The 56,830-nt window shown below is 70.3% G+C and carries 54 protein-coding genes (1 of these 54 cut by a window edge); 38 read left to right on the forward strand and 16 right to left on the reverse strand.

Annotated features, from left to right (window positions below):
* Positions 1–114 precede the first annotated feature (114 nt).
* The 4 genes from B2K11_RS15145 to B2K11_RS15160 are packed head-to-tail and all read right to left on the reverse strand — an operon-like array spanning position 115 to position 4,547.
* Entirely contained in the window at positions 115–1,920 is a 1,806-nt protein-coding gene (locus B2K11_RS15145) for a cytochrome bc complex cytochrome b subunit (RefSeq protein ID WP_163619529.1), read from the reverse strand.
* Positions 1,921–1,964: 44 nt separating this feature from the next.
* Positions 1,965–3,044, reverse strand: a complete 1,080-nt coding sequence (locus tag B2K11_RS15150) for a Rieske 2Fe-2S domain-containing protein (protein ID WP_163619371.1) — start codon at positions 3,042–3,044, stop codon at positions 1,965–1,967.
* Between the two features lie 37 nt (positions 3,045–3,081).
* Positions 3,082–3,885, reverse strand: a complete 804-nt coding sequence (locus B2K11_RS15155; protein ID WP_163619373.1) for a cytochrome c — start codon at positions 3,883–3,885, stop codon at positions 3,082–3,084.
* A 20-nt stretch (positions 3,886–3,905) separates the two neighbouring features.
* Complete coding sequence (locus B2K11_RS15160; protein WP_163619375.1) at positions 3,906–4,547, reverse strand: heme-copper oxidase subunit III; 642 nt, start codon at positions 4,545–4,547, stop codon at positions 3,906–3,908.
* A 187-nt stretch (positions 4,548–4,734) separates the two neighbouring features.
* Here B2K11_RS15160 and trpD point away from each other — a divergent pair, with 187 nt between their 5' ends.
* The 3 genes from trpD (at position 4,735) to B2K11_RS15175 (ending at position 7,420) form a co-directional block, all read left to right on the forward strand.
* A complete protein-coding gene (trpD, locus tag B2K11_RS15165; protein ID WP_163619377.1) occupies positions 4,735–5,796 on the forward strand; it encodes an anthranilate phosphoribosyltransferase in 1,062 nt (353 codons plus the stop codon).
* Between the two features lie 114 nt (positions 5,797–5,910).
* A complete protein-coding gene (locus B2K11_RS15170; protein WP_163619379.1) occupies positions 5,911–6,399 on the forward strand; it encodes an aromatic ring-opening dioxygenase LigA in 489 nt (162 codons plus the stop codon).
* Positions 6,400–6,418: 19 nt separating this feature from the next.
* Complete coding sequence (locus B2K11_RS15175; RefSeq protein ID WP_163619381.1) at positions 6,419–7,420, forward strand: PHP domain-containing protein; 1,002 nt, start codon at positions 6,419–6,421, stop codon at positions 7,418–7,420.
* A 48-nt stretch (positions 7,421–7,468) separates the two neighbouring features.
* Here the strand turns inward: B2K11_RS15175 and B2K11_RS15180 are convergent, their stop codons facing one another.
* Positions 7,469–8,392, reverse strand: coding sequence for a 5'-3' exonuclease (locus tag B2K11_RS15180; RefSeq protein WP_163619383.1), 924 nt, complete (start codon positions 8,390–8,392; stop codon positions 7,469–7,471).
* A 237-nt stretch (positions 8,393–8,629) separates the two neighbouring features.
* Between B2K11_RS15180 and B2K11_RS15185 the strand changes: the two genes are divergently transcribed.
* Genes B2K11_RS15185 through B2K11_RS15200 form a run of 4 tightly spaced genes read left to right on the forward strand, consistent with a single transcriptional unit; the run spans position 8,630 to position 13,027 of the window.
* Complete coding sequence (locus B2K11_RS15185) at positions 8,630–9,556, forward strand: hypothetical protein (protein WP_163619385.1); 927 nt, start codon at positions 8,630–8,632, stop codon at positions 9,554–9,556.
* Positions 9,553–10,806 carry an acylneuraminate cytidylyltransferase gene (locus B2K11_RS15190; RefSeq protein WP_163619386.1) on the forward strand — a complete coding sequence of 418 codons (1,254 nt, stop codon included), beginning with the start codon at positions 9,553–9,555 and terminating at the stop codon, positions 10,804–10,806. The genes B2K11_RS15185 and B2K11_RS15190 overlap by 4 nt, the downstream gene beginning before the upstream one ends.
* Positions 10,803–11,675 carry an N-acetylneuraminate synthase family protein gene (locus B2K11_RS15195; protein WP_163619388.1) on the forward strand — a complete coding sequence of 291 codons (873 nt, stop codon included), beginning with the start codon at positions 10,803–10,805 and terminating at the stop codon, positions 11,673–11,675. The genes B2K11_RS15190 and B2K11_RS15195 overlap by 4 nt, the downstream gene beginning before the upstream one ends.
* Positions 11,672–13,027, forward strand: coding sequence for a DUF6716 putative glycosyltransferase (locus B2K11_RS15200; RefSeq protein ID WP_163619390.1), 1,356 nt, complete (start codon positions 11,672–11,674; stop codon positions 13,025–13,027). Before B2K11_RS15195 ends, B2K11_RS15200 begins: the two co-directional genes overlap by 4 nt.
* Here B2K11_RS15200 and B2K11_RS15205 read toward each other — a convergent pair.
* Both B2K11_RS15205 and B2K11_RS15210 read right to left on the reverse strand, forming a co-directional pair.
* Complete coding sequence (locus B2K11_RS15205; protein ID WP_163619392.1) at positions 12,946–13,473, reverse strand: hypothetical protein; 528 nt, start codon at positions 13,471–13,473, stop codon at positions 12,946–12,948. The two genes, B2K11_RS15200 and B2K11_RS15205, sit on opposite strands and share 82 nt — an antisense overlap.
* Before the next feature lie 227 nt (positions 13,474–13,700).
* Complete coding sequence (locus tag B2K11_RS15210; RefSeq protein ID WP_163619369.1) at positions 13,701–14,246, reverse strand: hypothetical protein; 546 nt, start codon at positions 14,244–14,246, stop codon at positions 13,701–13,703.
* A gap of 429 nt (positions 14,247–14,675) precedes the next feature.
* Between B2K11_RS15210 and B2K11_RS15215 the strand changes: the two genes are divergently transcribed.
* The 6 genes from B2K11_RS15215 (at position 14,676) to B2K11_RS15240 (ending at position 19,773) form a co-directional block, all read left to right on the forward strand.
* Positions 14,676–15,041 (forward strand): TraR/DksA C4-type zinc finger protein, encoded by a 366-nt coding sequence (locus B2K11_RS15215; RefSeq protein ID WP_163619394.1) that lies wholly within the window; start codon positions 14,676–14,678, stop codon positions 15,039–15,041.
* A 52-nt stretch (positions 15,042–15,093) separates the two neighbouring features.
* Complete coding sequence (locus B2K11_RS15220) at positions 15,094–15,483, forward strand: YchJ family metal-binding protein (RefSeq protein WP_204260152.1); 390 nt, start codon at positions 15,094–15,096, stop codon at positions 15,481–15,483.
* A 39-nt stretch (positions 15,484–15,522) separates the two neighbouring features.
* Positions 15,523–16,299, forward strand: coding sequence for an isocitrate lyase/phosphoenolpyruvate mutase family protein (locus B2K11_RS15225; protein ID WP_163619398.1), 777 nt, complete (start codon positions 15,523–15,525; stop codon positions 16,297–16,299).
* Between the two features lie 69 nt (positions 16,300–16,368).
* Positions 16,369–17,463 carry an NAD(P)-binding domain-containing protein gene (locus tag B2K11_RS15230; protein WP_163619399.1) on the forward strand — a complete coding sequence of 365 codons (1,095 nt, stop codon included), beginning with the start codon at positions 16,369–16,371 and terminating at the stop codon, positions 17,461–17,463.
* A 177-nt stretch (positions 17,464–17,640) separates the two neighbouring features.
* Complete coding sequence (locus B2K11_RS15235; RefSeq protein ID WP_345770786.1) at positions 17,641–19,080, forward strand: amino acid permease; 1,440 nt, start codon at positions 17,641–17,643, stop codon at positions 19,078–19,080.
* A gap of 48 nt (positions 19,081–19,128) precedes the next feature.
* The gene (locus B2K11_RS15240) at positions 19,129–19,773 is read left to right on the forward strand and encodes an SDR family oxidoreductase (protein ID WP_163619403.1); all 645 of its coding nucleotides are present in this window, start codon (positions 19,129–19,131) and stop codon (positions 19,771–19,773) included.
* Between the two features lie 2 nt (positions 19,774–19,775).
* Here B2K11_RS15240 and B2K11_RS15245 read toward each other — a convergent pair whose 3' ends face one another.
* A complete protein-coding gene (locus B2K11_RS15245; RefSeq protein ID WP_163619405.1) occupies positions 19,776–20,069 on the reverse strand; it encodes a DUF503 domain-containing protein in 294 nt (97 codons plus the stop codon).
* Between the two features lie 51 nt (positions 20,070–20,120).
* Between B2K11_RS15245 and B2K11_RS15250 the strand changes: the two genes are divergently transcribed.
* The 8 genes from B2K11_RS15250 (at position 20,121) to B2K11_RS15280 (ending at position 28,439) form a co-directional block, all read left to right on the forward strand.
* Positions 20,121–21,170 (forward strand): zinc-dependent alcohol dehydrogenase family protein, encoded by a 1,050-nt coding sequence (locus B2K11_RS15250; RefSeq protein WP_163619407.1) that lies wholly within the window; start codon positions 20,121–20,123, stop codon positions 21,168–21,170.
* A gap of 114 nt (positions 21,171–21,284) precedes the next feature.
* A complete protein-coding gene (locus B2K11_RS20500) occupies positions 21,285–21,452 on the forward strand; it encodes a hypothetical protein (protein WP_204260153.1) in 168 nt (55 codons plus the stop codon).
* 2 nt (positions 21,453–21,454) lie between these two features.
* Positions 21,455–22,228 (forward strand): PH domain-containing protein, encoded by a 774-nt coding sequence (locus B2K11_RS15255; RefSeq protein WP_204260154.1) that lies wholly within the window; start codon positions 21,455–21,457, stop codon positions 22,226–22,228.
* Between the two features lie 347 nt (positions 22,229–22,575).
* Complete coding sequence (gene rpsA, locus B2K11_RS15260) at positions 22,576–24,024, forward strand: 30S ribosomal protein S1 (RefSeq protein ID WP_163619409.1); 1,449 nt, start codon at positions 22,576–22,578, stop codon at positions 24,022–24,024.
* Positions 24,025–24,156: 132 nt separating this feature from the next.
* Positions 24,157–24,726: a GIY-YIG nuclease family protein gene (locus tag B2K11_RS15265; protein WP_163619411.1), complete on the forward strand. Its 570-nt coding sequence runs from the start codon at positions 24,157–24,159 to the stop codon at positions 24,724–24,726.
* Positions 24,727–24,828: 102 nt separating this feature from the next.
* A complete protein-coding gene (locus tag B2K11_RS15270; protein ID WP_163619413.1) occupies positions 24,829–25,506 on the forward strand; it encodes a hypothetical protein in 678 nt (225 codons plus the stop codon).
* Positions 25,507–25,602: 96 nt separating this feature from the next.
* Positions 25,603–27,276, forward strand: a complete 1,674-nt coding sequence (locus tag B2K11_RS15275) for a PAS domain-containing sensor histidine kinase (RefSeq protein WP_163619415.1) — start codon at positions 25,603–25,605, stop codon at positions 27,274–27,276.
* Positions 27,273–28,439, forward strand: coding sequence for a hypothetical protein (locus tag B2K11_RS15280; RefSeq protein WP_163619417.1), 1,167 nt, complete (start codon positions 27,273–27,275; stop codon positions 28,437–28,439). Before B2K11_RS15275 ends, B2K11_RS15280 begins: the two co-directional genes overlap by 4 nt.
* A 103-nt stretch (positions 28,440–28,542) precedes the next feature.
* On the opposite strand, the gene B2K11_RS15285 is transcribed toward B2K11_RS15280, so the two are convergent.
* Positions 28,543–29,337, reverse strand: coding sequence for a response regulator transcription factor (locus tag B2K11_RS15285; protein WP_163619419.1), 795 nt, complete (start codon positions 29,335–29,337; stop codon positions 28,543–28,545).
* 472 nt (positions 29,338–29,809) lie between these two features.
* Between B2K11_RS15285 and coaE the strand changes: the two genes are divergently transcribed.
* The 3 genes from coaE to uvrB all read left to right on the forward strand — a co-directional run bounded on the left by coaE (position 29,810) and on the right by uvrB (position 33,339).
* Positions 29,810–30,433, forward strand: coding sequence for a dephospho-CoA kinase (gene coaE, locus B2K11_RS15290; protein WP_163619421.1), 624 nt, complete (start codon positions 29,810–29,812; stop codon positions 30,431–30,433).
* A 71-nt stretch (positions 30,434–30,504) separates the two neighbouring features.
* Positions 30,505–31,176, forward strand: a complete 672-nt coding sequence (locus B2K11_RS15295; protein ID WP_163619422.1) for a hypothetical protein — start codon at positions 30,505–30,507, stop codon at positions 31,174–31,176.
* Positions 31,177–31,257: 81 nt separating this feature from the next.
* Positions 31,258–33,339: an excinuclease ABC subunit UvrB gene (gene uvrB, locus B2K11_RS15300; protein ID WP_163619424.1), complete on the forward strand. Its 2,082-nt coding sequence runs from the start codon at positions 31,258–31,260 to the stop codon at positions 33,337–33,339.
* 71 nt (positions 33,340–33,410) lie between these two features.
* Here uvrB and B2K11_RS15305 read toward each other — a convergent pair whose 3' ends face one another.
* Positions 33,411–33,665, reverse strand: coding sequence for a hypothetical protein (locus B2K11_RS15305; protein WP_163619426.1), 255 nt, complete (start codon positions 33,663–33,665; stop codon positions 33,411–33,413).
* 133 nt (positions 33,666–33,798) lie between these two features.
* On the opposite strand from B2K11_RS15305, the gene B2K11_RS15310 reads away from it, so the two are divergent.
* The 11 genes from B2K11_RS15310 (at position 33,799) to B2K11_RS15360 (ending at position 45,811) form a co-directional block, all read left to right on the forward strand.
* A complete protein-coding gene (locus B2K11_RS15310; RefSeq protein ID WP_163619532.1) occupies positions 33,799–34,212 on the forward strand; it encodes a MarR family transcriptional regulator in 414 nt (137 codons plus the stop codon).
* Between the two features lie 178 nt (positions 34,213–34,390).
* On the forward strand, positions 34,391–37,297 hold the full coding sequence (gene uvrA / locus B2K11_RS15315; RefSeq protein ID WP_163619534.1) for an excinuclease ABC subunit UvrA: 2,907 nt from the start codon (positions 34,391–34,393) through the stop codon (positions 37,295–37,297).
* Between the two features lie 5 nt (positions 37,298–37,302).
* Positions 37,303–39,231 carry an excinuclease ABC subunit UvrC gene (gene uvrC / locus B2K11_RS15320; protein ID WP_163619428.1) on the forward strand — a complete coding sequence of 643 codons (1,929 nt, stop codon included), beginning with the start codon at positions 37,303–37,305 and terminating at the stop codon, positions 39,229–39,231.
* A 21-nt stretch (positions 39,232–39,252) separates the two neighbouring features.
* Complete coding sequence (rapZ, locus tag B2K11_RS15325) at positions 39,253–40,134, forward strand: RNase adapter RapZ (protein WP_163619430.1); 882 nt, start codon at positions 39,253–39,255, stop codon at positions 40,132–40,134.
* 67 nt (positions 40,135–40,201) lie between these two features.
* Positions 40,202–41,179: a DNA-binding protein WhiA gene (gene whiA, locus B2K11_RS15330; protein ID WP_163619432.1), complete on the forward strand. Its 978-nt coding sequence runs from the start codon at positions 40,202–40,204 to the stop codon at positions 41,177–41,179.
* Between the two features lie 142 nt (positions 41,180–41,321).
* Entirely contained in the window at positions 41,322–41,948 is a 627-nt protein-coding gene (locus tag B2K11_RS15335; protein WP_163619433.1) for a Fe-Mn family superoxide dismutase, read from the forward strand.
* 103 nt (positions 41,949–42,051) lie between these two features.
* Complete coding sequence (gap, locus tag B2K11_RS15340) at positions 42,052–43,062, forward strand: type I glyceraldehyde-3-phosphate dehydrogenase (protein ID WP_163619434.1); 1,011 nt, start codon at positions 42,052–42,054, stop codon at positions 43,060–43,062.
* Between the two features lie 10 nt (positions 43,063–43,072).
* A complete protein-coding gene (locus tag B2K11_RS15345) occupies positions 43,073–44,287 on the forward strand; it encodes a phosphoglycerate kinase (protein WP_163619436.1) in 1,215 nt (404 codons plus the stop codon).
* Positions 44,278–45,099: a triose-phosphate isomerase gene (gene tpiA / locus B2K11_RS15350; protein WP_163619438.1), complete on the forward strand. Its 822-nt coding sequence runs from the start codon at positions 44,278–44,280 to the stop codon at positions 45,097–45,099. Before B2K11_RS15345 ends, tpiA begins: the two co-directional genes overlap by 10 nt.
* 107 nt (positions 45,100–45,206) lie before the next feature.
* Entirely contained in the window at positions 45,207–45,455 is a 249-nt protein-coding gene (gene secG / locus B2K11_RS15355) for a preprotein translocase subunit SecG (protein WP_163619440.1), read from the forward strand.
* Positions 45,455–45,811: an RNA polymerase-binding protein RbpA gene (locus B2K11_RS15360; protein ID WP_163619442.1), complete on the forward strand. Its 357-nt coding sequence runs from the start codon at positions 45,455–45,457 to the stop codon at positions 45,809–45,811. Before secG ends, B2K11_RS15360 begins: the two co-directional genes overlap by 1 nt.
* 78 nt (positions 45,812–45,889) lie before the next feature.
* On the opposite strand, the gene pgl is transcribed toward B2K11_RS15360, so the two are convergent.
* The 6 genes from pgl to tkt are packed head-to-tail and all read right to left on the reverse strand — an operon-like array spanning position 45,890 to position 54,089.
* Positions 45,890–46,669, reverse strand: a complete 780-nt coding sequence (pgl, locus tag B2K11_RS15365) for a 6-phosphogluconolactonase (RefSeq protein ID WP_163619444.1) — start codon at positions 46,667–46,669, stop codon at positions 45,890–45,892.
* A gap of 36 nt (positions 46,670–46,705) precedes the next feature.
* Positions 46,706–47,662: a glucose-6-phosphate dehydrogenase assembly protein OpcA gene (locus B2K11_RS15370; protein ID WP_163619446.1), complete on the reverse strand. Its 957-nt coding sequence runs from the start codon at positions 47,660–47,662 to the stop codon at positions 46,706–46,708.
* Positions 47,659–49,209, reverse strand: coding sequence for a glucose-6-phosphate dehydrogenase (zwf, locus tag B2K11_RS15375; RefSeq protein ID WP_163619448.1), 1,551 nt, complete (start codon positions 49,207–49,209; stop codon positions 47,659–47,661). Before zwf ends, B2K11_RS15370 begins: the two co-directional genes overlap by 4 nt.
* A 15-nt stretch (positions 49,210–49,224) precedes the next feature.
* A complete protein-coding gene (locus B2K11_RS15380) occupies positions 49,225–50,847 on the reverse strand; it encodes a glucose-6-phosphate isomerase (protein WP_163619450.1) in 1,623 nt (540 codons plus the stop codon).
* Positions 50,844–51,965: a transaldolase gene (tal, locus tag B2K11_RS15385; protein WP_163619452.1), complete on the reverse strand. Its 1,122-nt coding sequence runs from the start codon at positions 51,963–51,965 to the stop codon at positions 50,844–50,846. Before tal ends, B2K11_RS15380 begins: the two co-directional genes overlap by 4 nt.
* Before the next feature lie 18 nt (positions 51,966–51,983).
* Positions 51,984–54,089, reverse strand: coding sequence for a transketolase (tkt, locus tag B2K11_RS15390; RefSeq protein WP_163619454.1), 2,106 nt, complete (start codon positions 54,087–54,089; stop codon positions 51,984–51,986).
* Positions 54,090–54,424: 335 nt separating this feature from the next.
* Between tkt and B2K11_RS15395 the strand changes: the two genes are divergently transcribed.
* From B2K11_RS15395 to B2K11_RS15405, 3 genes are all read left to right on the forward strand, one after another.
* Positions 54,425–55,384, forward strand: a complete 960-nt coding sequence (locus B2K11_RS15395) for a heme o synthase (protein ID WP_163619456.1) — start codon at positions 54,425–54,427, stop codon at positions 55,382–55,384.
* A gap of 86 nt (positions 55,385–55,470) precedes the next feature.
* On the forward strand, positions 55,471–55,824 hold the full coding sequence (locus B2K11_RS15400) for a YciI family protein (RefSeq protein ID WP_163619458.1): 354 nt from the start codon (positions 55,471–55,473) through the stop codon (positions 55,822–55,824).
* A gap of 93 nt (positions 55,825–55,917) precedes the next feature.
* A protein-coding gene (locus B2K11_RS15405; protein WP_239526109.1) for a DUF6596 domain-containing protein crosses the window boundary here: on the forward strand, positions 55,918–56,830 show its 5' portion. 293 nt of this gene lie beyond the right edge of the window; only the first 913 of its 1,206 coding nucleotides appear in the window; its start codon is at positions 55,918–55,920; its stop codon lies beyond the right edge, outside the window.

The following is a 56,830-nucleotide window of genomic DNA, read 5'->3' on the forward strand; positions in this document are numbered from 1 at the left end:
GGGCGTCGTCGGCAGCGCATCTGCTTCGTTCCCGCTTGTCGCCACGAGAATGACGGATGCCTCTGCTCGCTCGTGACGCTCGTGCCGTGTCTTCCGTCTGGTAGTGGTCTCGACCTACTGGTCGGACTCCTTCTCACGGTTCCTGGGCGACTTCGTTCCCTGCTCGGGCTCGGGCACGATCACGTTCGAGGGGCGGACCGCCGTCTCGGAGTTGTGGCCGTCGTCGATCGGCTTGTGCGGGGCATCGGGCACACCAGCACGCTCATGTGCGCCCTGCAGCTCGAGGTCCTCCTCGGCCGCGATGTGGTCGAGGCCGTGATGCTGGTGAGCGAGGGCCGCGTCGAGTTCCGCCTGCGAGACCGGGGTGAGCCGATCCTCGAAGAACCAGCGCGAGATGGACGCGCGGACGTTCTCGTGCCACGGGATACGACCCTGGGCGTTCGGGCGGACCACGAGCGGCTCGTAGGTGTCGAAGTCGGCCAGCTTGAAGCGCTCGTACTCGTCGACGGGCTGGTGCACCTCGATGTACTCGCCACCGGGGAGACGCACGATTCGGCCCGACTCGTAGCCGTGCAGGGCGATCTCGCGGTCCTTCCGCTGCAGCGCGATGCACATGCGCTTCGTCACGAAGTACGCGACGATCGGGCCGAGGATCAGCAGCGCCTGCAGTGTGTGGATCACGCCCTCCATCGTCAGCCAGAAGTGGGTGGCGATGATGTCGGAGGCTGCCGCGGCCCAGAGCACTGCGTAGAACGTGACACCGGCGGCACCGATCGCGGTGCGCGTCGCGGCGTTGCGCGGACGCTGTGCGATGTGGTGCTCGCGCTTGTCACCCGTCACCCACGCCTCGATGAACGGGTAGATCAGCACGAGGACGATGAACAGACCGAGCACGACGAGCGGCACGAGGATGTTGAACGACCAGGTGCGGTCCAGGAAGACGAACTCCCAGCCCGGGGGCACCAGTCGCAGCGCGCCGTCGGCGAAGCCGATGTACCAGTCGGGCTGCGTGCCGGCCGACACGGGGGACGGGTCGTACGGGCCGTAGTTCCAGATCGGGTTGATCGTGAACAGCGACGCGATGAGCACGATCACGCCGAACGTGATGAACAGGAAGCCGCCCATCTTCGACATGTAGACGGGCATCATCGGGTAGCCCACGACGACGCTGTTGGTGCGACCTGCGCCCGCGAACTGCGTGTGCTTGTTGATCACCATCAGCATGAGGTGGAGCACCAGCAGGCCGACGAGGATCGCCGGGAGCAACAGGATGTGCAGAGAATACAGGCGGCCGACGATCGCAGTGCCGGGGAACTCGCCTCCGAACAGCAGGAACGAGGTCCAGGTGCCGATCAGCGGGATTCCCTTGACCATGCCGTCGATGATGCGCAGGCCGTTGCCCGAGAGCACGTCGTCGGGGAGCGAGTAGCCGGTGAAGCCCTCGCCGAGGGCGAGGATGAACAGGATGAAGCCGATGACCCAGTTGAGCTCGCGCGGCTTGCGGAACGCACCGGTGAAGAACACGCGGAGCATGTGCACGCCGATGCCGGCGACGAAGACGAGCGCCGCCCAGTGGTGCATCTGGCGCACCAGCAGACCGCCGCGGAGGTCGAACGAGATCTCGAGGGTCGACGCCATCGCCGCCGACATCTCGATGCCGCGCATCGGAAGGTAGGCCCCGTTGTAGTGCGTCTCGACCATCGACGCCTGGAAGAAGAACGTCAGGAACGTGCCCGACAGCAGCACGACGACGAAGGCCCACAGCGCGATCTCGCCGAGCATGAACGACCAGTGGTCGGGGAAGATCTTGCGGCCGAGCTCCTTGACGAAGCCGGAGAGGCTCGTCCGCTCGTCGATGTAGTTCGCGGTGGCGCCGATGAAGCGGCCGCCGAGGGGCTTGTCACGCCCGTTCGGTGACACGGGCGCCCCGGGAGCCTCAGGCTGCTCGGTGACGGTTGAGGTGCTCAATGACGCTCCCAGAAGCTCGGGCCGACGGGCTCGTTGAAGTCGCTCCTCGCGATGAGGTAGCCCTCGTCGTCGACGGTGATGGGCAGCTGCGGCAGCGGGCGAGCGGCCGGGCCGAAGATGACCTTGGCATGGTCGGTGACGTCGAACTGCGACTGGTGGCACGGGCAGAGCAGGTGATGCGTCTGCTGTTCATACAGCGCCACCGGGCAGCCGACGTGGGTGCAGACCTTGGAGTAGGCGACGATGCCGTTGTACGACCACTCCTTGCGCTCCTCGGACTCGACCAGGTCCTCGGGCAGCAGGCGGACGAGGAGCACGAGAGCCTTGGCCTTCTCCTCGAGGTAGCCGTCGCTGTGGGACACCTCGGCCAGGGCCTCGGGGATGACGTGGACGGCGGAGCCGAGGGTGAGGTCCGCGGCACGGATGGGCTCGCCCGACGGGTCGTGCGCCAGGCGCATGCCTTCCTTCCACATGGTGTGCTCGAGGAGATACACGGGGTCTCCCGCGTGCGGCTTCTCGGGGGAGCTGAACGGCGCGAGTCCCCGGAAGAGCACGACGCCCGGAACGACGGACGCGACGAGCGCGGCGATCAGCGAGTTGCGGACCATCGCACGACGACCGAAGCCGGATTCCGCGTCGGCGTCGGCGAAGGCCTTGATGGCCGCTTCACGCGTCGTGTCGCGTCCGCGCGTGGCGTGACGGGGCTCGACGAACTCGCGGTCGGACATGACCGCCTTGGACCAGTGGATCGCAGCGACGCCGATGGCCAGCAGCGCAAAGGCGATGCCGAGTCCGATGAAGAGGTTGTTGTTGCGGATGTCGACCATCCGCCCGCTCTCGATCGGGAACAGCATGTAGGCCGCGATGGCCCAGATGCTGCCGGCGATCGAGAGGTAGAAGAGCGTGTAGATGCCGCGCACGGCGCGCTTCATCGAAGCCGGGTCCTGGTCGGTCATCCGCTCGCGGTGCGGAGGGAGGCCAGGGTTGTGCACCGGGTCGGGGACCGCGACGGCGAGCCCGGGGGAGGGCTTCCAGGAAGCCCTCTCGTGCTCGAGCGGGTCGTCCTCGTGGGCCATGCTGCTCCTCGTCAGTGTTGCGTGTGTCGTACGTAGATCAGTTGGACTTCGCCGTGATCCACACGGTGATGGCGATCAGCGAGCCGATGCCGAAGATCCAGATGAAGAGGCCCTCCGAGACGGGGCCGAGCGAGCCGAGCGTGAATCCGCCGGGCGACTCGTTCTCCTGCAGGTAGAGCAGGTAGGTGATGACGTCGCGCTTCTCTTCGGTGGTCAGCGTCAAGTCGTTGAAGACCGGCATGTTCTGCGGCCCGGTCACCATCGCCGCGTACATGTTGAGCGGGGTCGTGGTGTGCAGGTTCGGGGCGTACTTGCCCTCGGTGAGGGCACCGCCGGCACCCGCGACGTTGTGGCACATCGCGCAGTTGATGCGGAAGAGCTCGCCGCCCTCCGACGCATCGCCCTCGCCGTCGAGCACCTCGTCGTCCGGGAAGCTGGGGCCCGGGGCGATGGACTGGATGTACTCGCCGATCGCGGCGATCTGCTCGTCGGTGAACTGCACCGGCTTCTGCGGGGCCTGGGGCCCCTGCATCTGCAGCGGCATGCGACCGGTGCTCATCTGGAAGTGCACGGCGAGCTCGCCGACGCCGTACAGCGACGGTCCGTCGTCGGTCCCCTCCACATCCAGGCCGTGGCAGGTGGCGCAGTTGGCCTGGAACAGCTTCTCGCCGTCTTCGACGGTGAGCGCGGAGTTCGTCACCGTCTCGGGCGTCGTCGCCGCCATCGCGGCGGATGCCCCGGCGTAGACGCCACCGGTGATGAGCAGGCCGATGCCGATCAGTGCGGCTGCGGCCCAGGGGCTGCGGCGGCCTTTCGAGCGGCGCGTGGTCTCTCGTGCCATGTCGGGTTACAGCTCCGCTCTCACTTGAGGAAGTAGATGACGAGGAAGAGGGCGATCCAGACCACGTCGACGAAGTGCCAGTAGTAGGACACGACGATCGAGGAAGTCATCTCTTTGCGCCCGAAGTTCTTGACGGCGTACGCGCGACCGATCACGAGGAGGAAGGCGATGAGGCCGCCGGTGACGTGGAGGGCGTGGAAGCCCGTGGTGAGGTAGAACGCCGACGCGTACGAGTTCGCGCTGATCGGCAGGCCCTCGGCGACGAGCTGGGCGTACTCCCACACCTGGCCCGAGACGAAGATCGCACCGAGTGCGAAGGTGAGCCAGAACCACTCGACCATGCCCCAGCCGAGCCAGCCGCGCTTCTTCAGCGAGTACGGCTGGAATCGCTCGGCCGCGAAGACGCCCATCTGGCACGTGACCGACGACAGCACGAGGATGATCGTGTTCACGGTCGCGTAGGGAACGTTCAGCAGCTGCGTGCTCTCGGCCCATAGTTCGGGGGAGGTGCTGCGCAGGGTGAAGTAGATCGCGAACAGGCCGGCGAAGAACATCACCTCGCTGCCGAGCCACACGATGGTTCCGACAGCGACCGGATCCGGCCGCTTGACGGACCGCATGGCCTGGGAGTAGGTCGCTGTGGAGGTCGTCACGCTCCCCATTATGGCCGATTCGGGCCCCCGATTTTCGCATCGGAGGGCATCTCTTTGCCCGTCCGGGAACTTAGGGCAACCTAAGAGGTCCCTGCGACTCTGCCGTGAACACGTGGTGAAGACGCAGAATCGCGCGGGGCGGCACCCCGTGTCACGAAAGGGTTCCGATTCGCGCGCCCGGCTAGGCTTCTCGGTTATGGCGGAGCTGTACACCTGGCCGGGAATCCTCACGACACTGCTCGAGCGGCGCGACCTCAGCGTCTCGGAGTCGACGTGGGCGATGCGGCAGATCATGTCGGGCAGCGCCACGCCGTCCCAGCTGGCGGGCTTCCTGGTGGCGCTGCGTGCGAAGGGCGAGACCGTCGACGAGATCGTCGGCTTCCGCGACGCCATCCTCGAGGCGGCGCTGCCGCTTCCGGTCGACGCGGCGGTGCTCGACATCGTGGGCACCGGAGGGGACCGCTTCGGCACCGTCAACGTCTCCACGATGGCGGCGCTCGTGGCTGCGGCATCCGGGATTCCCGTCGTGAAGCACGGCAACAAGGCCGCCAGCTCGTCATCGGGTTCCTCCGACGTGCTGGGCGCGCTGGGCGTCGATCTCGCGCTCTCACCGGACGCCGTCGCCGAGACGCTCTCGCGGGCGGGGATCACGTTCGCGTTCGCCGCGGCGTTCCACCCCGGCTTCAAGCACGCCGGCGCGACGCGCAGCGAGCTGGGAGTGCCGACCGTGTTCAACTTCCTCGGCCCGCTCTGCAACCCCGCGCGCGCCGAGGCGAACGCGGTCGGTGTGGCGCACCTCGACCGCGTGCCGCTCATCACCGGCGTGTTCCGCACACGCGGCGCGACGGCGCTGGTGTTCCGCGGCGACGACGGGCTCGACGAGCTCACCACCACCGGACACAGCAGGCTCTGGGAGGTCAGCCGAGGCGACATCCACGAGCACGACCTCGACCCGCGCGACCTCGGCATCCCGGTAGCCGACATCGACGATCTCCTCGGGGGCGACCCCGCGCACAACGCCGCGGTCGTGCACCGGGTGCTCGGCGGCGAGGAGGGTCCGGTGCGCGACATCGTCCTGCTCAACGCGGCCGCCGGCATCGTCGCCTACCGGCTGTTCCGCGATGCCGCAGAGGTGCAGCGGCCGATCCTCGAGCGCCTCGCCGAGGCGCGCGACGCCGCGGCGGCCGCGATCGACTCGGGTGCGGCCACGGCGACACTCGAGCGCTGGGTCCAGACCACGAAGGCGCTCTCGCGCTGACGGGTGACGCGCCGATTTTCCACCGTGTGTGGTTTAGTACGGCGCGCGGTCTTCCGCCGCACGGCAGGGCGCCGATAGCGTGTGCCACAACGCACCCGTGATCGAGGAGGACGCATGAGCCAGGAAGAGCCCCGCACCGCCGACGTGGTCGAGCCGCCTGAGAAGAAGGTCGGCCTCGTGAAGGCGGTCGGCATCCTCGGCATCGTGGGCGGCATCCTGCTGATCGTGGTCGGTGTGATCGCGTGGATCGGCGTGACCAACCAGCTGTCGGCCGAGAACATCACGATTCCGGACGACGCCGCGGCGTTCCAGGGTCAGCAGGTGACCGGCCCGTTCACCGCTTTCGTGCAGGCTGACATCATCAACCACCACGCGCTCGAGGCATCCGGCGGCAAGACCTACGCCGAGCTCGACCAGGACGACCCGGTGCGCGCGACGATGATGCAGGCGTCGTTCCTGCGAGCCTCGCTGTTCACCTCGATCGTCGCGTACGGCGTCGCGCTGTTCGCGGCCGGCATGGGCGTGCTCGCGATCCTGTTCGGCTGGGCGATCCACCGGCTTGCGAGCGTGCCGGTGGTGATCAAGCGGGCGAACGTCGTCTGATCAGGCGGCCATATCCGACGTGCACCCCCACGACGCCCTCAGCGAGATCGCGACCCTCCTCGAACGGGAGCGGTCGTCTCGGTACAAGTCGAAGGCGTTCCGGGCGGCCGCCGACGCCATCCAGGGACTGACCGACGAAGAGCTGCGCGATTCCACAGCTCTGCGTCGGCGCAAGGGGATCGGCGAATCCACCTTCGCGGTGATCCAGCAGGCGCTGGGCGGCGAGGTTCCCGGCTACCTGGTCGATCTGCGCGAGCGTGCCGGCGTGCAGCGCGCCTCGACGCTGCGGCCGCTGCTGCGCGGCGATCTGCACGCCCACAGCGACTGGTCGGACGGCCTCACCTCCATAGACCTCATGGTGGATGCCGCCCGCGCGCTCGGCCACGAGTACCTCGCGCTCACCGACCACTCGCCACGGCTGCGGGTCGCCAACGGCCTCTCTTCCGAGCGTCTGCGCGCTCAGCTCGACGTCGTGGCGGGGATGAGCGGCGACGGGTTCACGCTGCTGTCGGGCATCGAGGTCGACATCCTCGAGGACGGCACGCTGGACCAGGAGCGCGAGATGCTCGATCGGCTCGACGTGGTCGTGGCCTCGGCGCACTCGAAACTGAGGATGGAACGCACACCCATGACCCGCCGGCTCGTCGCGGCGGTGTCGAATCCGCACACGGATGTGCTCGGCCATGTCACGGGCCGGCTCGTCGAGGGTTCGCGGGGCACGAGGCCGCCGTCGACGTTCGACGCCCGCGCGGTGTTCGAGGCGTGCGAAGCGCACGGGGTCGCGGTCGAGATCAACTCCCGACCCGAGCGCCAGGATCCGCCCGACGAGCTGATGGCGCTCGCGCTGGAGATCGGATGCCTCTTCTCGATCGATTCTGACGCGCACGCGCCCGGGCAGCTGTCGCTGCTCGACTACGGTGCCGAGCGCGCGGAGCGCCTGGGAGTGCCTCCCGAGCGCATCGTCACGACGTGGCCGCTGTCGCGACTGCGTGAGTGGACAGGACGCGAGCGCGGCGCCTGATCCGGTGCCGGTTCCGCACTGTCCGGCGGACGGCGCGTCACCGCTTCCTCAGACGGCGTCGAGCGTGTCGATGATGCGGGTCATGGCCGCGCCGAGCGCCCACCGCTCGGCGAGGGCTGCGGCATCCGTCTTCGCGCGCTCGTCGAGAGGGCGCAGGCGCGGGTCGGGCACGTCGAGCGGCAGATCGCGGACGACGGCGACGACCTGCGGAGCGACGGCGAGATACGGCAGGCCGGCGAGCACCTTCGCCCGCACCCCGGCGGCCATGCCCTCGCCGAGCTCTGCCGCCTCGACGATCCCGGCGAGGTCGCCGTAGGTCGCGAGCAGCCCGGCCGCGGTCTTGTCGCCGATCCCGGCGACGCCCGGCAGACCATCCGAAGAGTCGCCGCGCAGGGTGGCGAAGTCCGCGTACTGCGAGGGGAGGACGCCGTACTTCGCGACGACCGCGGCGTCGGTGAGAACCTCGAGGTTGCTCATGCCGCGGGCGGTGTAGACGACGCGGACGTCGCGGGCGTCGTCGACGAGCTGGAAGAGATCGCGGTCGCCGGTGACGATGTCGACCGGCATGGCCGCCGTCGTCGCCAGGGTGCCGATGACGTCATCGGCCTCATGGTCGGCGGCGCCGACGATGCGGATCCCGAGGATGCCGAGCGCCTCGCGGATCACCGGGACCTGCACCTCGAGCGGGTCGGGCACCTCTTCGACGTCGGTGCCGCCGGCGACAACCTCGGCGACGCGGTGCGTCTTGTAGGTGGGAATGAGGTCGACCCGCCACTGCGGCCGCCAGTCGTCGTCCCAGCACGCCACGAGATGGGTCGGACGGTAGGTCGTCACGAGCCGCGTGATGATGTCGAGGAATCCGCGGACAGCGTTGACAGGCGTGCCGTCCGGTGCGCGGACCGTGTCGGGCACCCCGTAGAACGCGCGGAAGTAGAGGGACGCGGAGTCGAGCAGCATCAGGCGGTCGGTCACGCGTTCATCCTGGCATGCGGCTCCGACGCCCGCCGGGCGACCTGAGCGCCACCTGCCGTTCACCTGCGCGACGGATGCCGGTCGCACGTCGGCACCCGTCTCGTTCACGTCTCGCACCCACCGTGGGGAGACAACCGGGAGTCCCACGGGCTCAGGGCTGTGCGGGGGCACAGCCCTGAGCCCGTGATGAGGACCAGCCCCGAGCCCCCGTAAGGGAATGTCGCGAGAGGAGGCGCCATGGGTCGCGAAGACGTGCTGGCGTGGGTCGAGTCGCCCCTGCAGCTGATCGGCGCCGCGGAGTGGGCGGCGTCGCACGGACGGACGGTGCCGGTGGCCGGGCGGCTGACGCCTCAGATCTCGGCCACGGCCGACGAGCTGCTCACCCGCGGCGCGCGCTTCGGCGAGCTTGCGCCCTACCTCGGCATCCCGTGGAGCCTTCTCGCCCGTCACGGCCACTGGCTGGTCGGCGACGGGTTCTCGGGCCAGTTCCGCCTCGCCGCGGCCGTGCTGCGCCCGCACCGCGTCACATTCCTCGACGACGGCGCGTACGCGATCGCGTACGCCGACGCGCTGCTCGGCCGTCGTCCCTACGCGCGGCCGAATGTCGCCGAGCGCGGCCTCACCACTGTCGTCGCGCCGTTCGCGGCCGAGCTCGTGCATCGACGCGCCGCCTCGCGACGCGCCGCCATCTTCACCGCCTTCGACCTCGGCGCCGACCGCCTCGACGGCCTCGCCGACCGCGGGTTCGGCATCCGTCGCCACGATTTCTCGTGGACCCGCGCCACCGCGCCCGCCGCGCCCGCGCTCGGACGGCGCATCGTGCTCGGCAGCGCGCTGCCGGTCGACGGACGCATGATGCTGGTCGACTACGTGCGGTGGGTGCGGGATGCCGCGGCCGGCGGCGCCGTGTACCTCCCGCATCGCCGCGAGACCGCCGAGCAGCTGGACGCGGTCGCGACGGTCCCCGGTCTGCGGATCCACCGGACCGGCCTGCCGGTGGAACTCGTGCTGGCCGGGGCGCGGCATCCGCTCGACGTGCACACCCTCCCGTCCAGCACGACCACGACGCTGCCGCTCGTGCTCGCGGGCACCGGTGCGAGGGTGTTCACGGATGTGAGCCGGAACGGCGCCGCACGCCGCTCGGCACGGACGGCGGCCGCATGAGCGAGGCGGTTGCCATCATCCCGGCGCGCGGCGGCTCGAAGGGCATTGCGCGCAAGAACCTGCAGCGGGTCGGGGGCGTGCCTCTCGTGGCGCGCGCCGTCGACGCGGCGCGTCGGTGCCCGGCCATCGACAGGGTCGTCGTGACGACCGACGATGCCGACATCGCGGCGGTCGCCGCCGAGTGGGGCGCCGAGATCGTCGAGCGGCCTGCGCAGCTGTCGGGTGACCAGGCGTCCAGCGAAACGGCGCTGCTGCATGCGCTCGACGCGCTCGAGGCGCGCAAGGTCGACGTGGGCGTGCTGGCCTTCCTGCAGGCGACGTCGCCCTTCATCGACGTCGATGCGCTCGCCGCCGCCGTGCAGCTCGTGCGATCCCGCCGGCGCGACAGCGTCTTCTCGGCGGTGGAGACGTACGGCTTCCTGTGGGAGAAGGGCCTCGGCGACGCCGCAGAGCCCATCAACCACGAGATCGACGTGCGACCGCGCCGGCAGGATCGCGAGCCGCACTACCTCGAGACCGGCGGCTTCTACGTCATGCGTGCGGCGGGATTCCGGGCCGCACAGCACCGGTTCTTCGGGAGCGTCGGCATCGCCGGCGTGGCACCGCGCACGGCGATCGAGATCGACACTCCCGACGAGATGGAGTTGGCACGGCGCCTTGCGCCGCTCGTCGACCGTGACATTCGGGGCGATGGCGGCGTCGCCGTCGACGCGGTGGTGACCGACTTCGACGGGGTGCACACCGACGACACCGTGCGTGTCGACCAGAACGGCCTCGAGTCGGTGACCGTGAGCCGGTCGGACGGCATGGGGGTCTCGCTGCTGCGGGCCGCCGGCATCCCGTTCCTCATCCTCTCGACCGAGGCGAACCCGGTGGTCGCCGCCCGCGCGCGCAAGCTGGGCGTCGACGTGCGGCAGGCCGCCGCGGACAAGGCCGCAGTGCTGCGGGAGTGGGCGGAGGACCACAGCATCCCGCTGTCGCGGATCGCCTACCTCGGCAACGACGTCAACGACCTCGCCTGCCTCGAACTCGTCGGGTGGCCCATCGCGGTGCCCGAGGCCCACCCGCTCGTCCTGTCGGCCGCGCGCGTCGTCCTCGACAGTCGAGGCGGAGACGGCGCGGTGCGCGATCTCGCGGAGCGCGTGCTCGCCGCGCGGCAGTCCGCGGCCACGGCCCTGCACGAGGCTCAGCGACCCGGCGGGCGGAACCCCGCTACCGATCACCCCACTGCACCACTGGAGGCAACATGACCGTCACCATCGGATCCCGCGTCGTCGGAGGCGGACGCCCCGCGTACGTCATCGCCGAGATCGGGCTGAACCACAACGGCGAAGTCGAGCTCGCCAAGCGGCTCATCGACGTCGCCGCCGACGCCGGTGCGGACGCGGTGAAGTTCCAGAAGCGCACGCCCGAGATCGCCACGCCCGAGCACATGCGCGACATCCCGCGCGACACGCCCTGGGGGCGCATGACCTACCTCGACTACCGCCGCCGCGTCGAGTTCGACCGCGAGCAGTACATCGAGATCTCGGACCACGCGCTGCTGCGCGGGCTCGAGTGGTTCGCCTCGCCGTGGGACGTGCCCAGCGTCGCCTTCCTCGAAGACCTCGGCGTCGTCGCGCACAAGGTCGCATCAGCGTCACTTACGGACGTCGAGCTGCTCGACGCCCTGCGCGAGACCGGTAAGCCCGTCATCCTGTCGACCGGCATGTCGACGAGCGAGCAGATCGACGCGGCCATCCAGGTGCTCGGCACCGACCGCCTCGTGCTCATGCACGCGACCTCGACGTATCCGATGGAGCCGGAAGAGGCGAACATCCGCATGATCCCGACCCTGCGCGATCGCTACCCGGGTGTGCCCGTCGGCTACTCGGGGCACGAGCGCGGGCTGCAGATCTCGCTGGCCGCCGTCGCGCTCGGCGCCGTCGCCGTCGAGCGGCACATCACCCTCGACCGCACGATGTGGGGATCGGACCACGCCGCCTCGCTCGAACCTGCCGGCCTGCAGCACCTGGTGCGCGACATCCGCGTCATCGAGGCGGCACTCGGCGACGGCGTCAAGCGCGTGTACCCCGGTGAGCTCGCGCCCATGGCGAAGCTGCGCCGCGTTCCCGCGTGAGTCCGCACGCGCCCGCCGACGGCAGGCCCCGCGTCGTCGCGATCGCCGACACGGACTCGTATGTGAAGTGGGCGGCGGCGCTCCTCGGCGGGGTGGGTCAGCGATGGGATGCCGCGCTGCTGGTGCTCGACACGCCCCTTGTGGTCAGCGACGCCCAGCTCGCCTCGGCCCTGGCCGGCAGCCGCCTTCCGCGAGACCGCGTGGAGAGGATCGCGTACGGCCGGCTGACCGCGCGTCTCGCCGAACTGCGGGCCGACGTCGTCGTGATCGGAGCGCGGGGTCCGCTCGTGCGCGTGCTCGCGCGCGACCTCTCGGCGCTCCCGCACCGGCCGGTCGTCGTGACGGGCCTGCCGGGCATCTCGATCCCGGCGACCCGCCGCGCCGTCGTCTACCGGCTGCAGAGCGACCTGTTCGTGGTGCACTCGCGGCGCGAGTTGCGGGAGTTCGGGGCGTTGTCGGTGCGCACCGGGTACGCGCATCGCTACGCGCTGGCCACCCTGCCGTTCGCCAGAGGCGCCCGGGTGGCTGCCGGTGGGGCGGTCGCACTGAGCCCGGCGGGCGGCGACCTCGTGTTCGCGGCGCAGGCCAAGGTGCCGGCCGAGCGCGCGGATCGTCTCGGGATCGCCCGGATGCTGGTCCGCGCCGCCCAGGCGGATCCGTCGCGGCGGGTCGTGGTGAAGCTGCGCGCAGCGACCGGAGAGCACCAGACGCACGTCGAGCAGGACGGCTACACCGAGCTGCTCGCGTCACTGGGTCCGCTGCCGCCGAACCTCGTAACCTCGACCGGGCCGATGCGCGACGCGCTGACGACGGCGGAGGGGCTGGTGACGGTGAGCTCGACCGCGGCGATCGAGGCGATCGCGCGCGGCATCCCCGTCATCGCCCTCGACACGTTCGGCGTCTCGCCGCAGCTCATCAACGAGACCCTCGCCGACGCGGACCTCCTCGCGGGCGAGGAGGATGTCGTCGCGCGCCGGTTCCGGCATCCCGATCCGGAATGGCTCGACGAGAACTACTTCCACCACCCCGAGGCCGACGACTGGACCGATCACGTCGAGGCGCTGCTGGCGCAGCGATCAGCCGCTCGCCTGCCGCCCCGGGCGGGACTCGCCCGTCGCGGCGGCGGGCTGCGCGACGCCTGGGAGCGCAGGGTCGCCCTCGGACGCGGCGACACCTCGGCCGCCGGCGCGGTCGCGTATGCGGTCGGCGTTCCGCTGCGCACGACCGTGCGCCTCGTGAATCGCGCGCGCCGGCTCGTCGCCGGCGAGACTCAGCAGCCGGGGCCGGTGGGATCCTCGTCGCACGTGCGGTCCACCAGCGCTGTGCGCACCTCGACGACACGCACGTCGTAGCCGGCGGCCTCCGCGCGGACCACGCCCGGCACGGGTCGCCACAGCCCGCTGCCGAAGTCGACGGATGCCGCGTACTCGACCGTCACCGACACCCCGTACGTCCCCCGCGCGCCGTACACGTGGCTGGTCGCGGTCGGGGTGAACTGCCCCTGCCCGAGGCTGGTCCAGGGCGACCCGCCCGTGGCGGTGCGCGTCGTGGTGCCGTCGCCGTTGTCGAAGACGTAGGCGACCGGCACGAACCGCACGGTGACATCCCAGCCGAGCACGGTGCCCGGGATGCGCTCTTCGGATGCCGACGCCAGCAGGTTCGTCGGCATACCCATGACGCCGAAGCCCGCCGGCTCGCCGGCGAGGGTCGGCGGTGCGGGACGGAACGACGCCAGGTCGGCGAGGGTGACGTCGGGGACAGCGTCGGTGACAACGGTGACGCCTGTGCAGCGGTTCATCGGGCCGCAGTCCCAGGGTTGGGGCGTGGGGGCCTGCAAGTTAGCCTCGGCCGGTCGCGTTGGTGTCGCGCCGTCGTGATCACCGCCACTTCTCGCGCCGCCGGCTGCCACATCGACCTGCGTGTCGCTATTCGACGCGCACGCCGAGATGAAGATGTTCGCTGAGTCGCACGCCCCCGGGGACTCTGAGGAGCCCATCGTCATTGCGGCAACGAACAATACGGCCGCTAGCATCCGTGAACCGCCGCCGCTGGGTCGAGGCTAGAAATGCGGAGTCCCGAGACGCTGTCGTCGGACTCCAAGAATGTGACTTCGAGAGACTGGACATCGGGTCGATCAGCTGCGACAACAGAAGCACCGTCCCCGTCGCGGATGTCGACGGCGGAAATGTCCAGACAGACGTGCGCAAGCGCCTCCGAAGGCTCAACGTCTAGGTTGGTAGCCTGGGGTTCTATCGACACGACGACGGCATCCCCGATTTTCGTGTAGCCGTCACTGTGCCACTGTGAGTACGACTTGCGGTCGGAACCGTTCAGTTCCCCGGTCGTCCACTCGTACACAGCCTCAAACGTTTCCGGGTCGCTGAGATCGACCTCATTCAGCGCATCGACATACGCCCGGTACGTAGCCTCCGCAGCAGCGAACGCTTCCTCCTCGCTGGCGAACGCAGACGTCGGTGTGGGCGTCGGGTCCGTGGGCTCCGGCGTGGTGCAGCCTGCGAGCGTCAGCATCAGGAGAGCGCCGAGCGCCGTGGCCGTGACCCGAGTCCTCACGCCCCCACGTTAACCGGTGGTGCCGAGCCGCCGACCGAGTTATCCACAGCGGAGCCAGGTGAAGCCGGCGATCACGCCCGGGGGTGCGGATCGCCGGCTTCGGGGCGGGCCGATGGGACCGCCCCTCGTGCCCTTCGGGTAGGGCACGAGGAGTGGGCCCGGCGACGCATCGCCGTGGGGTGCGCGGAGCGGGAACGTGATCCCGCTGAGCAATGCATCCAGCTTCCGTCTCCCACCTGGGAGTTCCTTATCGCCCGCCCGCATGAACGCCGCACGCCGGCCGTGCAGGCGCTGTGCTGTCGTCATGACGGCATCGGTCATCGGCCATCAGGCCTCGGGCGTCGCAAGACCGTGGCTGCTGGTGCGTCCGGTGGCGGCGATCCGGCACGGCTGCGGCGTGGCATTGACAACCGGGCGTATCCTCGTGCGATGACCACCGCCGCGAGCCGGACCGAGCTGCGAGCGCTCCTGGACGAGCTGCATGACGCGGCGACGGCGCGCGTCGCGGCGATGGACGAGAATCTGACCGAGCTGCGTGCCGACCGTCGCGGCGACGTCGCCGACGACGAGCACGACCCCGAGGGCGTGACCCTGTCGGGGGAGTGGGCCCGCGCCGTCGCGCTCGAAGAGGCTGCACGACGCGAGATCGCCGAGATCGACGAAGCCGTCCGGCGCTGGGAGGGCGGCACCTACGGTGTCTGCGTGGACTGCGGTCGCGGCATCCCGATCGCGCGTCTGCGGGCTCGTCCGTTCGCGACCCGCTGCGTCTCGTGCGCCGAGAAGGCCGGCGTCTGACGTGTCGTTCGGCGCCGCGGCATCCCGAGCCGCCGCAGGGGGCTTTCCGCGCATGGCGGGAAGAGGTCCGTGCCCCTGCGGCAGCGGCGATCGCTTCGACGGATGCTGCGCCCCCGCGCTGCAGGGAACCCCTCCGCCGACGGCCGAGGCGCTGATGCGCTCGCGCTACACGGCGTTCGTCGTGGGCGACGAGCGCCATCTCGCCGCGACGTGGCACCCGGGAACGCGGCCCGAGGACCTGTCTCTCGATCCCGCCCAGCGGTGGACGGGCCTCGACGTCGTCGCTGTCGAGGGCGGGGGAGAGGACGACGCGCGCGGGGTCGTGGAGTTCCACGCGGCCTGGCGCCACGGACGCGACCAAGGCGTGCTGCACGAGCGAAGCCGGTTCCTCCGCCGCAGCGGGCGCTGGTGGTACGTGGACGGCGAGATCCGGCCGTCTTGACCGGCCCCGAAGGGTCCTGGCGCCGATAGCGTGACAGGCATGACCACTCAGGCCGAGAAAGCACAGACCCTCGCGCGGCTGCACGCCGCGCCCGAGATCCTGCGCGTCGTGAACGTGTGGGACGCCGTGTCCGCCCGCACCGTCGCCGCCCTTCCCGAGACGCGCGCCGTCGCGACCGCCGGCCACGCGATCGCCGCGACGTTCGGCTACCCCGACGGCGAGATCCCGCTCGACATCACCCTCGACATGGTCGGCCGCATCGTCGAGGCCGTGGGTGACCTGCCGGTCACGACCGACCTCGACGACGGCTACGGCGATGCGGGCGAGACCACGCGCCGTGTGATCGGCACGGGCGTCGTGGGCGCCAACGTCGAGGACCGCCTGCGCCCGCTCGAGGAGGCCGTCGCGAACGTCGAGGCGATCGTTGCGGCCGGCGCCGCCGAGGGCGTGCCGTTCGTGCTCAACGCGCGCACCGACGCGTTCGTGCGGGCTGGCAAGCGCCCGCTCGAGGAGTCGATCGCGGACGCGATCGAGCGTGGCCGCGCGTACCTCGCGGCAGGAGCCGACCTCGTGTTCGTGCCGGGCATCCTGAACGCCGACATCACGCGGCGCCTGGTGGAGGGCATCGGCGAGCGCAAGGTCAGCGTCATCGGCCTGCCGGGCACACTGACGGCGGGGGAGTACGAGGCGCTGGGCGTCGCCCGCATCTCGTACGGGCCGATGCCGCAGCGGGTCGCGCTGACCGCGCTGCAGGATGTCGCCACCGACCTCTACCGCGACGGCGTGATCCCCGCCTCCACGCGCGCCCTCAACTGAGGTCGCTCCGCCCCATCGATCCGTCCGGCCCGCGGGAATCCCCGCGGGCCGGATGCTGTTGAGCCCGGCATGGAGCCCGCAGCCGTCGACGTCGTCGTGATCGGCGCGGGACAGGCCGGGCTCTCCGCGGCCTATCATCTGCAGCGCCGCGGCTTCGCACCGGCGCAGCGCTCGACCGGGGCAGCGCCGACGTTCCTCGTGCTCGACGCCAACCCCGGCCCCGGAGGCGCGTGGCAGCACCGCTGGCCGTCGCTGCGGATGGCGACGGTCAACGGCATCCACGAGCTGCCGGGGTTCGCGGTCCCGCCGGCCGACCCCGTCGCCGCGAGCCGCGACATCCTTCCGGCGTACTTCGCCGACTACGAGGAGCGGTTCGCCCTCGACGTCCTGCGGCCCGTGAACGTGAAGGGAGTGCGCCGCGTCGACGACGACCCGCGCGGGCGACTCCTGGTCGAGACCGACGGTGGAGCCTGGACGGCACAGTACGTCATCAACGCGACCGGCACGTGGACCCGACCGTTCCGGCCGCACTACCCCGGGCAGGAGCGCTTCCGCGGCCGCCAGCTGCACGTCGCGGACTACGTCTCGGCGGAGGAGTTCCGCGCACAGCGCGTCGTCGTCGTCGGCGCCGGCGTCTCGGCGGTGCAGCTGCTGGACGAGATCTCGCACGTGGCCGACACGTTCTGGGTGACGCGCCGCGAGCCCGACTGGGTCGAGGCCGACTTCGACATCCCGGCGCGTGTCGCCGCGATCGCCGGCGTCGAGGACCGCGTGCGCCGGGGCCTCCCGCCCGGGAGCGTGATCTCGGTCACCGGCATGCACTGGACCCCGTGGGCGCGGGCGGCCGAGGCACGCGGCGTGCTGGTGCGGCATCCGATGTTCGCCTCGATCGAGGAGGACGGCGTGCGGATGCCGGACGGCTCGTTCGAGCCGGCCGACGTGATCCTCTGGGCCACGGGCTTCCGCCCCGCGCTCGACCACCTGTCCCCGCTGCGCCTGCGCACCCCGGAGGGCGGCTTCCGCGTCGAGAACGGGCGCTCGATCGACGAGCCGCGGCTCTTCCTCATCGGGTACGGGCCGTCGCAGTCGACCGTCGGAGCCAACCGCGCCGGCCGCGACGCCGTCCGCGCGATCATGGCCGACCGCGTCGCCCTCGCGGCCTGAGACCGCCCGCCGGTCGCCAGACTCACCGACTCACAGGCCCCCGCGGGATCGCCCGGGAACCGCCGCGGCGCAAGGGAGCACGCTCGCCCCCTCCGGTTCTAGACTCGCGTGCAATCCCGGTCGCCGACGAGAGCGGACGAAATGAGCCTGGCCCGAGAACTGTTCCGGCGGAAACCCGTGGCGCCGCCCGCGCCGTCGCCCGGCGGGCTGACCCGCGGCATCGGCACCTTCCAGCTCGCGATGCTCGGCGTCGGAGCCACGGTCGGCACCGGCGTCTTCTTCGTGATGCACGAGGCCGTGCCGCTCGCCGGACCCGCAGTGATCCTGGCGTTCCTCGTCGCGGCGATCGCCGCCGGGCTGTCGGCCGTCTGCTACGCCGAGATGGCCTCCGCGGTGCCGGTGTCGGGCTCGACCTACTCCTACGCCTACGTGACGCTCGGCGAGATCGTCGCCATGGGCGTCGCCGCGTGCCTCATGCTCGAGTACGGCGTCTCGACCGCCGCGGTCGCATCCGGGTGGAGCGGCTACCTCGACCGCCTCCTCGGCGACCTGTTCGGCTGGGACATCCCCGCCGCGCTGTCGGCCGGCCCGCTCGAGGGTGGCGTCGTGAACCTGCCGGCCGTGATCCTCGTCGGCCTGTGCGCGCTCCTCCTCATCCGCGGGACACGTGAGTCGGCGGCGGTGAACACCGTCATGGTGATCATCAAGCTCGGCGTACTCCTCATGTTCGCCGCGATCGCCGTCACCGCGTTCCAGACAGACAACTTCGCCGACTTCGCGCCCCACGGCGCGGCGGGGGTCACGGCGGCCGCAGGCACGATCTTCTTCACATTCATCGGCCTCGACGCCGTCTCGACCGCGGGCGACGAGGTGCGCGACCCGCAGCGCTCGCTGCCCCGGGCGATCCTCATCGCGCTCGCGACGGTCGTCGCCGTCTACCTCTTCGTCGCGATCGCGGCCGTCGGCGCGCAGCCATGGACCGACTTCGAGGACCCCGGCCAGCAGAGCGCCGGTCTCGCCGTCATCCTCGGCGACGTGCTCGGCGCCGGATGGCCCGCCACCGTGCTCGCGGCGGGCGCGGTGATCTCGATCTTCTCGGTCACGCTCGTGACGCTCTTCGGCCAGACCCGCATCCTGTACTCGATCGGCCGGGACGGGCTCATCCCGCAGGCGTTCGCCCGCGTCGACCCGCGCACCCATACGCCGGTGTTCTCGACGGTCGTCGTCGCGATCGCCGTCGCGCTCCTCGCGGGCTTCATCCCGCTGTCGAGCCTCTGGGACCTCGTCTCGATGGGAACGCTCGTGGCCTTCATCGTGGTCTCCATCGGCGTCATGGTGCTGCGACGGACGCGCCCCGACCTGCCCCGCGCGTTCCGGGTGCCGGGCTACCCGGTGACCCCGGTCCTGTCGATCCTCGCCTGCCTGTACCTCATCACCGGCCTCGGCTGGTCGACCTACGCGTGGTTCGCGGTGTGGGTCGCGGTCGTGCTCGCCTTCTACCTGCTGTGGGGCCGCCGGCACAGTCTGCTCGCGCGGGCGGAGCACGAGACGGATGCCGCCGCCGGTGGACCGCCACCCGCCGGCGTCGACCCGGGCACAGGCGGCTCCGCCACCTAGCCCCGCGGCGGCGCGGGCGTATCGTGGCAGACGACAGAGGGAGACCCCATGGCACGCGTCCTGATCTTCGGCGGACACGGCAAGGTCGCCCTGCTGCTCGAGCCGATGCTCGTGGCGCAGGGGCACACCGTGACCGCCGTCATCCGTGACTCCGCCCAGGAGGCGGAGGTGGCCGCGACCGGCGCGCAGCCGGTCGTCGCCGATGTCGAGATCCTCGATCTCGATCAGCTGACGAACCTCGTCGCCGGCAACGACGTCGTGGTGTGGTCGGCGGGTGCGGGCGGCGGCAGCCCGACGCGCACGTACGCGGTGGACCGCGACGCGGCGGTGCGCTCGATGGACGCCGCGGCGGCGGCCGGTGTGCTCCGCTACGTCATGGTGTCGTGGATCGGGTCTCGCGCCGACCACGGAGTCGCCCGGGAATCCTCGTTCTTCGCCTACGCCGACGCCAAGTGGGCCGCGGACGCCCACCTCGCGCAGAGCGCGCTGGACTGGACGATCCTGGCGCCGGGTACGCTCACGCTCGATCCGCCCACCGGGCGCATCGCCCTCGACCCGGAGGGCGCAGGTGCGGTGCCGCGGGCGGACGTCGCCGCGGCGATCGCCGCGACGATCGCAGACGACCGCACCATCGGACGCACCATCCGGTTCGGCGGCGGCGGCGAGCCCATCGGGCACGCGATCGCCGGCTGACCTCAGTCCTCGCTCGAGTGCAGCCCGCGCCGCACCGACAGCAGGGTGAGCTCGGGGCGGTCGGCGACCAGCCGTTCGGCGCGGTCGAGCACGTCCCGCACGTGCGACGAGTCCGCCGCGACGACCGACACGCCGATGCCGGCCCGCCGGTGGAGGTCGTGCTCGCCGACCTCGGCGGCCGCTGCCTCGGTGCGGCGGCTGAGCTCCGCGATGAGCGGCCGCAGCACGCTGCGCTTCTCCTTCAACGAGCGGATGTCGCCGAGGAGCAGGTCGAACTCGATCCAGCCGATCCACATGCGTCCATGGTGCCAGCAGCCGCGCGCGGGGCGCGGCCGTAGGCTCGATCCATGCTCGCCACCGTCATCCACGCCGCCCGCGACATCCGCGTCGAGAACGTGCCCGACCCCGTGCTGTCCACCGGCGCCGACGCGATCGTCCGCGTCGTCGCGGCCTGCGTGTGCGGCTCCGACCTCTGGCCGTACCGCGGCGTGACACCCACGAACGAACCGCACCGCATCGGGCACGAGTTCGTCGGCATCGTCGAGGAGGTCGGCGCGGACGTCCGTGTCGTCCGGCCCGGCGACTTCGTGATCGCCCCGTTCTACGTCTGCGACGGCACGTGCGCGAACTGCCGGAACGGGGTCAGCACATCGTGCCTGCACGGCGGCTGGTGGGGGAGCGACGACCGATTCGGCGGATTCGCCGACGGTGGCCAGGGGGAGCGGGTGCGCGTCCCGCTCGCGGACGGCACTCTCGCCGTCGTGCCGGGACCGGTGGGCGACGACGAGGTCCCCGGCCTGCTGACGCTCAGCGACGTCATGGGCACCGGCCACCACGCCGCGGTATCGGCGGGTGTCGGCCCCGGCGATGCCGTGGCCGTCGTGGGCGACGGCGCGGTGGGCCTGTGCGCCGTCATCGCCGCCAAACGGCTCGGCGCAACGACGATCATCGCGATGTCGCGGCATCCGCAGCGCCAGGCGCTCGCCCGCGAGCTCGGCGCCACCCACATCGTCGAGGAGCGAGGGGATGCCGGCATCGAGGCGGTGCGCGCACTCACCGGCGGCATCGGCGCAGACCGGGTGCTCGAGTGCGTCGGCACGAAGGAGTCCATGGACCAGGCCCTGAGGTCCACGCGCCCCGGCGGCATGGTCGGCTACGTCGGCGTGCCCAACGGCGGCCCCGAGCTGCCGGTGCGGCAGATGTTCAACCGCAACGTCGGTGTCAACGGCGGCGTCGCGCCCGTCCGGGGCTACATCGAGGAGCTGCTGCCCGACGTCCGCTCCGGCGCGATCCGGCCCGGGCTGGTGTTCGACCTCGAGCTGCCGCTCGCGGAGGCCGCCGAGGCCTACGCCGCGATGGACGAGCGCCGCGCCACGAAGGTGCTGCTGCGGCCCTGACGCCCGGGCGCGCGGGCAAATCGATCCCCGCGCGATCCGCGACGCGCCCGCGCGCCTGCGCACGCAACGCCTGCCGTACGGTAGAACAGCAGAAGTCGAAGGGAACCCCGGACCGTGAAGCTCGTCAAGCGCATCGTCGTGGTGCTCGTCATCGCGTTCGCGGCGTTCTACCTCATCACCCGCCCGCAGGATGCGGCGAACGCGGTGCAGGGCGCGATCGGCGCCGTCTGGGGCGCCGGTGCCGCCGTGGTCGACTTCTTCATGGCTCTCGCTGCGGGCTGACCGTGTTCGATCCGCGGATCGAGAAGCACCTGATCACAGATCAGGGCGAACGCATCGTCGACGAGGTCCGCAAGCACTGGGCGGCCACCGTCTCGGCTGTCCTGGAGCTGTTCGGCGGGATCGTCGTGCTCCTCCTCACGTTCTTCGTGCCGGCTCAGGCCTGGTGGGTGCCCGCACTCCTGGGCGCCGCGGTGACCGGTCACGCGGTCTGGCGGTACTTCGAGCAGCACACCGACCGCTTCGTCATCACCAACATGCGCGTGTTCCGCGTGCACGGCATCCTGTCGCGGCGGATCGCCACGATGCCGCTCGCGCGCATCCTCGACATCTCCGTCTACAAGCCGGTCGTCGGAAGAGTCTTCGGCTACGGACATTTCGTCTTCGAGTCGGCGGCGCAGGAGCAGGGGCTCCGCGAGATCCGCTTCGTCGGCGACCCCGACGAACGCGGCCTGACGATCCAGCGGGTCATCCAGCAGGCGGGCCTTCGCGGTGCCGCCGGACGCGGTGATCAGTTCGGCGGCGCGCACATCGCGCCGCCGATGCCGGTCGAGCCCCCGGCATCCGTCACGACGACCGAGGCGCGCCGCGACGACAACCCCACCGCCCCGGTGCCCGAGGTGCGTCCCGCCGCGAACCCGTCGGGATGGGACTGGCTCGCCGACGCGCAGCGGCGCGAGGATGAGCGGCTCGCGCAGCTGCGAGGGGATCCCTCGTCGGCGCCGACCCCGTTCGATCCCGACCGCACCAACACCGCCCCGATCCAGCTCCCGCGCTGATCGGGCGCCGCAGAAGACGGTCCCCGCGCCCCCTCGCCGCTCCGTCGGCGGCTCGCGCGGAGCCTCCGGGCCACGGCCTTCCCGCGGCCCGCGGCGGACCCGATTTCGGCCCGCAAGGGAACATCGCGGTCGACCCGGCCGTTCTGTTACCCTGGAGTGTCACTCGTGTGGCTGTTTCGCCACGCTCGGGTAACCGGTTTGCACCGGCTTTCCGCATCCCGCAAGGGTCCGGGTGACATCGCTGGAAAATCCGCTTCGCCTCGGCTCGAGGCATCCGTTCGCCCTTGCGCGACGATGTCACTGAAAGCCGGAGCCCGACACCAAACCCAACAAGGACAACCCACTACATGACTACCGCAACGACCGCCCCGGCCACCAAGCAGGTCGCGATCAACGACATCGGATCTGCCGAGGACTTCCTGGCCGCGGTCGAGAAGACCCTGAAGTTCTTCAACGACGGCGACCTCATCGAGGGCACCGTCGTGAAGATCGACCGCGACGAGGTGCTCCTCGACGTCGGTTACAAGACCGAGGGCGTCATCCCCTCGCGCGAACTCTCCATCAAGCACGACGTCGACCCCAACGAGGTCGTCAAGGTCGGCGACGAGGTCGAAGCCCTCGTTCTCCAGAAGGAGGACAAGGAAGGCCGCCTCATCCTGTCCAAGAAGCGCGCGCAGTACGAGCGTGCCTGGGGCGACGTCGAGAAGATCAAGGAGAACGACGGTGTGGTCACCGGCTCCGTGATCGAGGTCGTCAAGGGTGGTCTGATCGTCGACATCGGCCTGCGCGGCTTCCTGCCCGCTTCACTGATCGAGCTCCGCCGCGTCCGCGACCTCACGCCGTACCTCGGCCAGGAGATCGAGGCGAAGATCCTCGAGCTCGACAAGAACCGCAACAACGTCGTGCTCTCGCGCCGCGCCCTGCTCGAGCAGACGCAGTCCGAGTCGCGCACCACGTTCCTCAACAACCTGCACAAGGGCCAGGTCCGCAAGGGCACGGTCTCGTCGATCGTCAACTTCGGTGCGTTCGTCGACCTGGGCGGCGTGGACGGCCTCGTGCACGTCTCCGAGCTGTCGTGGAAGCACATCGAGCACGCGTCCGAGGTCGTCGAGGTGGGCCAGGAGGTCACCGTCGAGATCCTCGAGGTCGACCTGGACCGCGAGCGCGTGTCGCTCTCGCTCAAGGCGACGCAGGAGGACCCGTGGCAGGTCTTCGCCCGCACGCACGCGATCGGCCAGGTCGCGCCGGGCAAGGTCACCAAGCTCGTTCCGTTCGGTGCATTCGTGCGCGTCGCGGATGGCATCGAGGGCCTCGTGCACATCTCGGAGCTGTCGGGCAAGCACGTCGAGCTCGCCGAGCAGGTCGTGTCGGTCGGCGAAGAGGTCTTCGTCAAGATCATCGACATCGACCTCGAGCGTCGCCGCATCTCGCTCTCGCTGAAGCAGGCGAACGAGTCGGTCGACCCCAACGGCACCGAGTTCGACCCGGCCCTCTACGGCATGGTCACGGAGTACGACGAGAACGGGGAGTACAAGTACCCCGAGGGCTTCGACCCCGAGACCAACGCGTGGCTCGAAGGCTTCGACGAGCAGCGCGAGAAGTGGGAGCAGGAGTACGCCGCTGCCCACGCTCGCTGGGAGGCCCACAAGGCCGCCGTCACGAAGGCTCTCGAGGCCGAGGCTGCCGCCCCGGTCGAGACCGGCTCGTCCTCGTACTCGTCCGACACCGGCTCCGGTGGGACGCTCGCGGACGACGAGGCCCTCGCCGCTCTGCGCGAGAAGCTCTCGGGTCGCTGATCCTGAGTTGACCCGCCTGGTTCACTGAACCCGGCTGGCAGAAGGGCCGTCACCAACGACCGCGAGGTCGGGGGTGACGGCCCTTTCGCGTCCCCCGACCACGGCGTCGGTGGTCGCGGGTACTGTCGCCGTGTGTCCTCGAAGCTCCCGTCCGCGCGCTGCCTGGTGGACGATGACGGATGCCGCGGCCCGGTGCCCGTGGACAGCCCCGTCGCCCTCTGCGAGCGACACCTCGCCGCGGCGACCGAGTGGGGCGACTCCCAGTACGGCGTCACGGACGCACTGCCGTCGCCGTGCGCCGCCTGCGGCTCGCGGCTCGGCGTGCGCTATCCGTCGGCGTGGCTGTGCGCGGTGTGCGAATGGCGCCACGGCGAGATCCCCGACGCCGAGTTCGCGCCGCCGCGCGTCGACGTCGTGTACTACCTGGGTTACGCCGACCGCGTGAAGATCGGCACGAGCTCGAACCCGCGGCAGCGCCTCGCCGCCCTCTGGCACGATGAACTGCTGGCGTTCGAGCGCGGTGGTCGTGCCCTCGAGCAGCGGCGGCATATGCAGTTCGCCGACGACCGCTACCCGCGTACCGAGTGGTTCCGCCGCTCCGAGGCCCTCATGGCGCACATCGGCGTGCTGGCCGCGGGGATCGAAGATCCGTGGGCTCTCCACACCAGGTGGCTCAGCGAGGCGCTGGCAGCCCGAGGATGACGGCCATACGCTCTCGGAGAACGGCTGCGATCCTCCAGCAGGCTCGGAGGATCGGTCCCTAGCCTCGGAGTCCACCGGCACCCACACACGATGGAGCAGACCATGGGAATCTTCGATCGACTCTTCGGAGGCTCGGACGACGGGCGCCAGACGCCGTCTGTGCCGCAGAACACCTACGGCGCACGGCCGGGACCGCAGGCGCCGGGGATGCAGCCGCCGGGGATGCAGCCGCCGCGCAGCGAGGACGAGATCGCCATCGAGCGCTACCGGTACCTGCTTCGGACCGCGCCGCCCGAGACGATCGAGCAGGTGCACGCCGAGGCGTTCGGCAGGCTCACCGAGCCGCAGCGTCAGCAGGTGCTCGCCGAGCTTTCCGCGGGGCTTCCTTCCGCCGAGCAGCCGCGCTCGAGCGACCCGCAGACGATGGCCCGTGCCGCAACGCGCGCCGAGTACCTCAACCCCGGTTTCATGGAGCGCACGCTCGGGCCGCAGCGCCAGGGGCCGTCGTTCGGCTCGATGCTGGGTTCGTCGATCCTCGGCACCGTGGTCGGCTACGTCATCGGCTCGGCGCTGGTGAGCTCGTTCCTTGCTCCGACCTTCGCCGACGACTCGGGCAACCAGGACGGGTCGTCCGGGGAGGGCGCGGATGCCGGTGGCGAGACCGGCGGTGACACCGGGGCGGCCGACGCCGGCTGGGGCGACAGCGGGTCCGGCTGGGGCGGCGACGCGGCCGGCTCCGACGCCGGTGGTTTCGGCGACTTCGGCGACTTCGGGTTCTGACACCCCGGTCGCGGAGGCCGGCGATCCGGCGCCCGGAACGGGAAGCTGAGCGCGCCCCTCCCAGCGGCGGGGCGCGGCATCCGTTACCGTCGCGGTATGACCGCCGCGATGCCGGGCGACCCGGGCGCGCCCGCGGTGCGCTCCCGCCCCGGTGTGACCGCACCTGAGGCCGCCGATCGCACCCGGGGCCGCCACGCGATGCTCAACCAGCTGCTCCTCGCGGCCGTGGTGTTCGTGTTGGGCGTCCTGGTGGCCGTCGGACCGTTCGGCGGGGAGCCGGTGCTCTTCTTCAGCGGCGTCGTCGTGGTGGTCGTCGTCACCGCGGCGACGCTGGTGGTGCCCTGGAGTCGCCTGCCGTACGGATGGGTCGCGGTCGTGCCGGCGGTCGACATCCTGGCCATCACGCTCATGCAGATCGCGGCGCCCGACACCGTCCTCGGCCTGTTGTGGATCTTCCCGACGACGTGGCTCGCCGGCGGGTTCGGACTGCTGGGGCTCTTCGGCGTGATCGTGGCGATCGCGGGAATCGTGAGCGTGCTGACCGCCCTCAGCGCCACCGAGGTCACGTACCGCACGCTGCTGCTGCCGCTGGTGCTGTTCGCCGTGGCCGCAACCAGTCACCTCAATTCCCGCCGCTCCGATGCCCAGCGCATGCTGCTGGCCAAGCAGTCGCAGCTCCTGCAGAGCATCCTGGCGCGTACTCGACGCCAGGAGCAGGTCGTGACCGAGGTGCTCGACGCTGTCGATTTCGGTGTCGTCCGCATCAGCCCCGCCGGACGCGTCGCCGTCACCAACGAGGCGCACGGGCGACTTCAGCAGGGCTTCGAGGCGGACGACGACCGCGCCGAGGTTCCGGCGTTCCGCGACGATGGCACCTCACCGCTGCCCGCGGACGAGCTTCCGCTCGAGCGCGCGCGCCGCGGCGAGGCGTTCGACGATCAGGTGGTGTGGTTCGGCGTCGAGCCGGGTCCGCGCCGCGCGCTCACGATCACCGCGCGCCGGCTCACCGATCCCGACGGCGCGGACGCCGGCGCCGTGGTCGTCTCGCGGGATGTGACGGCCGAGCTCACCGCGCTGCGCGCACGCGACGACCTGGTCGCGTCCGTGTCGCACGAGCTGCGCACCCCACTCACCTCGATCCTCGGCTACCTCGACCTCGCGATGGAAGATCCCGACACGCCCGATGCCGTGCGCGCCAGCCTCGACGTCGCCGAGCGCAACGCCGAGCGGCTGCTGCGCATCGTTGCCGACATCCTCGCCGCGTCGAGCTCGTCGCCGTCCTCGGTCGAGGCATCCCTCGCGCCGCAGCCCGTCGACGCGCGCGAACTCGTGGCAGCCGCCACCACCGATGCCCTGCCGCGCGCGGCAGGGCGCGCGATCACGATCGACGTCAGCGGGCTGGAACCAGCCACGGCCTGGGCCGATCCTCTCCGGCTGCGCCAGGTCGTCGACAACCTGGTCTCCAACGCCATCGCCTACAACAAGGACGGCGGCACCGTCTTCGTCGGCACGACGACCGACGGCGCCTCGAGCTGGATCCTGGTGCGCGACACCGGCGTCGGCATCTCCGACGCCGACCGCTCCAGGCTCTTCCAGCGCTACTACAAGGCGGGCACCGATCGGCGGGCCGGCACCGGTCTCGGCCTCGCCATCACCCGCGACATCGTGCGCGCGCACGGGGGAGAACTGGCCCTGCACAGCGCGCCGGGAGTGGGGTCCACCTTCATCGTGAAGCTGCCCGCGATCGCCCCGGAAGGAGACGCACCATGACTCTGGATCTGGCGAGCGTGCACATCATGACCGCGCTGGTCGTCAACGTCAGCGGCGTGCTGTTCATCATGGAGACGCTGCTGCGCCGTGACGAGGGAGCGGGGCGCATCTGGTCGATCGGGTTCCTCTCGGCCATGCTCACGACACTCGCGTACACCGTGTGGGTGCAGTCCGACGACGCCTGGTGGGCCATCGCCGTCGGCAACGCCGCTTTCGTGGCCGGCACCGGATGCATGTGGCTGGGATGCCGCCGCTTCAACGGGCGCCGCATGCGATGGTCGTCGATCCTCGTGGCGGTCGCCGTGGTCGCGGCCGCGCTCGGCGTGGCGTTCGAGGGTCCGGACGGCGGCGACTGGGCGGGCGCGCTCTGGATGTTCGTGCCGCTGCTCGGATTCGCCGGCGCCGGAGCGGTCGAGTGCCTCCGGGGCGAGATGCGGGAATCCCGGACGGCCTGGGTGCTCGGCGCGGTGCTGGGGTTCCAGTCGCTGTACTACGTGTCGCGCACGACAGCCTTCGTGACGTCGGGCCCCGACAGCGCCCTGTTCCAGGCGGCGTTCGGCACCGTGAGCACGAGCTTCCTCACGGTGACGCTCACCATTGTGGCCGTCGTCGTGACCTCCGTGCTGCGGGCGAGCCGCGCGCCGATGCGCGGCTACCTGCGCGACGCGCGGGCGGTCGACCAGGAGCAGGGGATCATGAGCGACGAGTCCTTCGCCGTTCTCCTCGAAGGCATCTGCCGGCGCGCAGCACGGCGACATGAACCGGTCGCGGTGACCGCCGTCCGCCTCGATGACCTGGATCCCATCTCGACTGCTTTCGGCAGCGACGTGGCAGGATCGGTCGCGGCCACCTGGCGTGCCGGGGTGCGGCGCCACGCGCCGACCAACGCCGTCGTCGGACAGGACGGCCCGACCGGGCTCGTCGTCGGGCTCGCCGTCGTGTCCGCGCAGGAGGCGCGACGTCAGGCCGGCATCATCTACCGCGGCCTGTTCGACGACCTCGGCAAGGTCGGCGGGGGAGTGATCCCCGTCGTCGGCGTCGGCGTCGCTCTGAGCGAGACGGCCGGGTACGACGCGGTCGAGCTCATCCGTGCGGCGCGAGAGGCCGCCAGCCGCGCGGCCGTGGAAGTCGAGACGTCCGTGCTGATCGACGACGGGGAGTAGCGGCTCCGCGCGCGCCTTCGGACCGGGTGTGGGCGGCGGTGGCTGCGGGCCGACGACTCGCCCGCGCGTGGCGCAGGCTGCGGCGACGATCCGCCGCCTTCGTTCACGCCGTCAGTCGGTAGCCGACGCCGCGGACCGTCTCGATCCAGCGCGGCTGCGCCGGCGACTCGCCGAGCTTCCGGCGCAGATTCGCCATGTGGACCTCGATGGCGCGCGCATCGCTGTCGGACACGAAGTCGCTGACCGCGTACTGGTCGCCGCGCAGCATGAGGGCGAGGTCCGACTTCGCGCGCACGCGCCGGCCAGCCACCAGCAGGTCGGCGAGGATGTCGAACTCGCTGCGCGTCAGCTCGACGTCGTGGTCGTCGACCTTGACCACGTGGATAGCGGCGTTCAGACGCAGTCCGTGGTGCTCGAGCCAGGAGTCCTCGGATGCTCCCGGCGCCGCTGCGGTCTCGCCGTCCGGCGGCGCGACGTGCCGTGGGCGCCGCAGCATGGCGTCGATGCGCGCCCGCAGCTCGCGAGGGCGGAACGGCTTCGCGACGTAGTCGTCGGCGCCTGCTTCGAGTCCCTGCAGTGCGTCGATCTCCTCGCTGCGCGCGCTCAGCATCACGATGTAGGTCGAGCTGATGGCGCGGATGCGCTTGGCGGTCTCGAAGCCGTCGATGCCGGGCATGTTGACGTCGAGCGTCGTGACGAGCGGCCGGTGCGCGCGGACCAACTCGACGCCGTCTGTGCCGTTGGCGGCGCCGTGCACCTCGAACCCGGCCTGGGCGAGGACCGTCGACAGGAGCGAACGGATGTCCGCTTCGTCTTCGATCACGACGGCGACGCGCGCTTCTTCCACCGCTCCACCCTCCGGATCCGGGTGTGCCGACGGATCCTGGACGTCGGTCATGATATCCCAGAACGCGCGGCGGAACGGGTGGGACGGGGCCACGGTCACGCAGCGTGTCCGGACGGAGGCGGCTCGCGGTGCCCGCCGGGCACTCGCCTGCGCGACGCTCCCGCGGCGGCACGGGCCGCGCGGAGGGCGGGAGATCTCCCCACATCCCGCCCTGCGCGCGTCCTCGGTGCACGGACCTCGGTCGCCATCGTCCCCACGCGGGCGACCGGTCCGCACCTCAAGACGATCCACTCGCCCCCGTCGTCGCGAAGACGGCAGGTGCGGTGCGCGCAGCAGGACGCGGAGCTGTCGTACGCCACACCGTCGTCTTGCACGGCGTCGCGTCCGACGTTCACTTGCGCCCTTCCCCAGCTGCACGTGTGGACTGTCTCTCGGGTGTCCCGAGGCTATCGCCACCTCCTCAGCGCACGCTCAGCCCCGCCTCAAGAACCGGTCAAGGAGTCCGGCGTGGCATGCTCGATGCATGCCCCTCGTCGCCCTCACCGGAGGCATCGCCTCGGGAAAGTCCACCATCGCCGGTCGCCTGGCGGAGCGCGGCGCCGTGGTCGTGGACGCGGATCAGCTGGTGCGCGAAGTCCAGGCGCCGGGCTCTCCGGTCCTGGCGGCGATCGCAGAGACCTTCGGCGAGCGGATGCTGCGGCCCGACGGCTCGCTGGATCGCGCGGCGCTCGGCACCCGCGTGTTCGGAGACGCGGCGGCGATCGCCCAGCTCAACGCGATCGTGCATCCGGCTGTGCGCGCCGAATCCGCGCGCCGTTTCGCGGCGGCGTTCGCGGACGACCCCGATGCCGTCGTCGTCTACGACGTGCCGCTGCTCGTCGAGGCGCGCGTGGACGACCCGTGGCAGCTCGTCGTCGTGGCGCACGCTCCGGCCGAGGTGCGCATCGAGCGGCTGATCGGACTGCGCGGGCTGAGCCCGGCCGATGCGGCAGCACGCATCGCGTCGCAGGTGCCGGACGAGGCGCGACTGCGGATCGCCGACGTGGTGATCGACACGGCGGGCACCCTCGACGACACGATCCGCCAGGTGGACGCGCTGTGGGAGAGCCTCGACGACCACGTGGCGCGACGCGGGGATCGCTCGTAGAGAGCGGTTCCGCACCATTCCGCCGTCGGGTGGCGCGGGCTACCCTGGAGTGAGACCGAAGGAGGTGTCGCATGGGTGTGCTCTCGAGGTTCCGGCGGCGTCGCGGCCCCTACCGTGCGGCCACGGAGGAAGAGCGCATCTCGCGCTACGTCTACCTGCTCGGCACGCTTCCGGCATCGGTGATCGAGAGCGCTCACGCCTCGGCGTTCAAGGACCTGCCGCCGGAGCGCCGCCGCGAGCTGTTCGAGCAGCTCCGGCCGTTCCTCGCGGAGTCTGAGCGCGATGTCGCCGCCGAAGACCCGTCCGTGATCGCGAAACTCGTCCGTCGTGCCGAAGAGCACCGTGCGGCGCGCGCGGCCGACGCCGGGACGGATGCCGCGGCCCGAGCCGCCGCGGATCCCGCGCGCACGGCGGTCGCGGTCGACGACGGCGATCCCCGCGACGGCGTGGACGTGCAGCGGATGCTCCTGAACGTCGGCGTCATGACGATCGTGGCGCAGCAGTTCCTGCTGTCGAGCTCGGTCGCGGCGTACTACACGGTCGGCGCCGGTTCGATCGGCATCGGCTCCGAGCCGGCGTGGGTCGGCGAGACCTATGACCCGGGCGCCGCCGGCTTCGACGGCGGCGGTGGTGCGGGCGGTTACGACGCCGGTGGCGGCGGATACGACGGCGGTGCCTTCGGCGGATTCGACGCGGGCGGCTTCGGCGGCGGGTTCGACGGCGGCGGCGGCTTCGGAGGCTGAACCCCACGCGTCGGCCGGGTGGCGGCATCCGCTCGTCGCGAACGCCGCCCCGATGTCGGGGGCGCCGCCTACGCTGGAACGGTGCAGACCACTCGATCCGTGCGGCCGTTCGAGGTCGTGAGCGAATTCGCCCCGTCGGGCGACCAGCCGCAGGCGATCGCCCAGCTGGCGGCGCGCATCAACGCCGGCGAGACCGACGTCGTGCTGCTCGGTGCGACGGGCACCGGCAAATCCGCGACGACGGCCTGGCTCGTCGAGGCCGTGCAGCGGCCGACCCTGGTGCTCGCGCACAACAAGACGCTGGCCGCGCAACTGGCGAACGAGTTCCGCGAGCTCATGCCGCACAACGCGGTGGAGTACTTCGTCAGCTACTACGACTACTACCAGCCCGAGGCGTACGTCCCGCAGACCGACACCTTCATCGAGAAGGACTCCTCGGTGAACGCCGAGGTCGAGCGGCTGCGTCACTCGACCACCAACTCGCTGCTCAGCCGGCGCGACGTGATCGTGGTCAGCACGGTCTCGTGCATCTACGGTCTCGGTGCGCCCGACGAGTACCTGCGGGCGATGGTCGCGCTGCAGGTGGGCGAGGTGTACGACCGCGACGCGCTGATCCGCAAGTTCATCGCGATGCAGTACAACCGCAACGACGTCGATTTCTCACGGGGCAACTTCCGTGTGCGCGGCGACACGATCGAGATCATCCCGGTGTACGAGGAGTACGCCATCCGCATCGAGATGTTCGGCGATGAGATCGAGGCGCTCTTCATGCTGCACCCGCTCACGGGCGATGTGGTGCAGCGGCTCGACAGCGTGCCCATCTTCCCGGCGTCGCACTACGTCGCCGGCACCGAGACGGTGCAGCGCGCCATCGGCACCATCGAGGACGAGCTCGCCGAGCGGCTGAAAGAGCTCGAGTCGCAGAACAAGCTTCTCGAGGCGCAGCGTCTGCGCATGCGCACCACGTTCGACCTCGAGATGCTGCAGCAGCTGGGATTCTGCTCAGGCATCGAGAACTACTCCCGCCACATGGACGGCCGAGCCCCCGGCGAGCCCCCGCACACGCTGCTGGACTTCTTCCCCGACGACTTCCTCATGGTCATCGACGAGTCGCACGTCACCGTGCCGCAGATCGGGGCGATGTACGAGGGCGATGCCTCGCGCAAGCGCACGCTGGTCGAGCACGGGTTCAGGCTGCCGAGCGCTCTCGACAACCGGCCGCTGCGGTGGGACGAGTTCAAGAACCGGGTCGGCCAGACCGTGTACCTGTCCGCGACGCCGGGCCGCTACGAGATGGGGATCGCAGACGGCGTCGTTGAGCAGATCATCCGTCCGACCGGCCTCATCGACCCCGAGATCGTCGTGAAGCCCTCGAAGGGGCAGATCGACGACCTTCTCGAAGAGATCCGGCTGCGCGCGTCCCGCGACGAGCGCGTGCTCGTCACGACGCTCACGAAGAAGATGGCCGAAGAGCTGACCGACTTCCTGGGCGAGCACGGTGTGCGGGTGCGCTACCTCCACTCCGACGTCGACACGCTGCGCCGTGTCGAGCTGCTCAGCGAGCTGCGAGCCGGCGTCTACGACGTGCTCGTCGGCATCAACCTCCTCCGCGAGGGCCTGGACCTGCCCGAGGTGTCGCTGGTGTCGATCCTCGACGCCGACAAGGAGGGGTTCCTCCGCAGCGGCACCTCGCTGATCCAGACGATCGGTCGCGCGGCGCGCAACGTCTCGGGCCAGGTGCACATGTACGCCGACACGATGACGGACTCGATGGCGAAGGCGATCGACGAGACCGACCGTCGTCGCGAGAAGCAGATCGCCTACAACAAGGCGAACGGCATCGATCCGCAGCCGCTGCGCAAGCGCATCGCCGACATCACCGAGGTGCTCGCGCGCGAGGCTTCAGACACCGATCGGATGCTGCGGGGCAAGGCGGCGGCGAAGACCAAGTCCGGCATGGGCAAGAGCCCGACGCCGCAGCTGCGACGAGAGGGCATCGCGGCCGAGGGCGCCGAGCAGCTGGAGGCCACGATCGCCGACCTCAGCCAGCAGATGCTCGCGGCGGCCGGCGAGCTGAAGTTCGAGCTCGCCGCGCGCCTGCGGGACGAGGTGCAGGACCTCAAGAAAGAGCTGCGCGCCATGGAGCGCGCGGGGCACGCGTAAGGCGTCCGACGGCGCCTGCGCCGCAACACGAGGCGCCGCAACACGCGCGCCGCAGCACCGGCGCCCGCGGGTCAGGGGCAGTGCAAGAGGGGCTTCGGTCCCGAGCGGTCGAAGGTGTGTCGGGTGATCGGTGCGCCGCACAGCGGACAGGCGCGCTCGGCGCGTTCGGCGGCGCTGGGTGGAGGAGCCGTCTCGTACGGTCCGACCGCGGCCGGGCCCGCCACGCGGATCAGGTTCGCGTTGAGGAAGGCGTACCAGCCGCCGGCCTCGCGCACCCGTTCGCGGAGTGGGCGGCGGGCGTCGGGGGAGGCATCCTGATCGGGCATGTTACTTAGTGTACTAATGATTAGTGCGATATAGGATACCTCCGTGACCTTGCCCACCTCCTCTCCGCCGCCCGCCGAAGCGTCGAGCGGAGTCTCCGAGAACGCGGGCACCGCTGCACTCAGCCCCGACGACCTGCTCGCACTCGACAACCAGGTCTGCTTCGCACTGGTGACGGCCGCGCGCAACGTGGTGGGGCTGTACCGGCCGATCCTGGAGCCGCTCGGCCTCACTCATCCGCAGTACCTCGTCATGCTCGCCCTGTGGGAGCGATCGCCCCGATCCCTGCGCGAGCTGGCCTCCGAACTGGCGCTCGAGCCGGCCACGCTCTCACCGCTCGTCAAGCGGCTGCAGTCGCAGGGGCTCGTGACGCGTGCCCGCCGCGGCGGCGATGAGCGTGTTCTCGACGTGGGCCTCACCGATGCCGGGTTGGCACTGCGCGAGCGAGCGCTCGACGTTCCCGGTCAGGTGATGGCGAGCGCGGGCACGGATGCCGATGCGCTCTTCGCCCTGCGCGACGCACTGCGGCCCTTCTCCGGCGCGCGCTGACGTTGCGACGGCCGCCGCTCAGAGGCCGCAGAGAAGGCGCCTCGACGGAGTCGCGAAGCGTGACCGGGGGAGTGGGCATGGTCGTCTTCGCCCATGGCGAACGGCTCCCAGGCCCCATGTCGGAGGCCCCGCCTACACTTGACTGGTGCCCATCGTCCCTGTCGCCCTGCCCGCGAACCTGCCCGCAAAGACCGTCGGCGGCACCAGCGGAAAGCTGAGCGTCCGCGGTGCCCGCGTGCACAATCTGAAGGACGTCGACCTCGACATCCCACGCGATTCGCTCGTCGTCTTCACCGGTCTGTCCGGCTCGGGCAAGTCGAGCCTCGCGTTCGACACGATCTTCGCCGAGGGCCAGCGCCGCTACGTCGAGTCGCTCAGCGCCTATGCGCGGCAGTTCCTCGGCCAGGTCGACCGGCCCGACGTCGACTTCATCGAGGGACTGAGCCCCGCGGTGTCGATCGACCAGAAGTCGACCAACCGCAACCCGCGCTCGACGGTCGGCACGATCACCGAGATCCACGACTACATGCGCCTGCTGTGGGCGCGCATCGGCGTGCCCCACTGTCCCGAGTGCGGCGAGGTCATCCAGCGCCAGACGGTGCAGCAGATCGCCGACCAGCTCGTGGAGCTCCCCGAGCGCACGCGCTACCAGATCGTCGCGCCGGTGGTGACCCAGAAGAAGGGCGAGTTCGTCGACCTCTTCAAAGAGCTCGGCGCGAAGGGCTACGCCCGGGCGATCGTCGACGGCGAGCTGATCCAGCTGGCCGAGCCGCCGGTGCTCAAGAAGAGCTACAAGCACGACATCGCGGTCGTGGTCGACCGCCTCGTCGCGGCACCCGGCATCCTCGATCGCGTCACCGACTCCGTCGAGACCGCGCTGTCGCTCGCGGGCGGCGTGTTGCAGATCAACTTCGTGGACGAAGAGGGGGATGCCGCGTGGCAGTCCTTCTCCGAGAAGCTCGCCTGCCCCAACGGCCACCCGCTGCAGCTGACCGAGATCGAGCCCCGCACGTTCTCGTTCAACGCGCCGTTCGGCGCCTGCCCGGCCTGCTCGGGCCTCGGCACCCGCATGTCCGTCGATGTCGAGCTGATGCTCGCCGACGACGAGCTGTCGATCCGCGAAGGTGTGCTCATCCCATGGACGACGCAGGGCAAGGGACTCTTCCAGTACTACGAGCGCCTGCTCGAGGGCCTCGCGAACGACCTGGGCTTCTCGCTCGACACGCCGTGGAAGAAGCTGCCCTCGGACGTCCGTGAGGCGGTGCTGCGCGGCGAGAACTACAAGGTCACCGTGCGGTGGAAGAACCGCTACGGCCGCGAGATGCGCTACTCGTCGGGTTTCGAGGGCGTCGTGCCCTACATCGAACGGCAGTACACGCAGGCCGAGTCCGACACACAGCGTCAGCGCTGGTCGGAGTACCTGCGCGAGGTGCCGTGCCCGGTGTGCGACGGCGCCCGGCTCAAGCCTGAGGTGCTGGCCGTGCAGGTGCACGGGCATTCGATCGCGGATGCCTCGCGCCTGAGTCTCGGCGAGGCGCGGGAGTACTTCGCACAGCTCACGCTGACCGAGCGCGAGGCCACGATCGCTGCCCAGGTGCTGCGCGAGATCCGCGTGCGGCTGGACTTCCTCATCCGTGTCGGCCTCGACTACCTCAGCCTGAGCCGCGCCGCCGCGACGCTGTCCGGCGGCGAGGCCCAGCGCATCCGCCTGGCGACGCAGATCGGGTCGGGCCTGACCGGCGTGCTCTACGTGCTCGACGAGCCGTCGATCGGTCTGCACCAGCGTGACAACCGCCGGCTCATCGAGACGCTGGTGGCGCTGCGCGACCTCGGCAACACGCTCATCGTCGTCGAGCACGACGAAGAGACGATCCACGCCGCCGACTGGGTCGTCGACATCGGCCCGGGTGCCGGCGTCAACGGCGGCGAGGTGGTCCACTCCGGTCCGATCGAAGAGCTCCTCGCCGACCGCGACTCGATCACCGGCGACTACCTGTCGGGGCGGCGCGCCATTCCGACGCCGAAGAAGCGCCGCAAGATCGATAAGAAGCGCCAGGTCACCGTCGTCGGCGCGCGCGAGAACAACCTCAAGAACGTCACAGTCGACTTCCCGCTCGGCGTGCTCACCGCGGTGACCGGCGTGAGCGGCTCCGGCAAGTCATCGCTGGTCAACGGCATCCTGTATCAGGTCCTCGCGACCCGTCTCAACGGCGCGCGTCGCGTGGCGGGCAAGCACACCCGCGTCACCGGTCTCGAAAACCTCGACAAGGTGGTGCACGTCGACCAGGCGCCGATCGGCCGCACGCCGCGCTCCAATCCCGCGACGTACACCGGCGTGTTCGACCGCATCCGCACCCTCTTCAGCGAGACGCCCGAGGCGAAGGTGCGCGGCTACCAGCCGGGTCGCTTCAGCTTCAACGTCAAGGGCGGACGCTGCGAGGCCTGCTCGGGTGACGGCACGATCAAGATCGAGATGAACTTCCTGCCCGACGTGTACGTCGACTGCGAGGTCTGCCACGGCAAGCGGTACAACCGCGACACGCTCGCGGTGCACTACAAGGGCAAGAACATCGCCGAGGTGCTCGAGATGCCGATCGCCGAGGCGGCGGAGTTCTTCGAGCCGATCCAGGCGATCCACCGCTACCTCAAGACGCTCGTCGACGTCGGCCTCGGGTACGTGCGGCTCGGCCAGTCCGCCACGACGCTGTCGGGCGGTGAGGCGCAGCGTGTGAAGCTCGCCACCGAGCTGCAGCGCCGTACCAACGGCCGGTCGATCTATGTGCTCGACGAGCCGACGACGGGCCTGCACTTCGAGGATGTGCGCAAGCTACTCGAGGTGCTGAACGGCCTCGTCGACAAGGGCAACACCGTCATCGTGATCGAGCACAACCTCGACGTGATCAAGTCCTCGGACTGGGTGATCGACCTCGGACCCGAGGGCGGCGCCGGCGGCGGCGAGGTCATCGCGACCGGGACTCCCGAGCAGGTGGCACGCGTCGAGGACAGCCACACCGGAATGTTCCTCGCCGAGGTGCTGGGAGTGAGCGCGCCCGCGGAGCTCGTCGGGGCCCGCAAGGCCGGCTGAGCGGCATGGCGCGTTCCGCTCCCACGGTCCCGTACAAGCCGAATCCGGGCGAGATCCCCACCAATCCCGGGGTCTACCGGTTCCGCGATCGTGACGGGCGCGTGCTGTACGTCGGCAAGGCGAAGAACCTCCGCGCCCGCCTGTCGAACTATTTCGCTCCGCTGCACACGCTCCACGAGCGCACCCGCCGCATGGTGACGACCGCGGCATCGGTGGAGTGGACCGTCGTCGCGACCGACGTCGACTCGCTGCAACTCGAGTACCAGTGGATCAAGGAGTTCGATCCGCCGTTCAACGTCCGCTACAAGGACGACAAGTCCTACCCGTTCATGGCGATCACGCTCGCGGACGAGGCGCCGCGGGTGATCGTGACCCGCAACCGCCGCATCCCCGGCGCGAAGTACTTCGGTCCGTACCCGAAAGTGTGGGCGGTGCACGACACGATCGACCTGATGATCAAGGTCTTCCCGATCCGCACCTGCAGCGACGCGTCGTACAAGAAGGCCATGGCCACAGGCCGCCCGTGCTTTCCGGGCCAGATCGGGCGCTGCGGAGGGCCCTGCTCGATGAAGGTGACGATCGAGGAGCACCGCGCGATCGTCGACGACTTCATCGCCTTCATGTCGGGTGGCGATCAGCGCTTCACGAAACAGCTGACGGCGCGCATGCGCGAGGCCGCGGCGGCGATGGACTACGAGGCAGCCGCGGTGTACCGCGACCGCCTGCACTCGATCGACGCGGTGCTGAACAAGAGCGCGCTCGTGCTCGCACCTGACACCGACGCCGACCTGTTCGGCATCGCCGAGGACGAGCTCGCCGCCACGGTGCAGCATTTCGTGATCCGCGGCGGCCGCGTGCGCGGTGTGCGCGCCACGACGATCGAGAAGGAGATCGACATCTCCGACGGCGATCTCGTCGATCAGGTGATCCAGCGCACGTACGGCAACGCCGCGGGCGCCGACATCCCGAAGCAGGTGCTGGTGCCGTCGATGCCGGAGGACGCGGCTGACCTCGAGGAGTGGCTGCGTACCCGGCGAGGCAAGAGCGTGACGATCCAGGTCGCGCAGAGGGGCCGCAAGGCCGACCTCATGCGCACCGCCACCCTCAACGCCCAGCAGGCGCTGATGCTCCACAAGACGCGGCGCACCAGCGACTACGTCGCCCGCAGCCAGGCGCTCACCGACCTCCAGGAGGCGCTCGACCTCGCCGAGGCGCCCTTGCGCATCGAGTGCTTCGACGTGTCGCACCTGAGCGGCACCAACGTCGTGGCGTCGATGGTCGTCTTCGAGGACGGACTGCCCCGCAAGGACCAGTACCGCTCGTTCGGCGTGCCCGAGACCACCGACGACACCGACTCGCTCTACCAGGTGCTCACGCGCCGGCTCGCGTATCTCGACCGCCCGGAGGAGAACGAGACGGCGGCCGTGCCCGACGTGACCTCCGACGAGACCGTCGTCACCGAGCGGCGGCGTCCGCGCTTCGCCTACCGCCCGCAGTTGCTGGTGGTCGACGGCGGCAAGCCCCAGGTCGAGGCGGCAGCCCGGGCGCTCCGCGACGCCGGCCACGAGGAGATCGCCCTGTGCGGCATCGCCAAGCGGCTGGAGGAGGTCTGGCTGCCGGGCGAGGAGTACCCGGTCATCCTGCCCCGCACCTCGGAGGCCCTGTACCTGCTGCAGCGCCTGCGCGACGAGGCGCATCGCTTCGCGATCACCCACCAGCGCAAGCGGCGGCGCCGCGACATCCAGAGCGTGCTGGCCGAGATTCCGGGCCTCGGCGAAGCCCGCATCAAAGCGCTGCTGCGGCACTTCGGTTCGGTCGCGGCGCTGCGCAAGGCGACTCCCGAAGAGATCGCGGAGCTGCCTGGCGTCGGGCCGAAGCTCGCGGCGGCGATTCACGCCCATCTGACGGAGCCGGCTCCTGTCACCAGTGGGTAGGCTTGCCCGACGGGGGTGGTCATGGGCGAGGCGACGCGTCACGACGTCGGAGAAATGCTGATCGTCACGGGGATGTCGGGGGCAGGGCGATCGACCGCGGCGAACTCGCTGGAGGACCTCGACTGGTACGTGGTCGACAATCTGCCGCCGCAGATGCTCAAGCCGCTGCTCGACCTGACGGAGCTTGCCGGGGGAGTGCTGCCCCGGGTCGCCGTCGTGGTCGACGTGCGCGGGCGCGACCTGTTCTCCGATCTTCCCGCTGCGATGCGGGCGCTCCGCGACCGCCGGCAGATCCGGGTCATGTTCCTCGATGCCTCGGACGAGGTGCTCGTCCGCCGGTTCGAAGCGGTGCGGCGCCCTCACCCGCTGCAAGGCGGCGGGACCATCCTCGACGGCATCCGTCGCGAGCGTGCGCGCCTCGCCGCCGTCCGCGAGGGCGCCGACATCATCATCGACACGTCGTCGTACAACATCCACCAGCTGGCGACGAAGGTCGCCGACCTGTTCACCGAGGAAGGGTCGGCGCGGCACACGCTCACGCTGCAGAGCTTCGGCTTCAAGTACGGCCTGCCCCCGGACGCCGATCTCGTGGCCGACATGCGGTTCCTGCCGAACCCGTTCTGGGACGAGAAGCTGCGGCCGTTCACGGGCGAGGACGCGGAGGTGCGGGACTACGTGCTCGCACAGGAGGGGGCCGCCGACTTCCTCGACGCGTACAGCGCGGCACTGCGACCCGTGCTCGAGGGGTACCAGCGCGAGAACAAGAGCCATTCGGTCGTCGCCGTCGGATGCACCGGTGGCAAACATCGGTCGGTGGTGATGGTGCGCGAGCTCGCTGAGCGCCTCGCGGCGGTGCCCGGCGTGGCCGTTCGTGTCACGCATCGCGATCTCGGGCGGGAGTGATGCGGCCACCGGCCGGACCGGCCGGTAGGGTGGAGGGTCGTTCCCGAAAGACCCGCGAAGGAGTCCCGTGTCGCTGACCGCTGACGTGAAGGCCGAGCTGATCACCGTGCGAGACCCGCGCCCCACCGCGCGGGTCGCCGAGCTCACGTCGCTGCTGCGATTCTCGGGAGGCCTGCACTCGATCGCGAACCGCGTCGCGGTCGAGGCCGAACTGGACTCCGACATCCTGGCCAGGCGCACCGCCCGCGACCTCGTCGAGCTGTACGGCGTGCGGCCCGAGCTCGTGCACGTCCAGGGCTCGGGTGCCCGCACCGGCAGCCACTACGCCGTGCGCGTCATCGAAGGCGGCGAGACGCTCGCCCGCCAGACCGGCCTGCTCGACCAGCGGCGGCGACCCGTCCGCGGGCTTCCCAACAAGCTCACCACCGGCTCGCGCGGGGATCTCGCCGCGATCTGGCGGGGCGCATTCCTCGCCGCCGGCACGCTCACCGACCCGGGCCGCTCCGCCGCCCTGGAGATCACCTGCCCGTCGTCCGAGGCCGCGATGGCGCTCGTGGGCGCGGCCCACCGCCTCGGCATCGCAGGCAAGGCCCGCGAGGTGCGCGGCATCCCGCGGGTCGTCGTGCGCGAGGGAGAGGCGATCCGTGCCGCCCTCGCCGCGATGGGCGCGATGCGCGCCGCGGCCGACTGGGACCAGATGCGTCAGCGCCGCGAGGTGCGGGCGGGCGTCAACCGGCTCGTGAACTTCGACGACGCCAACCTTCGTCGCTCGGCGCAGGCCGCCGTGGCCGCCTGCGCGCGCGTCGAGCGCGCCCTCGCCATCCTCGGCGACGAGGTGCCGGAGCACCTCCGCCAGGCCGGCGATCTGCGCCTCGCGCATCGCGACGCGAGCCTGGACGAGCTGGGACACCACGCTGACCCGCCGCTGACGAAGGATGCCGTGGCCGGCCGCATCCGCCGGCTCCTCGCGATGGCCGACAAGAAGGCCGAGATCGAGGGCCTGCCCGGCACGGAGTCGGCCGTGCCCGCCGGCATCGAGGACTGATACCGCGCGATCCGCGGGGACCGTGTTCCACACGTCACAGTGGGAAGCAACCCCGTCGCCCAGGCGTTGCCGCTCAGTAGGATGATTCCGTCACCCTCGCAGCGCCGGGGACTTCGGCGCGCGCCGACAGGAAGAAGAGAACATGGCGAAGTACACCTTGCCCGACCTCCCTTACGACTACGCCGCCCTCGACCCGCACATCAGCGGCAAGATCATGGAGCTGCACCACAGCAAGCACCACCAGGCGTACGTCACCGGCGCGAACACCGCGCTGGAGCAGCTGGCCGAGGCGCGTGAGTCCGGCAACCTGGCGAACGTGAACAAGCTCGAGAAGGACCTCGCGTTCAACCTCGGCGGGCACGTCAACCACTCGATCTTCTGGACCAACCTGTCGCCCGAGGGCGGCGGAGAGCCCGAGGGCGAGCTGCGCGCCGCGATCGACGAGTTCTTCGGCGGCTTCGACAAGTTCCAGGCGCACTTCACCGCCGCCGCGACCGGCATCCAGGGCTCCGGCTGGGCCGTCCTCAGCTGGGACCCGATCGGCGAGCAGCTCATCATCCAGCAGCTGTTCGACCAGCAGAGCAACACCGCGCAGGGCACGATCCCGGTGTTCCAGCTCGACATGTGGGAGCACGCCTTCTACCTGGACTACCTCAACGTCAAGGCTGACTACGTCAAGGCTGTCTGGAACATCGCGAACTGGCAGAACGTGGCCCAGCGTCTCGACGCCGCCCGTCAGAAGACCTCGGGCCTGCTGGTACTGTCCTAATAGGCGCGGCCGTCCCGGCGGGACTGCCCGCCGGGACGCCGTTGTCCTCGTTCGCATCGCACCAACCGCGCACTCGCGCACGACACATCTCAGGAGAAACTCCGTGACTGTCAAGATCGGCATCAACGGCTTCGGCCGCATCGGACGCAACTACCTCCGCGCGGCTCTCGCGCAGGGTGCGGACCTCGAAATCGTGGCGGTGAACGACCTCACCGACAACAAGACGCTCGCCCACCTGCTGAAGTACGACTCGGTCGGCGGCCCGCTGAGCGAGTCCGTCTCGTACGACGGCGACTCGATCACCGTCGGCGGCAAGGCCATCAAGGTCTTCGAAGAGCGCGACCCCGCGAACCTGCCCTGGGGCGAGCTCGGCGTCGACATCGTCATCGAGTCGACGGGACGCTTCACCAAGGCCGACGACGCCAAGAAGCACATCGCCGGCGGCGCCAAGAAGGTCCTCATCTCCGCTCCTGCGACCGGCGACGACGTCACCATCGTCATGGGCGTCAACGAGGGCGAGTACGACCCCGAGAACCACGTGATCATCTCGAACGCGTCGTGCACCACGAACTGCCTCGCGCCCCTGGCGAAGGTCTTCAACGACGCGTTCGGCATCGAGCGCGGCTTCATGATGACCGCTCACGCGTACACGGCCGACCAGAACCTGCAGGACGGACCCCACAGCGATCTGCGCCGTGCCCGCGCCGCCGCGATCAACATCGTGCCCGCGTCGACCGGTGCGGCCAAGGCCATCGGCCACGTGCTGCCCGAGCTGAACGGCAAGCTGAGCGGCTCCTCCTACCGCGTGCCGGTGCCGACGGGCTCGATCGTCGACCTGACGATCGTCACGCCGACCGAGGGTCTCACGGTCGAGCAGGTCAACGAGGCGTACAAGGCGGCTGCCGCCGAGGGCCGCCTCGCCGGGTACCTCGAGTACACCGAGGACCCGATCGTCTCCAGCGACATCCAGCTGAACCCGCACTCGTCGATCTTCGACTCGGAGCTGACGAACGTCAGCGGCAACCTGGTCAAGGTGTCGGCCTGGTACGACAACGAGTGGGGCTACTCCAACCGTCTCGTCGACCTCACCGAGTACGTGGCCGAGCGCCTCTAAGCGATCTCCCATGGCTCTGCGCACCCTCGATTCGCTGGGTTCGCTCGCAGGCAAGCGCGTCATCGTCCGCTGTGACCTCAACGTTCCCCTCAAGGACGCGGTCATTGCGGACGATGGCCGTGTGCGGGCATCCCTTCCCACGCTCAACGCCCTGATCAACCAGGGCGCACGGCTCGTCGTCTGCTCGCACCTCGGCCGCCCCGAGGGTGCGCCGGACGCGAAGTACAGCCTCGCCCCGGTCGCACAGCGGCTGGCGGAGCTGCTCGGCAAGCCCGTCGCGTTCGCCCGCGACACCGTCGGCGAGTCCGCCCACGAGGCCGTCGCGGCGCTCGAGGACGGCGACGTCGCGGTCATCGAGAACCTCCGGTTCAACCCGGGTGAGACCGCGAAGGACGAGGGGGAGCGCCGCGCCTTCGCCGAACAGCTCGCCGGCCTCGGTGACGCACTCGTCTCGGACGGCTTCGGCGTGGTCCACCGCAAGCAGGCCTCGGTGTACGACCTCGCCGAGATCCTGCCGTCCGCGGCCGGTCTGCTGATCGCCACCGAGCTCGACGTCCTCGATCGCCTCACCGAGAATCCCGAGCGGCCCTACACGGTCGTCCTCGGCGGCTCGAAGGTCAGCGACAAGCTGGGCGTCATCTCGCATCTGCTTCCCCGCGTGGACCGGCTGCTCATCGGCGGCGGAATGCTCTTCACGTTCCTCGCCGCCCAGGGGCACAAGGTCGGCTCGAGTCTGCTCGAGGCCGACCAGCTCGACACCGTGCGCGAGTACATGCGCCGCGCCGAGGAGTCGGGAGTGGAGCTCGTGCTGCCGACCGACGTCGTGGTGGCCTCGAAATTCGGCGCCGACGCGGAGCATGTGGTGACGCGCGCCGATCAGATCGAAGAGACGCCGTTCGGGGCATCCGGTCTGGGACTCGACATCGGCCCCGACACTGCGGCGCGCTTCGCGGACCTCGTCCGCGGGTCGAAGACGGTCTTCTGGAACGGCCCGATGGGCGTCTTCGAGCTCGCGCCGTTCGCGGCAGGCACCAAGGCTGTCGCGCAGGCGCTCACCGAGGTCGACGGCCTTTCGGTCGTCGGCGGGGGAGACTCCGCCGCGGCGGTCCGCCAGCTCGGGTTCACCGACGACGCCTTCGGTCACATCTCGACCGGCGGCGGCGCCAGCCTCGAGTTCCTCGAGGGCAAGAAGCTCCCCGGACTGGAGGTCCTCGGATGGCAGTAGACAGCGCTGGTTCAACGACTGCTGCGCAGACCAGGCGCACCCCGCTCATCGCCGGCAACTGGAAGATGAACCTCGACCATCTGCAGGCGGTCGCGTTCGTCCAGAAGCTGCATTGGACACTCAAGGATGCGAAGCACGAGGATGGCTCGGTCGAGGTGGCGGTCTTCCCGCCGTTCACCGACATCCGCACCGTGCAGACCCTCCTCGACGCCGACAAGATCCCGTTCGCCCTGGGCGCGCAGGACATTTCGTCGCACGACTCCGGCGCCTACACGGGCGAGGTCTCCGGCGCCTTCCTCGCGAAGCTCGACAACCGCTACGTGATCATCGGCCACTCCGAGCGCCGCGAGTACCACCACGAGGGCGACGACCTCGTCGCCGCAAAGGTGCAGGCAGCGCTGAAGCACGGGCTGGTCCCCGTGATCTGCGTGGGCGAGACGGCGGACGACCTCGAGAAGCACGGCGCCAGCGCCGTGCCGGTGGGCCAGCTCCAGATCGCACTCGAAGGCGTGAAGCCGGATGCCGACATCGTGGTGGCCTACGAGCCCGTGTGGGCGATCGGCTCCGGCCAGGCCGCGACGCCCGAGCAGGCGCAGGAGGTCTGTGCGAAGCTCCGCGAGGTCATCGCCGAGAAGCTCGGACCGGATGCCGCGGCCCGCACCCGCGTGCTCTACGGCGGGTCGGTGAAGGCCGCGAACATCGCGAGCTTCATGCGCGAGCCCGATGTGGACGGTGCGCTGGTGGGCGGCGCGAGCCTCGTCGTCGACGAGTTCGCGGCGATCATCCGCTACCAGAAGCACGTCGGCGTCTGACGCCGTTGCCGGCCGGCGGCGGGGGATTCCTCACCGCCGGCCGGCGTACACGTATACTTGACCCTTGTGCGACCGGCGCCCGATCGCAGCGAAAGGCTTCAACGACTGTGCAGATCCTCGAGTTCGTCCTGCAGGTGCTCCTCGGCATCACGAGTCTCCTGCTGACCCTCCTCATCCTGCTCCACAAGGGCCGCGGTGGCGGCCTCTCCGACATGTTCGGCGGCGGCATGACGTCCGCTCTCGGCTCGTCGGGCCTGGCAGAGCGCAACCTCAACCGCTTCACCGTGGTGCTCTCGCTGGTGTGGTTCGCATCCATCGTGGCGCTCGGCCTGATCACGAAGTTCCAGGCCATCTGATGGCTACCGGAGGCAACGCGATCCGCGGCACCCGTGTCGGTGCCGGTCCGATGGGCGAGCAGGATCATGGCTACCACGCCGAGCGCGTGGCGATCTCGTACTGGGACGCCCTGGGCAACGAGACGGTCCGCTACTTCGCGGCGGGCATCCCCGAAGAGGAGATCCCCGAGACGATCGACTCGCCGCACTCCGGCCTGCCGGCCGGCCGCGACAAGGAGAATCCTCCCGCTGTCGCCAAGACCGAGCCGTACAAGACCCACCTCGCGTACGTGAAGGAGCGCCGCACCGAAGAGGAAGCCGAGACGCTCCTCGACGACGCGCTGCAGCAGCTGCGCGACAGGCGCGGTCAGGGCTGACGAGCAGGGCTGACGAGCCCAGACAGACAGATGAGAAGAGCGGATGCCGAGGCATCCGCTCTTCTTCGTCTGCGGGTATCAGTACTCGCGGTCGATGAGCTCCGGCGGCACCTGGGAGGCGGCGGCCTGGTCGACGAAGAACGTCGTGCGCTTGCGGCCCTTCGCGCCGGCGGCGGGGACGCTCGCGTAGCTGGCACCGGCCAGGGCGAGTCCGAGCGCAGCCGCCTTGTCGGTGCCTGACAGCACGAGCCACACCCGCTTGGAGCTGTTGATGACGGGACGGGTCATCGTGATCCGCTCCGGCGGAGGCTTGGGGGAGTCGCGCACCGCGACCACCGAGCGATCCGTGATCTGGATCTCGGCGCGGTCGGGAAACAGCGACGCGATGTGTCCATCCGGACCGACTCCGAGAAAGCAGACGTCGAACGAGGGCCACGCGCCTTCGGCGCCGGGGAAGCGGGCGAGCTCCTCGGCGTATGCGGTGGCGGCGGCATCCAGATCCACGCCGTCATCGGTGCTGAGCATGGCGTGGATGTTCTCCGCCGGGATGTCCAGACCGTCCAGGAACGCTTCACGCGCCTGGCGGTCGTTGCGCTTGGCGTCGGCGCGGGGGACGAAACGCTCGTCGCTCCACCAGAAGTGGACGCGCGACCAGTCGATGCGGGCCGCACGCGGGTTGCGTCCTGCTGCGGCGAGCACGGCCGCACCCATCACCCCGCCCGTCAGGGAGATGTGAGCGAGCTTGCCCTCGTCGACGCGCTTGGCGACCCGGCTCAGGAAGCGCGGAACGACGGAATCGACGAGCGCAGCGGGATCGGAACTGATGATGACACGTTTCTCGGCCCAGCCCTCAGGCATCCGTCTTCGTCCTGTCCGTCACCCGCGCACCGTCCATCAGGCCTGCGTCCCCTTCGTCGCCGGAGGGTTGAGCAGCTGCCAGCCCTCGGTGATCACTCGACCATACAGGACGTCCGGATCGAGCCGACGGAGCTCCTCGGCGAGGCACTCGCGCAGTGTCCGGCGCGGGAACGCCAGGTCGTGCGTGGGCTGCCCCGGCTGAGTGAGGATCGCCACACCGGGCGTCGGGCGCTCCAGGAGCACCTCGCCGCTCGGGCGCACCAGCGCGACGGACTTGATGCCGTGCGGCCACTCCTCGGCGTCGAGATACGCCCAGTCGACAGGAACGTCGAGGGTGAGGCGCAGCCAGGCCGCGAGGAGCGCGGTCGAGGGCGAGTCTGCCGCGCCACGCACCCGCACGCCGACGACCGGCTCGTACGGCGGCTGGTCCAGGATCGCGGCCAGCTGCTCGCGCCAGCGCGTCAACCGCGTCCACGCGAGGTCGGTGTCGCCGGGGGCGTACTGCTCGCCGAGGTCCGCGACCCAGGCCGACGGGTCGGACTTGGTCGCAGCATCCGTGATCCGGCGCTGCGCGATCCGTCCGATGGAGGTCTTCGAGATGTTGTCGGGTGTGCGGTTCGGCCACCAGACCACGACGGGTGCGTCGGGGAGCAGGAGCCCCGTCACCAGGCTCTCGAGGTTCGAGTGACCGGCGTCGCCATAGGCCCGCAGCATCACGACCTCGCTGGCGCCGGCGTCGCCGCCGACGCGGATCTGCGCGTCCAGGCGCGGCTCCGCGTCGTAGCCGTCGGGGATCAGCAGCACGATGACCCGCATCGGGTGCTCGCGCGACGCGTCGTTCGCCGCCTCGATGACCTCTTCGACAGCGCCCTCACGGGTGAGGATGACGAGGGTCAGCACGCGGCCGAGCGCGACCGCGCCGCCCTCCTCGCGCACGTTGACGAGCGCACGCGAGATCTTGCTGACAGTGGTGTCGGGAAGATCGACGATCACGGCCGCCTCCAGGTTCGTCCGTCGCGGGCGAGCATCTCGTCCGCGGATTCCGGGCCCCACGACCCGGGTGAGTACTGTTCGAGCGGGCCACCCTGGGCCTCCCAGAACTGTTCGATCGGATCGAGGATCTTCCAGGACAGCTCGACCTCTTCGTGCCGCGGGAACAGCGGCGGGTCGCCGAGCAGCACGTCGAGGATGAGGCGCTCGTAGGCTTCGGGGCTCGCCTCGGTGAACGCGTGCCCGTAGCCGAAGTCCATCGTGACGTCGCGCACCTGGGCACCGGCACCGGGCACCTTCGAGCCGAAGCGGATCGTGACGCCCTCGTCGGGCTGCACACGGATCACCAGGGCGTTCTGCCCCTGACCCGACGTCTGGCTGCGCGAGAACAGCAGCTCGGGCGCGCGCTTGAAGACCACAGCGATCTCGGTGACGCGGCGGCCGAGGCGCTTGCCGGTGCGAAGGTAGAACGGCACGCCCGCCCAGCGACGGGTGTTCACCTCGAGGGTGACGGCGGCGTACGTCTCGGTCGTCGAGCGAGGGTTCATGCCGTCCTCCTCGAGGAAGCCGAGCACCTTCTCGCCGCCCTGCCAGCCGCCCGCGTACTGACCGCGCGCGGTCGAGCGCGCGAGGTCCTCCGGCAGAGTGACGGCGGCGAGCACCTTCTCCTTCTCGGCGCGGAGGTCCTTCGCGTCGAACGAGATGGGCTCCTCCATCGCCGTCAGCGCCATCAGCTGCAGCAGGTGGTTCTGGATCACGTCGCGCGCAGCGCCGACGCCGTCGTAGTAGCCGGCACGGCCGCCCACGCCGATGTCTTCGGCCATCGTGATCTGCACGTGGTCGACGTAGTTGCGGTTCCAGATCGGCTCGTACAGCTCGTTGGCGAAGCGCAGGGCCAGGATGTTCTGGACCGTCTCCTTGCCGAGGTAGTGGTCGATGCGGAAGATCGAATCCGTCGGGAACGCCGAGCGGAGCACGTCGTTCAGCGCCCGTGCCGACTCCTGGTCGTGCCCGAACGGCTTCTCGATCACGACACGCCGCCAGCGGTCCGGCTGGTCGGCGGTGTCGTCGACGAGGCCCGACGACTTCAGCTGCTCGGCCACCAGCGGGAACGCCTTGGGCGGGATCGAGAGGTAGAACGCGTGGTTGCCCATCGTGCCGCGCTCGGTGTCGAGCCGGTTGACGGTCTCTTTCAGGCGTCGGAACGCGTCAGGGTCGTCGAACTCGCCCGACACGAAGCGGATGCCCTGGAGCAGCTGCTGCCATGTCTCGTCGCGGAACTCGGTGCGCGCATGCTGGCGCACCGCGTCGTAGACGACCTGGGCGAAGTCCTGATCCGCCCAATCGCGGCGCGCGAAGCCGACGAGCGCGAACCCGGGAGGCAGCAGACCGCGGTTGGCGAGGTCGTAGACGGCGGGCATGAGCTTCTTGCGGGAGAGGTCTCCCGTGACGCCGAAGATGACGAGCGCGCTCGGACCGGCGATGCGGTTGAGGCGACGGTCTTCGGGGTCGCGCAACGGGTTGTGCCCGCGCGAGATCTCGACGGTCATGTGGGGCTCGAACTCCTACTGGGCCGCTTCGAAGAGCGAGAGCACTTCGATCTGGGGATCGGTGAGGGTCAGGGTCACGACGGGTCGGCCGTGGCCATCGGCGAGAACGGCCGCATCTCCTGCGGCCTGCGCCTGGATGAGCTGGCCGAACGTGAACGGCCGGCCAGGGATCTCGAGGTCGACGTCCGACTGCTCGAGGATCTGCAGGAAGACGCCGTTCGCGGGGCCGCCCTTGTGGTACTGCCCGGTCGAGTGCAGGAACCGCGGTCCCCAGCCGAACGTCGTGGGACGACCGGAGTCGGCGGCGACCAGTTCGCGCAGGCCTGCGAGCTGCGACAGCTCGAGCCGGTTGACGTAGGCGTGGATCGCGACATAGCCGTCCTCGGGCAGTCGTGCCCACAGCGCGTCGAGCACGCCGGCGACGGTTCCGGATGCCGCGAGTGCCGGTTCCGACACGCGCACCTCGACGCCTTCCACGGCGAACGCGGGGGCGGTGGGTGCGGGGCGCGCGTCGAGGAGGCCGCGCGCAGCGACCTTGGCGGACTCGACATCGGGCTGATCGAAGGGATTGATGCCCAGCATCCGTCCCGCGATCGCCGTGGCGTACTCCCAGACCACCAGCTGCGCGCCGAGCGAGCCGCTGACGAGCAGCTCGCCCTCGTGGTGCTCGAACAGGTGGAACTGCTTCGCCTCGTCGACGAACCGGACGATCTGCAGGTCGGCGGGCTTCGTGTCGACCTCGGGTGAGACCGGCAGCAGGACGACGGGCAGGATGCCGGTGCCCTCCTTGCCGGTCGACTCGGCGACGAGCTGCTCGATCCAGTCCGGCAGACCCACGATGTGCGTGCCGTCGGTGACGAGACCCAGCTTGTCCCTGCGGGGCTGGCCGCCGGCGATCGCGGCCGCGAGCACGAGCGCGGGGTTGTCGGGGCTGTCGATGGACACCTCGAGCAGCGTCGCCTCCGCCTCGTCGAGGAGCTCGGAGATGTCGGCGCCCGCGAGACCCGACGGCACCAGCCCGAAGGCGGTCAGGGCCGAGTAGCGGCCGCCGACCGTCGGGTCGGCGTTGAAGACGGTGTAGCCGTCCGCGCGGGCGTCCTGGTCCAGCGGCGAGCCCGGGTCGGTCACGACGATGATCCGCTCGGCGGGGTCGATGCCGAGGTCGCGGAAGGCGGCCTCGAAGGCGCGCTTGGCGGAATCGGTCTCGACCGTCGATCCCGACTTCGACGAGACGACCAGCGCGGTGCGGGTGAGGTCGCCGGCCTGGGAGTCGCCGTCGATCGCGGCCAGCACTTGGCCGGGAGCCGTGGAGTCCAGGATCACCAGCGGCACACCGGAGGTCTGCGCGATGACCTCGGGAGCGAGCGACGAACCGCCCATGCCCGCGAGCACGATCCGCGTGACGTTCCGCGCGCGCAGCCGCTCGCGGAGAGCCAGGATCTCCGGCACGAGCGGGCGGGCGACGCTGACGGCCTCGACCCAGCCGAGGCGACGCGACGCCTCGTCCTCGGCCGCGGAACCCCACAGCGACGCGTCGCCGCCGGTGATGCCCGACGCCACGAGGCTCGCGACGAGCTCGGGCAGCGTGGCCTCGACGACGGACTTGACGTGTCCGCTCAGATGGATGTCGAAGCTCATCGGGTGGCCTGGAGCGCGTCCTCGAGCGCCGTCTTCACGGTGCCCTGCAGGTCGTGCCAGGAGGCGATGAACTTGTCGACCCCTTCGTCTTCGAGCACCTGGGTCACGTCCGCGAAGTCCACGCCGACCGCGGCGAGGCGGTCGAAGACCTCGTGCGCGGCCGCGTAGGTGCCGGTGACCGCGTCCCCGGCGATCTGGCCGTGGTCGAAGGTCGCCTCGAGCGTCTTCTCGGGCATGGTGTTGACGGTGCCGCGGGCGACGAGCTCGGTCACGTAGAGGGTGTCGGGCAGCGAGGGGTCCTTGACGCCGGTCGAGGCCCAGAGCGGCCGCTGGACGTGGGCGCCGGCATCCGTCAGCGCCTTCGCGCGGTCGGTGGCGAACTCCTGCTCGAACAGCTCGTACGCGAGGCGGGCGTTCGCCACGCCGGCGAGCGACTTGAGCGCCGTGGCCTCCTCGGTGCCGACGGCGACGAGCCGCTTGTCGACCTCGGTGTCCACGCGCGAGACGAAGAACGACGCCACCGAGTGGATCTTCGAGATGTCGTGGCCGTTCGCCTGGGCCTGCTCGAGCCCCGACAGGTAGGCGTCGATGACCTCGGAGTAGCGCTCCAGGCTGAAGATCAGCGTGACATTGACCGAGATGCCCTCGGCCAGCACCGCGGTGATGGCCGGCAGTCCGGCCTTCGTCGCGGGGATCTTGATGTGCACGTTGGGGCGGTCGACCTTCGCCCACAGCTCCTTGGCCTGCGCGATCGTCGCGTCGGTGTCGTGGGCCAGGTCGGGGGAGACCTCGATCGACACGCGACCGTCGATGCCGTCGGTCGCGTCGTAGACCGGGCGGAAGATGTCCGCCGCGTCGCGCACGTCGTCGGTGGTCGCGGCGAAGATCGCATCGTCGACCGACGCGCCGGCCGCGGCGAGCTCCGAGATCTGCGCGGCGTACGCGTGGCCGCCGCCGCCGATGGCGCCCTGGAAGATCGTCGGGTTCGTCGTGACGCCGCTGACGTTGCGCGTCGAGATGAGCTCGGTCAGATTGCCCGACGTGATGCGCTCGCGCGACAGGTCGTCGAGCCAGATGCTCACGCCCTCGGCGACCAGCTTCTCAGTGGGGGTGCTCATGCTGCCTTCTCCTCGTGCTTACTCTGCCGACGAAGCGGCCGCGATGGTGGCGCGGGCGGCTTCGACGACGGCGTCGGCGGTGATGCCGAACTTCTGGAACAGGGTCTTGTAATCGGCCGACGCACCGAAGTGGTCGATCGCGACGGAGCGGCCGGCGTCGCCGACGATGCCGCGCCAGGTGAGCGCCGAGCCGGCCTCGACCGACACGCGCGCCTTCACCGCGGTGGGGAGGACCTTCTCGCGGTAGGCGGCATCCTGCTCGTCGAACCACTCCAGCGACGGCGCCGACACCACGCGGGCGTTCACGCCCTCGGCGGCCAGCGTCTCGCGGGCGGAGACCGCCAGCTGCACCTCGGAGCCCGTCGCGATGAGGATGACGTCGGGCGTGCCGCCCGGCGCCTCGGCGAGGACGTACGCGCCCTTCGCGACGCCGTCCGTCGACGCGAAGACGTCACCGTCAGCCTCGGCCGTGCCCCGCTCGAACACCGGGATGTTCTGACGGGTGAGCGCGATGCCCACAGGTCCCCCCTGCCGACGCACGATCTCGAGCCATGCGGCCGAGGTTTCGTTCGCATCGGCCGGGCGCACGACGGTGAAGTTCGGGATGGCGCGCAGCGTGGCGAGCTGCTCGACCGGCTGGTGGGTGGGCCCGTCCTCGCCGAGCGCGACCGAGTCGTGCGTCCACACGAAGATCGACGGGATGTCCATCAGCGCGGCGAGTCGCACCGAGGGGCGCATGTAGTCGCTGAAGATCAGGAACGTGCCGCCGAACGGGCGGGTCGGGCCGTGCAGCTTGATGCCGTTGACGATCGCGCCCATCGCGTGCTCGCGGATGCCGAAGTGCAGCACGCGGCCGTAAGGGTCGCCCGACCACTCGTGGGTCGACCACTCGGCCGGAATGAACGACTTCGCGTCCTTGATCGTCGTGAGGTTCGACTCGGCGAGGTCGGCGGAGCCGCCCCACAGCTCCGGCAGCTCGGCGGCGAGGGCGTTGATCACGATGCCCGACGCGGCGCGCGTGGAGACGTCCTTGCCGGCCTCGAACGAGGGGAGAGCGGATGCCACATCATCGGGCAGGTCGCCGGCCTCGAGGCGGTCGAACAGCGCCTTGCGCTCGGGGTTCGCCGCCGCCCAGGCGTCGAACGACTCCTGCCAGACCGCGCGCTCGTCGGCGGCGCGGTCCTTCAGCGAGCGGGTGTGAGCCAGGATGTCGTCGGCGACGACGAAGGACTGCTCGGGGTCGAAGCCGAGCACCTTCTTCGTCGCGGCGAGCTCGTCGCCGCCCAGCGCAGAGCCGTGGATCTTGCCGGTGTTCTGCTTGCCGGGCGACGGCCAGCCGATGATGGTGCGGAGGATGATGAGCGACGGCTTGGCCGTCTCGCCCTGCGCCGCCTCGAGCGCGGCGAACAGCTCGGCGACATCCTCGACGTACTCGCCCGACTTCTTCCAGTCGACGACCTGCACCTGCCAGCCGTAGGCCTCGTAGCGCTTCGCGACGTCCTCGGTGAAGGCGACGTTGGTGTCGTCCTCGATCGAGATCTGGTTCGAGTCGTAGATCGCGATGAGGTTGCCGAGAGCCTGGTGACCGGCGAGCGACGAGGCCTCGGAGGTGATGCCCTCCTGCAGGTCGCCGTCGCCGGCGATCACGTAGATGTGGTGGTCGAAGGGCGACGTGCCGGCGGCGGCGTCCGGATCGAACAGGCCGCGCTCGTAGCGGGCGGCGTACGCGAAGCCGACGGCCGACGCCAGGCCCTGGCCGAGCGGGCCGGTCGTGATCTCGACGCCCTTGGTGTGCCCGTACTCCGGGTGGCCGGGCGTGAGCGAGCCCCAGGTGCGCAGCGCCTTCAGGTCGTCGAGCTCGAGCCCGAACCCGCCCAGGTAGAGCTGCACGTACTGGGTGAGCGAGGAGTGCCCGGCCGACAGGATGAACCGGTCGCGACCGACCCAGTGGGTGTCGGCGGGATCGTGCCGCAGCACGCGCTGGTAGAGCAGGTACGCCGCCGGCGCCAGGCTCATCGCGGTGCCGGGGTGGCCGTTGCCGACCTTCTCCACGGCGTCCGCAGCCAGGACGCGGGCAGTGTCCACCGCGCGCCGATCGATCTCATCCCAACGCAGTTCCGACACCGGGCCGCCTTTCTCGAGGAGGTGCGCCCAGAATGTGGCCGGATCGCGGCCCTTGTCCGGATGGAGAAGGGGGAATCGGCGACGGGCGCGCGTGTTTCTCAGCATAGCGAAGGGGTGGGCCACCGAGGCCATGCGAGATCTGTATGTGACGCAGTCTTGCGAAGGCCCCGACGCCGTCGATGACATCCCGGTGTCGCGGGGGTCACGTTCTGCTCACCACGGGCGGCGTGGCGATGTGATGCACCGGGGGAGCGGCGGAGGCGGCCCCGGCGCAGGGCGCGACACGCCGATGCCCTAGACTTGGGGCGAATCTGCAGGCGGCGATTGCGGGGGTCATGGACAGCACGAAGACGGCCGGGGCTGCGGCCGTCCCCACTTCTGTGGGGACCGTCGACACACCCCGCCGGCCCCGGCAGGGCTTCGGTCGCACCGTCCGCGCCTATGTCGCGCTGATGAAGCCGCGCGTGCTCGAGTTGCTGCTCGTCACGACTGTGCCGGTGATGATCCTGGCGCAGGGCGGCTTCCCGGACGTCTGGCTCGTCGTGGCGACCGTCATCGGCGGCACGGCCAGCGCCGGCTCGGCCGCCGCGTTCAACATGTACCTCGACCGCGACATCGACGCGCATATGCAGCGCACGGTGAACCGGCCCCTCGTGACCGGTGAGGTGTCGCCCCGGGGCGCGCTGATCTTCGCGTGGTCGCTCGCGGTGTTCTCGACGGTGTGGCTCTGGCTCACCACGAACTGGCTGGCAGCGACGCTGTCGGCCGTCGCGATCTTCTTCTACGTCGTGATCTACACGATGATCCTCAAGCGCCGTACCGAGCAGAACATCGTGTGGGGCGGCATCGCCGGCTGCTTCCCCGTGGTCATCGGCTGGACGGCCGTGACGGGTTCGCTGGCGTGGCCCCCCGTCATCCTGTTCGCTCTCGTGTTCCTCTGGACGCCGCCGCACTACTGGCCGCTGTCGATGAAGTACAAGGACCAGTACGAAGGCGTCCAGGTGCCGATGCTCGGCGCGACCCGCGGGGGTTCGCAGGTCGGCCTGCAGGTCATTCTGTACGCGTGGGCCACCGTGGTGTGCTCGCTGCTGCTGATCCCCGTCGCCGGCATGGGGCTGGTGTACACGGTGTCGGCCGTGGTCTTCGGCGGCTGGTTCATCTACGAGTCGCACGTGCTCTACAACCGGGCGGTGCGAGGAACCGAGCCGCGACCGATGCGCGTGTTCCACGCCTCGATCACGTATCTGACGCTGCTCTTCGTCGCGATCGCGGTCGACCCTCTGCTGCCGTTCTGATCCGGAGCCCCCTGTCGATTGCGGCGGGGGCTCGTTCGTCGGATGGATGAGGGGCACAATGCCTCTCGACGACGAAGGAGGACGACATGGCGCAGTATCTGATCCTGATCTACGGCGACGAGGCGCAGTGGGATGCCCGCAGCGACGAAGAGAAGCGGGCTGTGGATGCCGCGCACGGCGCGTTCTGCGAACGCGGAGGCTCGGCGGTCGTCGCCTCGGGTGAACTCGAGTCGAGCCGCATGGCGACCACCCTGCGGGCCGGGGGAGAGCGGCCGCTCGTGACGGACGGCCCGTTCCTGGAGACGAAGGAGGTCCTGGGCGGGTTCTATGTCGTCGACGTGCCCGACCTGGACGCGGCGCTGGGCCTCGCGGGACTGCTGCACGAGACCACCGAGGGCCACGGCGGCGTGCAGGTGCATCCGCTGGTCGATCACTCCTGAACGATGGTGCCCACGTCTCCTCCATCCAGCGCCGGCGCGCCCGGGGGAGCCCCCGGCCGCGCGGGCCAGGGTGCGTCCCCGATCGTTCCCCCCGTGCAGGTCCGTGCCGCCCTCGCCGAAGCGCACCGCGCCGAGTGGGCGGCGGTCGTCGCGGCCACGGCGCGGCTCACCGGCGACCTGGACCTCGCCGAGGAGTGCGCGCAGGAGGCGTTCGCGAGGGCCGTCGAGGTGTGGCCGGGGCGCGGCATCCCGGATCGTCCCGGCGCCTGGCTGACGACGGTCGCCGCCAACCGCGCGAGAGACGTGCTGCGGCGGGATGCGGCGCTGCGGCGCCGGCTCCCGCTGCTCGTCCGCGAGGCTCCGACGGACGACGGCGCGTCATGGCATTCAGATGATCGGCTGCGGCTGATCTTCACCTGCTGTCACCCCGCCCTGGCGCGGGAGGCGCAGATCGCCCTCACGCTGCGGCTCGTGTGCGGCGTGTCGACCGGCGACATCGCGGCGGCCTTCCTCGTGGGGGAATCCGCGATGGCGGCACGCGTGACGCGCGCGAAGCGCAAGATCGCCACGGCGCGCATCCCGTTCCGGGTACCCGACGCGTGGGAGCTGCCGGAGCGGGTGGCAAGGGTGTGCGACGTCCTCTACCTGGTCTTCACGGTCGGGCACGCGCCGCCGTCCGGAGACGCCGTCGTGCGCGCGGACCTGGTGGAGGAGGCCATCGTGCTCACCCGCCTGCTGCACGGACTGCTGCCCGCTGATCGCTCGGTGGCGGGCCTGCTCGCCCTCATGCTCCTGATCGACGCCCGGCGCGACACACGCGACGAGCTGCTCGCCGACCAGGATCGCTCGAGGTGGGATCGGGCGCTCATCGACGAGGGGATCGCCCTGCTCTCGACGGCCTCGGCGGGAGCGGTGGACCGCTATGCGATCTCGGCGGCGATCGCCGCCGAGCATGCACAGGCGCCGACGTGGGGCGACACCGACTGGGCGAGGATCGCCGACCTCT

Source organism: Microbacterium sp. B35-30, from assembly GCF_010634855.1.
Classification (GTDB): Bacteria; Actinomycetota; Actinomycetes; order Actinomycetales; family Microbacteriaceae; genus Microbacterium.

Excerpts from the sequence above, each read along its gene's own strand:
- B2K11_RS15150 (WP_163619371.1), bottom strand. The coding sequence starts at position 3,044 with ATGGCCCACGAGGACGACCCGCTCGAGCACGAGAGGGCTTCCTGGAAG.
- B2K11_RS15155 (WP_163619373.1), bottom strand. The coding sequence starts at position 3,885 with ATGGCACGAGAGACCACGCGCCGCTCGAAAGGCCGCCGCAGCCCCTGG.
- B2K11_RS15160 (WP_163619375.1), bottom strand. The coding sequence starts at position 4,547 with ATGGGGAGCGTGACGACCTCCACAGCGACCTACTCCCAGGCCATGCGG.
- trpD (WP_163619377.1), top strand. The coding sequence starts at position 4,735 with ATGGCGGAGCTGTACACCTGGCCGGGAATCCTCACGACACTGCTCGAG.
- B2K11_RS15170 (WP_163619379.1), top strand. The coding sequence starts at position 5,911 with ATGAGCCAGGAAGAGCCCCGCACCGCCGACGTGGTCGAGCCGCCTGAG.
- B2K11_RS15185 (WP_163619385.1), top strand. The coding sequence starts at position 8,630 with ATGGGTCGCGAAGACGTGCTGGCGTGGGTCGAGTCGCCCCTGCAGCTG.
- B2K11_RS15190 (WP_163619386.1), top strand. The coding sequence starts at position 9,553 with ATGAGCGAGGCGGTTGCCATCATCCCGGCGCGCGGCGGCTCGAAGGGC.
- B2K11_RS15195 (WP_163619388.1), top strand. The coding sequence starts at position 10,803 with ATGACCGTCACCATCGGATCCCGCGTCGTCGGAGGCGGACGCCCCGCG.
- B2K11_RS15205 (WP_163619392.1), bottom strand. The coding sequence starts at position 13,473 with ATGAACCGCTGCACAGGCGTCACCGTTGTCACCGACGCTGTCCCCGAC.
- B2K11_RS15215 (WP_163619394.1), top strand. The coding sequence starts at position 14,676 with ATGACCACCGCCGCGAGCCGGACCGAGCTGCGAGCGCTCCTGGACGAG.
- B2K11_RS15220 (WP_204260152.1), top strand. The coding sequence starts at position 15,094 with ATGGCGGGAAGAGGTCCGTGCCCCTGCGGCAGCGGCGATCGCTTCGAC.
- B2K11_RS15225 (WP_163619398.1), top strand. The coding sequence starts at position 15,523 with ATGACCACTCAGGCCGAGAAAGCACAGACCCTCGCGCGGCTGCACGCC.
- B2K11_RS15230 (WP_163619399.1), top strand. The coding sequence starts at position 16,369 with ATGGAGCCCGCAGCCGTCGACGTCGTCGTGATCGGCGCGGGACAGGCC.
- B2K11_RS15240 (WP_163619403.1), top strand. The coding sequence starts at position 19,129 with ATGGCACGCGTCCTGATCTTCGGCGGACACGGCAAGGTCGCCCTGCTG.
- B2K11_RS15245 (WP_163619405.1), bottom strand. The coding sequence starts at position 20,069 with ATGTGGATCGGCTGGATCGAGTTCGACCTGCTCCTCGGCGACATCCGC.
- B2K11_RS15250 (WP_163619407.1), top strand. The coding sequence starts at position 20,121 with ATGCTCGCCACCGTCATCCACGCCGCCCGCGACATCCGCGTCGAGAAC.
- rpsA (WP_163619409.1), top strand. The coding sequence starts at position 22,576 with ATGACTACCGCAACGACCGCCCCGGCCACCAAGCAGGTCGCGATCAAC.
- B2K11_RS15270 (WP_163619413.1), top strand. The coding sequence starts at position 24,829 with ATGGGAATCTTCGATCGACTCTTCGGAGGCTCGGACGACGGGCGCCAG.
- B2K11_RS15275 (WP_163619415.1), top strand. The coding sequence starts at position 25,603 with ATGACCGCCGCGATGCCGGGCGACCCGGGCGCGCCCGCGGTGCGCTCC.
- B2K11_RS15280 (WP_163619417.1), top strand. The coding sequence starts at position 27,273 with ATGACTCTGGATCTGGCGAGCGTGCACATCATGACCGCGCTGGTCGTC.
- B2K11_RS15285 (WP_163619419.1), bottom strand. The coding sequence starts at position 29,337 with ATGACCGACGTCCAGGATCCGTCGGCACACCCGGATCCGGAGGGTGGA.
- coaE (WP_163619421.1), top strand. The coding sequence starts at position 29,810 with ATGCCCCTCGTCGCCCTCACCGGAGGCATCGCCTCGGGAAAGTCCACC.
- B2K11_RS15295 (WP_163619422.1), top strand. The coding sequence starts at position 30,505 with ATGGGTGTGCTCTCGAGGTTCCGGCGGCGTCGCGGCCCCTACCGTGCG.
- B2K11_RS15305 (WP_163619426.1), bottom strand. The coding sequence starts at position 33,665 with ATGCCCGATCAGGATGCCTCCCCCGACGCCCGCCGCCCACTCCGCGAA.
- uvrC (WP_163619428.1), top strand. The coding sequence starts at position 37,303 with ATGGCGCGTTCCGCTCCCACGGTCCCGTACAAGCCGAATCCGGGCGAG.
- rapZ (WP_163619430.1), top strand. The coding sequence starts at position 39,253 with ATGGGCGAGGCGACGCGTCACGACGTCGGAGAAATGCTGATCGTCACG.
- B2K11_RS15335 (WP_163619433.1), top strand. The coding sequence starts at position 41,322 with ATGGCGAAGTACACCTTGCCCGACCTCCCTTACGACTACGCCGCCCTC.
- B2K11_RS15345 (WP_163619436.1), top strand. The coding sequence starts at position 43,073 with ATGGCTCTGCGCACCCTCGATTCGCTGGGTTCGCTCGCAGGCAAGCGC.
- tpiA (WP_163619438.1), top strand. The coding sequence starts at position 44,278 with ATGGCAGTAGACAGCGCTGGTTCAACGACTGCTGCGCAGACCAGGCGC.
- B2K11_RS15360 (WP_163619442.1), top strand. The coding sequence starts at position 45,455 with ATGGCTACCGGAGGCAACGCGATCCGCGGCACCCGTGTCGGTGCCGGT.
- pgl (WP_163619444.1), bottom strand. The coding sequence starts at position 46,669 with ATGCCTGAGGGCTGGGCCGAGAAACGTGTCATCATCAGTTCCGATCCC.
- zwf (WP_163619448.1), bottom strand. The coding sequence starts at position 49,209 with ATGACCGTCGAGATCTCGCGCGGGCACAACCCGTTGCGCGACCCCGAA.
- B2K11_RS15380 (WP_163619450.1), bottom strand. The coding sequence starts at position 50,847 with ATGAGCTTCGACATCCATCTGAGCGGACACGTCAAGTCCGTCGTCGAG.
- tal (WP_163619452.1), bottom strand. The coding sequence starts at position 51,965 with ATGAGCACCCCCACTGAGAAGCTGGTCGCCGAGGGCGTGAGCATCTGG.
- B2K11_RS15395 (WP_163619456.1), top strand. The coding sequence starts at position 54,425 with ATGGACAGCACGAAGACGGCCGGGGCTGCGGCCGTCCCCACTTCTGTG.
- B2K11_RS15400 (WP_163619458.1), top strand. The coding sequence starts at position 55,471 with ATGGCGCAGTATCTGATCCTGATCTACGGCGACGAGGCGCAGTGGGAT.